The organism is Nostoc sp., assembly GCF_036919675.1.
In the GTDB taxonomy this organism is placed as follows: domain Bacteria; phylum Cyanobacteriota; class Cyanobacteriia; order Cyanobacteriales; family Nostocaceae; genus Nostoc.
Genome location: NZ_JBALCP010000134.1, coordinates 57,672 through 115,342 on the forward strand (window position 1 = coordinate 57,672; position 57,671 = coordinate 115,342).

Annotated in this window: 41 protein-coding genes and 3 pseudogenes (2 of these 44 cut by a window edge); 20 read left to right on the forward strand and 24 right to left on the reverse strand. The window is 41.7% G+C overall.

All coding sequences use genetic code 11. The features are described 5' to 3' along the window. The 3 genes from V7K49_RS30245 to V7K49_RS30255 all read right to left on the reverse strand — a co-directional run. Positions 1 to 1,299, reverse strand: the 5' portion of a protein-coding gene (locus V7K49_RS30245; protein WP_335208927.1) for an AMIN domain-containing protein. The gene continues 1,125 nt to the left of window position 1, outside the view; the window shows 1,299 of its 2,424 coding nt (coding positions 1–1,299); the start codon lies at positions 1,297 to 1,299; the stop codon falls past the left edge of the window. A gap of 169 nt (positions 1,300 to 1,468) precedes the next feature. Further along, positions 1,469 to 2,245: a pilus assembly protein PilO gene (locus V7K49_RS30250; RefSeq protein ID WP_335208928.1), complete on the reverse strand. Its 777-nt coding sequence runs from the start codon at positions 2,243 to 2,245 to the stop codon at positions 1,469 to 1,471. Continuing rightward, the gene (locus V7K49_RS30255; protein WP_335209216.1) at positions 2,242 to 3,018 is read right to left on the reverse strand and encodes a PilN domain-containing protein; all 777 of its coding nucleotides are present in this window, start codon (positions 3,016 to 3,018) and stop codon (positions 2,242 to 2,244) included. The genes V7K49_RS30250 and V7K49_RS30255 overlap by 4 nt, the downstream gene beginning before the upstream one ends. A gap of 292 nt (positions 3,019 to 3,310) precedes the next feature. On the opposite strand from V7K49_RS30255, the gene V7K49_RS30260 reads away from it, so the two are divergent. Next, positions 3,311 to 3,448: a hypothetical protein gene (locus tag V7K49_RS30260; RefSeq protein ID WP_335208930.1), complete on the forward strand. Its 138-nt coding sequence runs from the start codon at positions 3,311 to 3,313 to the stop codon at positions 3,446 to 3,448. A gap of 106 nt (positions 3,449 to 3,554) precedes the next feature. Here V7K49_RS30260 and pilM read toward each other — a convergent pair whose 3' ends face one another. Continuing rightward, positions 3,555 to 4,661 carry a type IV pilus biogenesis protein PilM gene (gene pilM, locus V7K49_RS30265; RefSeq protein WP_335209217.1) on the reverse strand — a complete coding sequence of 369 codons (1,107 nt, stop codon included), beginning with the start codon at positions 4,659 to 4,661 and terminating at the stop codon, positions 3,555 to 3,557. A 201-nt stretch (positions 4,662 to 4,862) separates the two neighbouring features. On the opposite strand from pilM, the gene V7K49_RS30270 reads away from it, so the two are divergent. Further along, positions 4,863 to 6,161, forward strand: coding sequence for an ABC transporter substrate-binding protein (locus V7K49_RS30270; RefSeq protein WP_335208931.1), 1,299 nt, complete (start codon positions 4,863 to 4,865; stop codon positions 6,159 to 6,161). Between the two features lie 16 nt (positions 6,162 to 6,177). Here the strand turns inward: V7K49_RS30270 and V7K49_RS30275 are convergent, their stop codons facing one another. The 3 genes from V7K49_RS30275 to V7K49_RS30285 all read right to left on the reverse strand — a co-directional run bounded on the left by V7K49_RS30275 (position 6,178) and on the right by V7K49_RS30285 (position 8,700). Continuing rightward, positions 6,178 to 7,476, reverse strand: a complete 1,299-nt coding sequence (locus V7K49_RS30275; RefSeq protein WP_335208932.1) for a bifunctional folylpolyglutamate synthase/dihydrofolate synthase — start codon at positions 7,474 to 7,476, stop codon at positions 6,178 to 6,180. Positions 7,477 to 7,836: 360 nt separating this feature from the next. Beyond that, complete coding sequence (locus V7K49_RS30280; protein ID WP_273764542.1) at positions 7,837 to 7,962, reverse strand: photosystem II protein Y; 126 nt, start codon at positions 7,960 to 7,962, stop codon at positions 7,837 to 7,839. A 210-nt stretch (positions 7,963 to 8,172) separates the two neighbouring features. Next, positions 8,173 to 8,700 (reverse strand): gamma carbonic anhydrase family protein, encoded by a 528-nt coding sequence (locus V7K49_RS30285; RefSeq protein WP_334866361.1) that lies wholly within the window; start codon positions 8,698 to 8,700, stop codon positions 8,173 to 8,175. Between the two features lie 242 nt (positions 8,701 to 8,942). Between V7K49_RS30285 and V7K49_RS30290 the strand changes: the two genes are divergently transcribed. The 4 genes from V7K49_RS30290 to map all read left to right on the forward strand — a co-directional run bounded on the left by V7K49_RS30290 (position 8,943) and on the right by map (position 13,887). Next, entirely contained in the window at positions 8,943 to 9,452 is a 510-nt protein-coding gene (locus V7K49_RS30290) for a TIGR02652 family protein (protein WP_442935949.1), read from the forward strand. Positions 9,453 to 9,528: 76 nt separating this feature from the next. After that, positions 9,529 to 9,972, forward strand: a complete 444-nt coding sequence (locus V7K49_RS30295) for a VOC family protein (RefSeq protein WP_334866358.1) — start codon at positions 9,529 to 9,531, stop codon at positions 9,970 to 9,972. A gap of 142 nt (positions 9,973 to 10,114) precedes the next feature. After that, on the forward strand, positions 10,115 to 12,976 hold the full coding sequence (locus V7K49_RS30300) for a M16 family metallopeptidase (RefSeq protein WP_335208934.1): 2,862 nt from the start codon (positions 10,115 to 10,117) through the stop codon (positions 12,974 to 12,976). 83 nt (positions 12,977 to 13,059) lie between these two features. Next, a complete protein-coding gene (gene map / locus V7K49_RS30305; RefSeq protein WP_273764537.1) occupies positions 13,060 to 13,887 on the forward strand; it encodes a type I methionyl aminopeptidase in 828 nt (275 codons plus the stop codon). 258 nt (positions 13,888 to 14,145) lie between these two features. Here the strand turns inward: map and V7K49_RS30310 are convergent, their stop codons facing one another. Continuing rightward, positions 14,146 to 15,645: a hypothetical protein gene (locus V7K49_RS30310; protein ID WP_335208935.1), complete on the reverse strand. Its 1,500-nt coding sequence runs from the start codon at positions 15,643 to 15,645 to the stop codon at positions 14,146 to 14,148. A 208-nt stretch (positions 15,646 to 15,853) separates the two neighbouring features. Between V7K49_RS30310 and V7K49_RS30315 the strand changes: the two genes are divergently transcribed. After that, positions 15,854 to 17,257, forward strand: a complete 1,404-nt coding sequence (locus tag V7K49_RS30315) for an amidase (protein ID WP_335208936.1) — start codon at positions 15,854 to 15,856, stop codon at positions 17,255 to 17,257. A gap of 2 nt (positions 17,258 to 17,259) precedes the next feature. Continuing rightward, entirely contained in the window at positions 17,260 to 17,973 is a 714-nt protein-coding gene (locus V7K49_RS30320) for a Crp/Fnr family transcriptional regulator (RefSeq protein ID WP_335208937.1), read from the forward strand. A gap of 88 nt (positions 17,974 to 18,061) precedes the next feature. On the opposite strand, the gene V7K49_RS30325 is transcribed toward V7K49_RS30320, so the two are convergent. The 4 genes from V7K49_RS30325 to V7K49_RS30340 all read right to left on the reverse strand — a co-directional run bounded on the left by V7K49_RS30325 (position 18,062) and on the right by V7K49_RS30340 (position 20,316). Next, positions 18,062 to 18,403 carry a DUF5615 family PIN-like protein gene (locus tag V7K49_RS30325; RefSeq protein WP_335208938.1) on the reverse strand — a complete coding sequence of 114 codons (342 nt, stop codon included), beginning with the start codon at positions 18,401 to 18,403 and terminating at the stop codon, positions 18,062 to 18,064. A gap of 3 nt (positions 18,404 to 18,406) precedes the next feature. Beyond that, positions 18,407 to 18,733, reverse strand: a complete 327-nt coding sequence (locus tag V7K49_RS30330) for a DUF433 domain-containing protein (protein WP_335208939.1) — start codon at positions 18,731 to 18,733, stop codon at positions 18,407 to 18,409. Between the two features lie 73 nt (positions 18,734 to 18,806). Then, complete coding sequence (locus V7K49_RS30335; protein ID WP_335208940.1) at positions 18,807 to 19,358, reverse strand: GNAT family N-acetyltransferase; 552 nt, start codon at positions 19,356 to 19,358, stop codon at positions 18,807 to 18,809. Between the two features lie 91 nt (positions 19,359 to 19,449). Beyond that, a complete protein-coding gene (locus V7K49_RS30340; protein ID WP_335208941.1) occupies positions 19,450 to 20,316 on the reverse strand; it encodes an aldo/keto reductase in 867 nt (288 codons plus the stop codon). Between the two features lie 371 nt (positions 20,317 to 20,687). Here V7K49_RS30340 and V7K49_RS30345 point away from each other — a divergent pair, with 371 nt between their 5' ends. After that, positions 20,688 to 21,239: a hypothetical protein gene (locus V7K49_RS30345; RefSeq protein ID WP_335208942.1), complete on the forward strand. Its 552-nt coding sequence runs from the start codon at positions 20,688 to 20,690 to the stop codon at positions 21,237 to 21,239. 148 nt (positions 21,240 to 21,387) lie between these two features. Here the strand turns inward: V7K49_RS30345 and V7K49_RS30350 are convergent. Continuing rightward, positions 21,388 to 21,558 (reverse strand): annotated as a pseudogene (locus V7K49_RS30350) (RNA-guided endonuclease TnpB family protein); the annotation flags it as partial. Between the two features lie 158 nt (positions 21,559 to 21,716). On the opposite strand from V7K49_RS30350, the gene V7K49_RS30355 reads away from it, so the two are divergent. Next, the gene (locus V7K49_RS30355; protein WP_069070640.1) at positions 21,717 to 21,980 is read left to right on the forward strand and encodes a DUF3146 family protein; all 264 of its coding nucleotides are present in this window, start codon (positions 21,717 to 21,719) and stop codon (positions 21,978 to 21,980) included. Positions 21,981 to 22,218: 238 nt separating this feature from the next. Here V7K49_RS30355 and V7K49_RS30360 read toward each other — a convergent pair whose 3' ends face one another. From V7K49_RS30360 to ntcA, 3 genes are all read right to left on the reverse strand, one after another. Further along, positions 22,219 to 22,671, reverse strand: a complete 453-nt coding sequence (locus tag V7K49_RS30360; RefSeq protein ID WP_335208943.1) for a Holliday junction resolvase RuvX — start codon at positions 22,669 to 22,671, stop codon at positions 22,219 to 22,221. A 145-nt stretch (positions 22,672 to 22,816) separates the two neighbouring features. Further along, positions 22,817 to 24,307, reverse strand: a complete 1,491-nt coding sequence (locus V7K49_RS30365; protein WP_335208944.1) for a DUF3084 domain-containing protein — start codon at positions 24,305 to 24,307, stop codon at positions 22,817 to 22,819. 168 nt (positions 24,308 to 24,475) lie between these two features. Next, a complete protein-coding gene (gene ntcA, locus V7K49_RS30370) occupies positions 24,476 to 25,147 on the reverse strand; it encodes a global nitrogen regulator NtcA (RefSeq protein WP_010998529.1) in 672 nt (223 codons plus the stop codon). Positions 25,148 to 25,528: 381 nt separating this feature from the next. Between ntcA and fabI the strand changes: the two genes are divergently transcribed. From fabI to V7K49_RS30395, 5 genes are all read left to right on the forward strand, one after another. Next, positions 25,529 to 26,305, forward strand: coding sequence for an enoyl-ACP reductase FabI (gene fabI / locus V7K49_RS30375; RefSeq protein WP_334866331.1), 777 nt, complete (start codon positions 25,529 to 25,531; stop codon positions 26,303 to 26,305). Positions 26,306 to 26,372: 67 nt separating this feature from the next. Beyond that, a complete protein-coding gene (gene hisB / locus V7K49_RS30380) occupies positions 26,373 to 27,014 on the forward strand; it encodes an imidazoleglycerol-phosphate dehydratase HisB (protein WP_334866329.1) in 642 nt (213 codons plus the stop codon). A gap of 152 nt (positions 27,015 to 27,166) precedes the next feature. Further along, on the forward strand, positions 27,167 to 28,150 hold the full coding sequence (locus V7K49_RS30385) for an ABC transporter ATP-binding protein (protein WP_335208945.1): 984 nt from the start codon (positions 27,167 to 27,169) through the stop codon (positions 28,148 to 28,150). Positions 28,151 to 28,389: 239 nt separating this feature from the next. After that, positions 28,390 to 29,853, forward strand: coding sequence for an SLBB domain-containing protein (locus V7K49_RS30390; RefSeq protein ID WP_334866325.1), 1,464 nt, complete (start codon positions 28,390 to 28,392; stop codon positions 29,851 to 29,853). Between the two features lie 1,345 nt (positions 29,854 to 31,198). After that, positions 31,199 to 32,584: a right-handed parallel beta-helix repeat-containing protein gene (locus V7K49_RS30395; protein WP_335208946.1), complete on the forward strand. Its 1,386-nt coding sequence runs from the start codon at positions 31,199 to 31,201 to the stop codon at positions 32,582 to 32,584. A 986-nt stretch (positions 32,585 to 33,570) separates the two neighbouring features. On the opposite strand, the gene V7K49_RS30400 is transcribed toward V7K49_RS30395, so the two are convergent. From V7K49_RS30400 to V7K49_RS30430, 7 genes are all read right to left on the reverse strand, one after another. Further along, complete coding sequence (locus V7K49_RS30400; protein ID WP_335208947.1) at positions 33,571 to 35,784, reverse strand: GumC family protein; 2,214 nt, start codon at positions 35,782 to 35,784, stop codon at positions 33,571 to 33,573. Between the two features lie 137 nt (positions 35,785 to 35,921). Beyond that, on the reverse strand, positions 35,922 to 36,107 hold the full coding sequence (locus tag V7K49_RS30405) for a hypothetical protein (protein ID WP_335208948.1): 186 nt from the start codon (positions 36,105 to 36,107) through the stop codon (positions 35,922 to 35,924). A gap of 213 nt (positions 36,108 to 36,320) precedes the next feature. After that, positions 36,321 to 37,514, reverse strand: coding sequence for a glycosyltransferase family 4 protein (locus V7K49_RS30410; protein ID WP_335208949.1), 1,194 nt, complete (start codon positions 37,512 to 37,514; stop codon positions 36,321 to 36,323). Between the two features lie 164 nt (positions 37,515 to 37,678). Next, on the reverse strand, positions 37,679 to 38,737 hold the full coding sequence (locus tag V7K49_RS30415; protein WP_335208950.1) for a glycosyltransferase family 4 protein: 1,059 nt from the start codon (positions 38,735 to 38,737) through the stop codon (positions 37,679 to 37,681). A 173-nt stretch (positions 38,738 to 38,910) separates the two neighbouring features. Beyond that, positions 38,911 to 40,137, reverse strand: coding sequence for an O-antigen ligase family protein (locus V7K49_RS30420; protein WP_334866311.1), 1,227 nt, complete (start codon positions 40,135 to 40,137; stop codon positions 38,911 to 38,913). Positions 40,138 to 40,282: 145 nt separating this feature from the next. After that, positions 40,283 to 41,380, reverse strand: coding sequence for a glycosyltransferase family 4 protein (locus tag V7K49_RS30425; RefSeq protein WP_335208953.1), 1,098 nt, complete (start codon positions 41,378 to 41,380; stop codon positions 40,283 to 40,285). Between the two features lie 547 nt (positions 41,381 to 41,927). Beyond that, on the reverse strand, positions 41,928 to 43,370 hold the full coding sequence (locus tag V7K49_RS30430) for a sugar transferase (RefSeq protein WP_334866307.1): 1,443 nt from the start codon (positions 43,368 to 43,370) through the stop codon (positions 41,928 to 41,930). A gap of 916 nt (positions 43,371 to 44,286) precedes the next feature. Between V7K49_RS30430 and V7K49_RS30435 the strand changes: the two are divergent. The 4 genes and pseudogenes from V7K49_RS30435 to V7K49_RS30450 all read left to right on the forward strand — a co-directional run. Then, a pseudogene (locus V7K49_RS30435) lies at positions 44,287 to 44,586 on the forward strand (NAD-binding protein); the annotation flags it as partial. Between the two features lie 55 nt (positions 44,587 to 44,641). Further along, positions 44,642 to 44,794 (forward strand): annotated as a pseudogene (locus V7K49_RS30440) (IS1 family transposase); the annotation flags it as partial. 989 nt (positions 44,795 to 45,783) lie between these two features. Continuing rightward, positions 45,784 to 51,696, forward strand: coding sequence for an amino acid adenylation domain-containing protein (locus tag V7K49_RS30445; RefSeq protein WP_335208954.1), 5,913 nt, complete (start codon positions 45,784 to 45,786; stop codon positions 51,694 to 51,696). Between the two features lie 454 nt (positions 51,697 to 52,150). Next, the gene (locus V7K49_RS30450) at positions 52,151 to 53,332 is read left to right on the forward strand and encodes an aldo/keto reductase (protein ID WP_335208956.1); all 1,182 of its coding nucleotides are present in this window, start codon (positions 52,151 to 52,153) and stop codon (positions 53,330 to 53,332) included. Positions 53,333 to 53,500: 168 nt separating this feature from the next. Here V7K49_RS30450 and V7K49_RS30455 read toward each other — a convergent pair whose 3' ends face one another. Further along, positions 53,501 to 54,829, reverse strand: coding sequence for a hemolysin family protein (locus V7K49_RS30455; protein WP_335208957.1), 1,329 nt, complete (start codon positions 54,827 to 54,829; stop codon positions 53,501 to 53,503). Positions 54,830 to 55,069: 240 nt separating this feature from the next. On the opposite strand from V7K49_RS30455, the gene mfd reads away from it, so the two are divergent. Next, a protein-coding gene (mfd, locus tag V7K49_RS30460) for a transcription-repair coupling factor (RefSeq protein WP_335208959.1) crosses the window boundary here: on the forward strand, positions 55,070 to 57,671 show its 5' portion. Its footprint extends 917 nt past the window's final position; the window shows 2,602 of its 3,519 coding nt (coding positions 1–2,602); the start codon lies at positions 55,070 to 55,072; its stop codon lies beyond the right edge, outside the window.

Genomic DNA, 57,671 nt, shown 5'->3' on the forward strand with positions numbered 1-57,671 from the left:
GACTACAACTTGACGACGGCGGATATCAAGCTGAGTTAGTTGAGCCATAGCCATCTCAACTAGCCGGGGAGGGCCAATCAAGGTTAGAGAATTAGTACGCTCATCTCCTAACGCCTGTAAACCTCTCAGTAATGGGTTAGAGTCTGTAAAAGTAACACGTTGAGTTTCAACTCTGGTTTCTGTAGTCGTCTGAGTTTGGGTGATAGGTGCAACTCCAGTACCCACGGGTACGGCATTAACACTGGTAACTTGTCGTTCGCGGCTGACCGCACTTTCTGCCCCCAAGCCGACCAAAAAATTCAGGGCTACTCCCACTGATACTTGATTAAGTCGCAGGCTACGCATAATCATGTCACGGGTGGAATTAGGTAGTTTAGGCCCAACAAAAAGTGTACGATTACTGCGGTTAGCTTCCAAACCACTCAAGCGCAAAACGTAGTTAAACACATCTTGCACTGGCTCGTTTTCTATATCCAGGGAGATTGTTTGAGAGGTCGCTTGACCTCCAGCAGCAGCAGCTTGCTCACCTCCGATATAAGCCAGGTTCAAATTAGCAGCACGGGCAAGCAGTGATAAAACCTCACGCACCGGCGCATCTCGCAGTACTAGGCGGGGTACACGTTCCTGAGTTCCTAAGTCGATAGTGCTAGGAGAAGCATCAGTATTGGAAATGGCAATATCTCCCACAGGTGGGGCAACGGCTCTCGGTAAGAAAGGTGGAGCCTGACTCACAGGTTGACCTGACCCAGCAGTTTGTGCAGGTTTTCCGTCAATCGTGATTTCCGGGTTGGGAACCAGAACACCTGGCTTTTGACCCGGTTGGGCTGGAGTAGTAGCAGGCGGTGCTGTGAATGTTGGCGCTGTTGGCGTTGGTGCTGATGCTATAGTGCCTGCGGATGGGCTAAACCTGAGTGTAATTCCATTTGGCGATCGCACCACCGGTTGACTGCTAGGTACGTTGTTGCTGCCAGTTACCGTCACCCGGATGCTATTGGCATCAAGCTGACTAACCTCCACGGAGGCAATTCCTGGTGCTGGGCTATCTTGACGAAAACTATTGCCTTGTGGTAATCGTAATTGAGTATTGATAACATCTGCGACTAAAGCCTTACCTCTTTTTGTCGTGAAAACTTGGGGGCGCGACCCTGAAGAAGTTTTTAAAGCAACGCTAATTCCACCATTAACTGGATTTAACTGTACATTAGTAACTTGACTAATTTGTGCCCAAACTGGTTGAGCTGCCAAAAATACAAAAGCGGCAGTACCTAATATAAAACTATTACCGTGAAGCTGTTTCACAGTTCATTCCTCACTTAATAAAACCTTGTTTACAAACAATTGTGAATAGTTAGGAGTGAGGAGTGAATAGTCAGGAATGATAACTCATAATTCCTAACTATACAGACGCAATTAATCGCGTCTCCTAACTCCTGTACAGACGCAATTAATCGCGTCTCCTAACTCATAACTACTTTTTCGGGGCAGTTTTAGCAGCCGCTGCCGCTGCCGCTGCTATTTCTTCTGGACTAAGTGGCATCAATATCTGTAGCTGGAATGATGTATTAATCGCTGCTGGACCTACCTGCACAGGCGTTTTATCTAATGGGGATCTTGGCTCTGCTGGAACCAAAGTTGCTTGATAATCTTTAACTATTAACAAAGGCTGTAAACGCTCAATGTTACGGATTATTGATTGCGTTTGTTCATAAGTTCCGGTAATTTCAGCATTGATACTGCTACGTTGCAGCTTGCCGTCAACCAGTAGTCCTAGACTTCCATCGATAATTGGTTCTGGTTTTTGAGAAATTGGGACAAATTTCTTCAGTTTGGCTCTTACTGCATTTATAGAAGTTGGGGTATTACCAGACTCAACTAAACGGTTCATATCCAACAGCAATGTATCCGAAGTTTTTTCGTTAGCAAATAAACCTAAAACTTGAACTTTTTGCTGTTTTGCCTGTGCTAGTTCGTCTTTAACTTTGTCAATTTGTTTGATATTGGCTTTTTTCTGGGCAACTTGCGCTTGCAGTTCCAAGCTTTTTGCTTGCTGCTGCTGATAGCTTTCCCAAGCTGGCATCAGCAGGTTTAACAAGATATAAGCTGCTCCTGCTAAACCAATTACCCCCACCAAGATCCCAATGATATTTGGTGTGAAGGCAATGCCAAATACCACAGGGTAGGCTGGCGTTGCAGAATCAAATTCCCCACCATGTTCGGCAAAATTTAAATCATCACTCAGCGTCATTTTGAAATGACTCCTGTTTGTTGCATACTACGAATTCGAGTCACTAACCCCACTGTGCCTTTTTTTTCTAACTCCCGGATTAATTCCGAAGCTGGAACATCGTTCATGCTCGATTGAATAGTGTATTTCACTAGTTGGGGTGGCTTAATTATTACACCAGTAATTGGTTGACCCACACTTGGTGTTAAGGGAGCATCTACTAACGTTGCTGTTAGAATTCTGCTTTCTGTGGACTTCAAGAACTGAGACTGTTGTAAAATCAATAAGAAATCATTGACATCGTTAAAAGACCGAGCCAATCCGGTAATTTCTAATCCCCCGGCGGGATTGTTTGCTGGCTGACCTACCGCTGCCGCAATTGGTGGGATTTGCTTGATGTTCTCGATTTGCACTGCCGCTGGGGTGCGATCGCGCAAATCTTGCAGCATTGCTGACCAAGGTCGAATCTGGTCAAATACAGTCACCAAAGCTTGGGTTTCCCCTTTTATTGCATTCGTCTCGGCTTTGATTTTGTTAATATTTCCTATTTCTGTATCTAATCTCTTGCTTTCTTGGTCAAGTTGTGCAATTTGACCATCTAATTCAACAATCTTCCCTTGCAAAAACCACCAACTAACTCCCAATAAAGCTGGAAGACCTACACCTATTGCAACTCCCACATACACTGGTGTTAAATTCCCCGTAGGCAGGTTTAGGGATATGCCTCCTTTTCTCTTAGGCTGTTCCTGGTATGCTGGGCGGTCTTTAAGAAAGTTAACATCCAAACTGTACATTTTCTCACACCAACTAGGAATAAATATTATGGTTTGAGAATTCTCAAACAGCGTGACTGTCAAAACAGATAATCCCTTCGGCTTGGTGCAGTCGCTCATGAGGAGCCACTGCGGTGGACGGGTTCCCCGGCATAAAGGAGGCAGTGCGCCCTTGCGGTTTCCCGACTTAAAGTAACTGCCGTCAAGTGGCGTGGAAACCCCCAGACGGTCTCTACCAGACGCTGTACGCAGGCTTGCTCTAAGCGTACCCCTGCGGAGAAGCAAGCTACGCGTAGCGTCTCTAAGAGTTGCCATGCCGCAGGCTTTACGCTGCGCTATCGCCCTTGGACTCTCACGCCACTTGCTCTACTTGGGGAAACCCCATCGCCCTTGGCGTCTCCCCTTGGGAGAAGACCGCAGTGGCTCCCCTTCTCACATTGGGAGAGGCTAACGCCAAGGGAGAGGACCGCGCTGCTTCACCAAAATTTAAAATCGTTCGACTGAGCGTTCGCGTAGCGTCTCGGAGAGAAGCCGAAGTCCAAAATCTAAAATTGGTATTACACCTCCCGCATTCCTAGACCAAGTACAATCGCCAAGCCAGAGCGTTGCACCTGTGGATATTTATCAGTATCAACTTCCAAGGACAAAGCCCCGATTGGATCTATTTGGGTAGTTGGCAAGCTCAATCGTTGGGTAAAGAATTCATCTAGCTGTTGGAGTCCACCTCCTGGCCCAGCTAATAAAATCTGCGCTACCTCCAAATTTTCACTTTGATTGAGGTAAAAATCGATGGAACGGCGCAGTTCATCCGTTAGTTCTCCCAATACTCTCAATATGGCTGCCATCCCAGGATCGAGTTCAGTCACGCCGGTTTTCCCACCGTCTATGGGAGTTGAGGGAATAATCATTCCGTGTAACAATTCCATATCTCGTGATGTGGGTAAGCTCATTGTCCTTGCTAAGGCAGTTTGCATTTGAGAAGTGCCGATTGGGACTGTACGCGAAAATTGCGGCACTCCGTTAACGATGATGGCGATTTCTGTACTATCGAACTCTATATCAACTAGTACTGCTGCTTCTTGCGGCCCAAATTGTCGCAGTTGATCGCGAATAGTCCGAATTAGAGCAAAACTGTTAATTTCTAAAACATCGATTTGTAATCCTGCCTGCTCGAATGTACTTATATAGGTATCCGTTATCTCCTTGCGAGTGGCTACTAGGAGTACATGTACTTTTTCAATGCCATCTTCATCTACAAAGTACCCAAGTTTCTGATAATCTACATCAGCCTCTTCACGAGGATAGGGTAAATATAAACCTGCTTCATGGTTTAGCACCATTTCTCGCAGTTCTTTGTCATCTAACTCTGCTGGCACAGGGATGATCCGAACGATGGAATCTCGCCCTGGTACACCAGTGGCGACGCGAGAAGTTTTGATTTTGCTCTCAGCTAGCGCCTGCTGAATTAATTGCGCCATTGCTGGAGTGTCGTTAATTTGACCATCGGTAACTATGCCTTCTGGAACTGCTACCGATGTAAAGGTTTCTAGTTTCAAGCCTTGACCCTGCTTGCGTAACTGAACTATATTTACCCGTTCGGGGGCAAGTTCAATCCCAACCCCTTTATTCGATTTGCCAAACAGACCATTGAAGCTTTTTACCACAAGTTCAATGCCGGCCCCTTTATTCGATTTGCCAAACAGACTAGTGAAACTTTTTACCACAGTTGTGCCCGCTGGACTGCTAAATTGGAAATTTAAATGATACTAAAAAACGGACTTTGTGCTAGGTAATTTATTTAGCCGATAACCTCGACAATTCTGCCTAAGCTTTTCACACTGAGCAAGCGTAAAAATACTGGGAAAATGATTCAATTACGAAAATTTAAACAACTTGTTGCTTTGGTACTGCTTGGCTTACTAACCAGTTGGATTGTAAGTTGCAGCACAGGTAATGTTGGTACAGGTACAAAACAAGCTACTTCCGGAGTGGCAACTGTTGAGTTTTGGACGATGCAACTCCAACCTCAATTTAGCGACTACTTCAAAAGCCTAATTGCGAATTTTGAATCACAAAATCCTGGTATAAAGGTTAACTGGGTTGATGTACCTTGGGCGGCGATGGAGAACAAAATTTTAACAGCTGTCTCAGCAAAAACGCCACCTGATGTAGTTAACCTCAATCCAGGTTTCGCTTCCCAACTTGCGGGACGAAATGCCTGGTTAGATTTAGATGCAAAAGTCTCAAACGATGTACGTTCCTCCTATCTACCGAATATCTGGAAAGCAAGTACGCTTAATGGCAAGAGTTTTGGGATTCCCTGGTATCTCACCACACGGCTAACCATTTATAACACTGATTTGTTAAAACAGGCGGGTATCAATAAACCACCCGCAACCTACGCAGAATTGGCACAAGCAGCGCAACAAATTAAAGATAAGACTGGGAAATATGCCTTTTTTGTGACTTTCGTACCGCAAGATTCCGGTGAAGTGCTGGAATCTTTCGTGCAAATGGGAGTCACTCTAATAAATGCTGAGGGGAAAGCAGCGTTTAATTCAGCACAAGGGAAAGCAGCGTTTCAGTATTGGGTAGACTTGTATAAAAAAGGGTTGCTTCCTAAAGAAGCTTTGACCCAAGGACATCGCCACGCGATCGATTTATACCAATCTGGAGAAACTGCGTTTCTAGCTTCTGGGCCAGAGTTTCTGAAAACGATCGCTAATAATGCCCCGAAAATTGCTCAAGCTTCGGGAATAGCCCCTCAACTCACTGGTGACACAGGCAAGAAAAATGTCGCGGTGATGAACATAGTTATTCCCCGCGACACTAAACAACCAGACAGTGCTGTGAAGTTTGCTTTATTTGTTACCAATGACGAAAATCAGTTAGCCTTTGCTAAAGCTGCAAATGTTCTACCTTCTACAGTCAAAGCATTGTCTGATAGTTACTTTAAAGATATTCCAGCTAATGCTTCAACAGTAGAAAAAGCGCGGGTTATTAGTGCTAAAGAACTACAACATGCAGAAATATTAACCCCCACTTTGAAGGATTTCAACCTCTTGCAAAAAGCAGTTTATGAAAACTTGCAAGCAGCAATGTTAGGGGAGAAAAGTGTAGACAAAGCCGTAGAAGATGCGGCGCAACAGTGGAATCAAAGATAAATTTTGTAATTCGTAATTATGATTTACGAATTATATTGGTTGTAGATAAAAAATCGCCTACTAAATAAAGGGAACCACACAAAACGATTAAATCGTCTGTAGTAGCAGTTGAGGTTGCGGCTTCTAATGCTGTGAATAAATCTGGATAGATTTGGCGATCGCCTAATTCTGGACAAAGGCTGTAAGCTAGGTTTGCTAGGTAGTCTAAATCAGCAGAAGTTCTACCCGGCCAAGGTTCTATTGATATTGGTACTAAATAAAGGCGATCGCCTGGTTGCAGCAGGGCGGCAAAAATATCTGCATGATCCTTATCGGAAAACATTCCCATAACCCAATTGACTGGCTCATGGTTAACTGCGTCTAAGCTATCGACATACTGACGAAGAACTTGGGCAGCAGCTGTATTATGAGCACCATCAATTAATAATTTATGCTTGTTCCAGTTAGTCCATTGCATCCGCCCCGGCCACTTAGTTTTTGCCATGCCGTTAATTATGGCTTCTTCCGAAATCTGCCAACCCTGTTGTTGGAGAATTTCTAAAGCAGTTAAAGCCAAAACTGAATTAGTTAATTGAATTTGTCCGGCTAACGGCAAAGGATATTTAATTGATTTAAAATTTTGAATAGTTTGATATTCTGCCCATCCTGACGCTAGTTGACGGGCGGGTTGAGGCGTAAAAATCGGACATTGTAATTCTAAAGCACGCGATCGCACAACTTTCTCTGCATCCGGTGGCAATGGCCCAACCACAACGGGACATCCAGGTTTGAGAATACCTGCTTTTTCTCTAGCAATATCGGCGAGGGTGGGGCCAAGTTGCTGCCAGTGTTCCCGGCTGATGGAAGTGATGATCGTAACCAGGGGTTCCAAGCAGACATTGGTAGCATCTAAACGCCCTCCTAGTCCGACTTCTACCACAGCCACATCAACTTGCTGCTGGGCAAAATACAACCAAGCAGCTGCGGTAATTACTTCAAACTGAGTTGCCGATTCGTCCTGAGGACGAATAGCAGCTTGGACTTTTTCTAATAATTGGCTCAATTCCTCAGAGGAAATTGGCTGTTCATTTAAACAAATACGTTCCGTCCAATCAACTAAATGGGGGGAAATGTAGCGTCCTGTTCGATAACCAGCCTCAGTAAGTACTGAGGAAAGATAGGCACAAACCGAACCTTTGCCATTGGTGCCAGCAACGTGAATTACCAGCATTTGGTGATGAGGATTACCGAGATTTGCCAATAGGTTGACAATGCGATCGAGTCCCAAATGGACACCAAAGCGTTGAAGGGGTTGTATTACAGAATCGATATTCAAGGAAGGGGGAGTCGGGAATTTTACTTCTTTAGGACTTACGCAAGAATTGCTAAAAAGCTTAATTTTTCGTAGACATGTAGTGGCTTGCCGCAGGCTACCGCCAACTCTACCAGACGCTACGTGAACGCCTCTAGTTTCCAAGAGTTGACGCCAACTCTACCAGACACTACGTGAACGCGCAGCGTCTGGTAGAGAAGAGCGCCAATTCTACCAGATACTTTGCGATCGCACAGCGTCTGGTAGAGAAGAATTCGGAGAGTGTGCCTAAGTCCTATTCTTTACTCATAACTCGGAAAACAGGAACTGACTGCCCCTGTGAAGAGAAACAGTCGGTTGAAGAGTGATGATATTGAGCCGAATCTAAGCTTCCCGATCAAAAAAGCCTTGAATTTGTCTTAAAGCCGCAGCGCCAATATTAAACACTGCCCAGCCAGCGGCAATGGCAATTGGTGCTAAAACGATTGCTATACGGAAATCGATATCCATATCTAGAACCCCTCTCTTAAGTAGAAATTAAAGTTTTGTCAACTGCTCTCATTTTTATTTTTAGCTGAAGTGGGCAACTTTTCCAACTACATATGTAAAGAATGTTTAAATTCTAGCTAGCTCTCCCCCAGTCTTTTCTTCTCTACGAGACGCTGCGCGAACAATTTTGAATTTTAAATTTTGAATTTTGAATTGATTTCTCCCCACTCCCTAAGACTTCTTAAACCCGATATCAGTACCCTTACCAGCATGAACTAAAGCTAACTTTTGGTAACGTTTAGCGTGTTCAATGAGTTCTGCGGCTTCAGCCTCTGTTACTTGCCGTAACACTTTGCCAGGAATGCCGATAACTAGGGACAACGGAGGTACATCCTTAGTTACGACTGCGCCAGCACCGATAATGCTACCAGCACCCACTCGTACCCCGTCTAAAATCACCGCGCCAATGCCAATCAAACTTCCACGCTCAATGTAAGCGGAATGGATCACAGCGCGATGCCCTACGGTAACATGATCTTCTAAAATTGTCGGAAAACCAGGATCACCATGTAGAATTGCCCCATCCTGAATATTTGTGCATTCGCCAATTTCAATCCGTTCTACATCTCCTCTAACCACTGCTCCATACCAAATGCTCGCCCCTGCTGCTATATTTACCGAACCCATAACAACAGCATTGGCTGCGATAAAGGCAGCTTGAGAAAAATCAACAGATGTCCAGTAAGAAGCGGTAGACACGATAGAATATGAATATGGTACCCAGGAACACTGGAGAAAATCCAACTTTTGAGGCTAGTTTCACAACCAGGATATCACAGCGTCAAGCCTCTACGCTGAGGAAAACACTAGTTAGCAATGTTACTGCTACAAGCCCGTGTCTTTGCAGGAGTGAGCAAGTAACCCAAAGTGGCGAAGCCGAAGTGTATAATCCAACCTACTAGTGCTGGTGAAGACAAAATTATGTTTGTACGCACTTCATGATGAATCCAGGTTTGCAGTACCCGATGTTTGGACCTGAAATACAGTGTCCCCATTGTCGCCAGACTATTCCGGCGCTGACATTAACAGATACCTATTTGTGTCCGCGTCATGGCGCGTTTGAAGCTAATCCTAAAAATGGAGAGTTAATCCATTTGCAATCGGGACGTCATTGGCGAAGGTGGAATAATGAATGGTATAGACAGCATACTCATCCCGATGGTATTCGCTTTGAAATTCACGAAGCATTAGACAAGCTTTATACCCAAGGCTATCGAGCAACAAAAGTGATAATTGCTCAACGCTATCAGGAATTGATGAGTGGCTACTTGGAACGCAGTACACCTTGGCGTTCTGGACAACCGGAAGCTACTGCTGCTCGACTATACGGCTTACCCGTGGAGTTTAGCCCTGATACCTCAGAAGATGCCTGTTGGGAAGTGATTAATTTTGACTTGGAAAAAGAGCCTGGCGTCCCTGTACGCTACCCCTATTTCAGGTTATTTGAGTAAAGTTAGAAGTTAGGAGTTAGGAATTAGGAGTTAAATTCAATTTATAACTCATAATTTACAACTCCTAACTTTTGTTATGCACCACGTTTCTATTCGGACTGCAAATATTCATCGTGCGATCGCTTTCTACGAACATTTAGGGTTTACAATTTCGGAACGCTTTACTACAGGCTACACCTTAGCTTGCTGGATGCAAGGATTAGGTGGCAGAATTGAACTAATCCAAATACCCGAACCAAAGCCAGCCCCAGATGCTTTTGCTGACGAACATTATGTGGGGTACTATCATCTCTCGTTCGATTTAACTGAGATGACACCAGATTTACCTAGCTGGTTGACAAATTTACAAGAACGTGTGGCACTAGCTGCTGAGAGTCAACCCGAAGTATTACAACCGTTGAAGGTACTTTTAGAACCGACACAACAGCAAATAGGCGATCGCATTTATGAAGTGGCTTTCATCGCCGATACTGATGGCTTACCTCTGGAATTCATTCGGGTTTTAACAAAACTCCCATAATTTAGCTTTTTTATTACCTTTGTTGCTAATATATTGTTTTTCTGTATTGTTGCCGAAGTAACAGATTTTATTACCAGATTAAACTCTGGTCACTCTCCAAAATAACTATGTAACTTAATTTACAGATATATCTGCTAAGTAAATGTATGGATTTTCCAGATTTTATAAATATTCCTTGCCGTTATTACTTTTAAGCTTATGGTTAGTAGCGGTTTTTTTGTTAAGCGATCAACCTGCTCATAGCCAACATGCAGCCATATCTAACAAAGAAAAATACCAGTCAACCTTGCTAGCAAAAACAATAATGCCCTCAACACTGACAGAAAACGTCCGCAAGACAGTGCTGGAGAATGGTTTAACTGTTCTGACAAAGGAAGTACATACTGCGCCAGTGGTGACAGTGCAGGCGTGGTACAAGGTTGGCTCACGCAACGAAGAACGTGGCGTGAATGGCATTGCCCACCAGTTGGAACACATGATGTTTAAAGGTACAAAAAATCGTCCGATTCAATTTGGCCGTTTGTTTAGTGCTTTAGGTAGTGATTCTAATGCTTTCACCAGCTATGACCAAACTGCATATTACGGTACTGTGGAACGAAACAAGCTGAAAGCGCTCTTGGTGCTAGAAGCAGACAGAATGCAAAATTCTCAGATTGAGCCAGAGCAACTGGCAAGTGAGAAGCGAGTAGTAATTTCCGAGTTGCAGGGTTACGAAAATAGTCCAGAATATCGCCTCAACCGTGCCGTCATGCAGGCAGTGTTTCCCAATCATGCCTATGGGTTGCCTGTAGGTGGTACCAAAGCTGATGTTGAGAAATTTGAAGTTGAGCAGGTACAAAAATATTACCGCAATTTTTACAGTCCCGATAATGCCGTCTTAGTGATTGTTGGAGATTTTCAAACCGCAAATACCCTGGAAACAATTAAAGAAGTATTTGGCAAACTAGCAAACAACAGTGCTGAGTCAAAAGCCTCACTCAACACTCAACACTCAACACTCCCAACACTCAGCACTCAGCACGGGCTAAACCATAGCTATCCGCTAACAGCAAGCACTCCCATAGTATTGCGAGAACCGGGAGCAGGGCGGCTGTTACAAGTTGTGTATCCGCTACCAGATGCAAATCAACCGGATGTGCCGGCGCTGGATGTGATGGATTACATCTTGACAGAGGGACGGAATTCTCGGCTTTATCAGGTATTAGTGGAATCAGGTTTAGCTAGTGAAGTCACAGCATCCGTTACCAGTTTGCGAGAATCTGGCTGGTATGAGGTGTTGGTGACGGCTGGTTCTAAACAAGATTTGAAAAAAATTGACTCAGTGTTGAATAGCGCGATCGCTAATGTAGCAGAAAAAGGTGTGACATCTGAGGAAGTAGAACGAGCTAAAACTCAATTAACAGCAGATGTAATTTTGAGTAACCGTGATATCACCTCTCAAGCAATGCGATTGGGCAATGATCAGACAACTGCTGGTGATTATGGCTACACAGACCGTTATTTAGCAGCTGTCCGTCTGGTGAAGCCGACGGATGTTGTTGCTGTTATTAACAAATACCTGACAAAAGAAGCCCGGATAGCAGGCTTTTTTGAACCAACCCAGAAGCCGATAACAGGAGTTGGTGACAAACCAGACTCAGCCCAAACTACAGAGAATTTCTCTCCTGGCGTACCTGTAATTCCTTCTGAGGTAGCGAAATACTTACCGCCTGTGGATTCAGTAACAGATGCAATCGCCCGAGTATTACCACAGGAATTCAAATTTCCTAACGGACTGCGGATATTACTGTTACCCGATAATAGTACTCCCACCGTTACCCTGAGCGGCCACATTCAAGCTGGGACGGAATTTGATCCAGATGAGCAAGCTGGACTAGCTGCTTTTGTCGCAGAGAATTTGCTCAATGGTACTAAGAGCAAGGATGTCTTAACTATTGCCAAAGTCTTGGCAGAACGAGGAGTGAGTCTAAACTTTGAAGTCTACCGCGAAGGTGTGCATATCGAAGGTGATAGTTTAGCAGAAGATTTGCCGATAATCCTTGAGATATTGGCTGATGTTGTTAAAAATAGTACCTTTCCAGTCAAAGAATTGGAATTGCATCGCCAACAAACTTTAACTGATCTGCAACTGGAATTAGATGAGCCATCAGAAGTAGCCCGAAGAATATTTGTTCAGTCAATTTACCCGAAAAAACATCCCTTACATACTTTTCCCACAGAGGAGAGTTTACAGCAGATTCAGCGCCGGGATGTAATTGATTTCAAAGCCAAACATTATCGTCCAGACACGACAGTGCTAGCGCTGGTGGGAGATTTTGATCTGGACAAAGTGCGATCGCTGATTAAAAATGAGTTTGGTAACTGGGAAGTTAGCGGCCAAGCACCAAGATTAAAATATCCCGCAGTATCAATGCCGGAAAAAATAGTCAGTGTCAACCCAGTTTTATCAGGTAAAACCCAAGCAGTTACTTATATGGGTTACACAGGTATTAACCGTTATGATCCTCGGTTTCACGCAGCCTTAGTATTGAACCAAATTTTGGGAGGCGATACCCTATCTAGTAGACTGGGTGCAGAAGTGCGCGATCGCCAAGGTTTGAGCTATGGAATTTATAGCTCCTTCCAAGCCGGGAAAAATGCAGGGACATTTGTGATTGAGATGCAAACTAGTCCAGAAGATAGCACCAAAGCGATCGCTAATAGCCGCCAAATATTACAGCAAATCCATCAACAAGGCGTCACTGGACTAGAGGTAGAAACAGCTAAACGCACCCTGATCAGCAACTACAACGTTTCCCTGGCAAACCCAGAGGAATTAACAGATAGAATTCTGATGAATGAGGTGTATGGATTAGATAAAGGAGAATTACACTCCTTTACCGATAAAATCCAGAAAGTCACCCTTACCCAAGTTAATCAAGCGGCTCGTGAGTTACTCCACCCAGATAAAATCGTAGTCGTTACTGCTGGGCCATCTGTGTTAACAGAGAAAAGCATTAGGTAGAGATGGGCACTAAGCATGGATAATAAAGAAAGAGAAAGCATTGATACTTCAGCGGCAAAGCCACCAGTAATTATTAATTTCCTATGAACATTTTCAGTAACTTACTTCCTCAAACAACTCAGCCGACAACATCGAAAAAACAGCGCCGAGGAATTGAAATTAAATCGCCGCGTGAAATTGAAATCATGCGGCAATCAGCGACAATTGTGGCAACTGTCCTCAAGGAAATTTCTGAGCTAGTAAAGCCAGGAATGACCACGGCTGATTTGGATGCTTATGCAGAAAAACGCATCCGCCAAATGGGTGCAACACCGAGTTTTAAAGGATATCACGGTTTTCCAGGTTCTATCTGCTCCAGCATTAACAATGAAGCAGTACATGGCATTCCTAGTCCCAAGAAAGTGATTCGCGTCGGGGATGTATTAAAAGTAGATACGGGCGCTTATTACCAAGGCTTTCATGGTGATTCTTGCATATCAATTGCTGTTGGTGAAGTGACGCAAGAAGCTGCTAAATTAATTCGCGTAGCAGAAGAAGCTTTATATAAAGGCATTGAACAAGTAAAGGCTGGTGTCTACCTGCTTGACCTAGCTGGAGCAATTGAAGACCATGTGAAAGTTAACGGCTTTAGTATAGTCGAAGAATTCACTGGACACGGTGTCGGTCGTAACCTGCACGAAGAACCTTCAGTATTCAACTACCGGACCCGCGAGATGCCAAATGTTAAACTCCGTGCGGGGATGACGCTGGCAATTGAGCCAATTTTAAATGCGGGTTCTAGACACACCCGGACATTATCTGACCGTTGGACAGCAGTCACTGTGGATAATTCTTTATCGGCTCAGTTTGAGCATACAGTGTTGGTAACAGAGACTGGTTATGAGATTTTGACTGACCGTTCTAAGGTGTAGTCGTGTCAGGACTACGAGAAACTAGATCCCCGACTTCTCAAAGAAGTCAGGGATCTGCAACTTGCAATGCTTACAAATAAAATAAGATTACTATAGTCTATTTTTGAATTTTAGATTAAGTAGATAAGCATAAATAAACCTAACTATGTAACAAAATGTAAAAAGCTAGAAGCTCTTGTGATTGCTCCACTTCACTTCATTACGTACCCTACGGGAAGGCTTACGCCAACGCAATCACATATTTAAAAATTTTCTCGCCTACCTACTTATTTGACTGATAGCTGCATAGTTAGTTTTATAAATAGTAAGTGTTTCTTTAGCTTGTATAGAGACAGACGTCCTCTCTGGAATAGCTTCTAATAAATTGATTGCTTGTTGCCATTTATTTTGTGCTTGCTGCCGAATTAATCGTGAATGAGATGAATTTTGTCCAAATAAATTAGCTTCTATTGCTAGTTTTTGGGCTGATTCTAAGTTTGCTAAGGCTTTATTTTCAATTAAGACTCTTTGACTGATAAATTTATAGTTAATCCGATAGTAAGCCAATTTATTCTTTGCCTGGTCATAAACTGATGTTTCATTAGGAATACTATCTAACAAATTTATTGCCTGACGCCATTTGTTTTGTGCTTGTTGCCAGACTTGTAGAGGATGCGGTGGATTTTGAACCTGAGAAGCAGCCTCCATACCGAGTTTTTGAGCAGATTTAAACTTGGCGATGGCTGCGCCAACCTCTGGGGCGATCGCAGTTCCTTGTTGAGTTAAAATTAAACTCGTCTGCTGCAATTGTGGACTTTGCTCTTGAATTTTCCAACTACCAAAACCTAAAATTAATAAACTTGAGGCGATGAGCAAAGCCGAACGGACTATTTTTTGTGTCGAAGATGGTACTATTTCTACATGCTGGCTAATAATTGCTTCTTTACTACTTTCCTGTTCAATCTTTTTTAGGGCTTGTTCTGCCTGTTCCCTTAAAGTATCACCTTGAATAATTAAAGCAACAATTTGTTCTTGGAAAAAATCACAATCATTCAGAATATCTGTCAATTCTTGAAATTTGCCATTACTCGATATAATTAATTCGTGGTCATCATCTAACCATTCTAAGACGAAGCCCGATTTGCCACAAAAAGCAGACACTCCTAATAAAATATTTAATAAGCTCCGACTATTTTTAATCGTATTAAAAATATAATTTAACTTCTGTTGCAACTGTAATAATTCATTTTGAGAATTACTGATATTTTGAATTTGATGCTCTAACAGATGAGAATTTTCCAAATATAAGTTAATTTTTAAGCTTTCAGCAATTACCTGAAAATTTGCACAGAGGCTGAGATGATTAATATCAAAATTTAGTTGATTGACTAACTGAACATCACTAAGAATATCAGTAGCTATTGCCTGCAAAAAATAACCCCATTCAATCCAATTATCAATTTTTGATTGTAAATCAGTTAATGAAATTTTAGTTTTTGAGTTGCCAAACTTTTCTGCTATAGCTGGATCTACCAACCCAACACTAGGTATAAACAAACTAGCTACAGTAGCTATTCGAGGAAGTGTAGCGATCGCAGAATTGTTGATGTGATCAAATTTCAATTCCTGAGCAATTAATTTTTGAATATTCCGTAGTTGTTCCTGAGCGTTATTAATCAGGATAATTTGCTCCATTATTTCATTAGAATCGCCAATAGTCAGTTTGAGACTCTGAATCAGTGTTGGCAATTCACTAACAAGTATTTCTAGATTAGCCATAAATACCCCTTAGGGATTTGTCGAAAGTTTATACGAAACAATTAAAATGGCTTGAGTAAGAACATAACCACGCCTGTTGCATCTGAGCATCCTGAGTGAGTGACATATCTCAGGAGCTATAAAATGTATAGTTCCCGGAAATCCTGCTAAAGTAACAATTGAAGTTTCAAAATTCCAGAGAAAGCCAAAATTACCCATTCACTAACTTATGAATGAAGTTGATTTAGCGTTTACCCCAGCACTAGAGTTGGCGCAATTAATTCGTCGCCGGGAAGTATCACCGCTAGAGTTGGTGGAAATATATTTAGAACGGATTGGGCAGTTAAATCCCCAATTAGGAAGTTATTTTACGGTGACGGCAGAACTAGCGATCGCAGATGCCAAAGCCAAAACAGAATTATTGACAACTACCTCCGAACTACCGCCATTTTTTGGGGTGCCGATTTCCATTAAAGACCTCAATGCTGTAGCAGGTGTTACCTGTACTTTTGGAAATCCAGCATTACTGAACAATATCCCTAACTATGATGATGGGGTTGTGACGCGGATTAAGCAAGCTGGGTTTACTATTCTCGGTAAAACAGCCACTTCCGAATTAGGTTCATTGCCTTACAGTGAACCTACGGGTTTTCCCGCAGCCAGAAATCCGTGGAATTTAGAATACACCCCTGGCGGTTCCAGTGGTGGCGCAGCGGCGGCGGTAGCAGCAGGATTGTGTGCGATCGCTCAAGGTTCTGATGGCGGTGGTTCAATTCGGGGGCCTGCGGCTTGTTGTGGTTTGGTGGGACTAAAACCATCCAGGGGCAGAGTGAGTAAAGCACCCGTAGGCGAACGCCTGGCTGGAATTGCCGCCAACGGCCCAATCGCCCGGACTGTCGCTGATGCTGCTGCCCTTTTGGATACTATATCTGGCTATGTCACAGGCGATCCTTACTGGTTGCCCGATCCCGAACCATCATTTCTCGCCGCCACTCAGACAAAGCTCGGTGCTTTGCGAATTGCCTTTGACACTAGCATTTCTCCTTTGGGAGAAGCTGACGCCAACTGTCAGCAAGGTGTCCGCCAAACAGTCGAGTTATTAGAACAACTCGGCCACCAAGTTGAACAGAAATCCCCGGATTTTAGTGGTTTAGTTGAACCATTTCAAATCGTCTGGCAAGCTGGGGTAGCTGCGTCAGGACTTCCTGTTGAAGCCTTGCAGCCAGTAAATCGCTGGCTATTTGCCCGCACAGGTTCTGTTGCAGAATACCTGCAAGCAGTTTCCCAAATGCAGATAGTGGTACGGCAAATTGTGGCGTTTTTTGATACCGTGGATGTGCTGGTATTGCCAGTTTATCTACATTCACCTATCCGCGTTGGGGAATGGGCTTCGCTGAGTCCAGAAGAGACATTCCAAAATATTATTGAATGGGTTGCCCCTTGTCCACCTGCTAATGCAACTGGACAACCTGCGATCGCAATTCCTGTAGGCTTTGATAGTAAGGGTTTACCCATCAGTGTGCAGTTAATTGGCAAACCTGCGGCTGAAGCTACCCTGATCAGCCTAGCAGCACAATTAGAAGCGGCTAACCCTTGGATTGATCATCGTCCAGCCTTTGCAATATCAGGCTAATCATGCAGGCATCCCTGGAACAACTTTCACAAATTCTTGTGTTTTCAGGTTTAGAAACAGCAGACAAAGTAAATTTGCAACCTTACACTCAAGTGCAACGCTATCGCAAAGGAGAGATTATTCTGCATGAGAGCGATCGCTTACCAGGAAAACTCTATGCTGTTGTCAGTGGAGCAATTCAAGTTACCAAAACAGCAATAACGGGGAAAGAAACGATTCTCCGCGCTTTAGCTGCTGGAGAAATTTTTGCGGCTCCTGCTTTATTAGGAAATGGAATTTCTCCAGCAACTGTGACTGCTGAATCTGATTGTGAGATTCTGACTGTAGAGCGAGATGCTTTATTAAAAGCTATTGGGCAAAATCCGGAAATTGCATTACGAATGCTAATGGTTTTTAACAGTCGGATTCAGCAATTGCATGAAACAGTCCACGGATTAGTTTCTGAAAGAGCTATTGTTCGTCTTGCCAGGTTAATTCAATATTTTGCTGCCGAATCGGGAACTGAATCAAGTCCACAAGGTGAGTGTTTAAAAGTCAAATTATCTTATTATCGCATGGCTCGGAGTAGTGGCATTACTTACGAAGAATGTGTGCGGTTAATAAAAAGTTTGAAATCAGTAATTGCCTATGGTCGGGGTGGAACGATTATAATCCTTGATGCTGAGAAATTGGATGCGATCGCTTCTGGTACAATACTACCTGAACATATTACCTAATCCGCTCTATAGGAATTCGGTTAGATTTTTGCAAAAGACTACGAGATAATATAATGTCTCAACTTTGCGCGGTTCCAGTAAAACCTTTTTAAGTGACTGGACGTACCACACGAATTAGTTTTCCTTGCAACGATTCTTCTGCTGTCACAGCCTGATTTATTCGGGCTGCAAACTGCTGCCAATTACGATTGTTAGTGCAAACAATAATACCGAAATGATTGCAATTTCGACGATGCAAGCGAATAAAATCATCCCTGTTAATGGTTAAAATCGAGCGTTCCTGGCTAGTTGCAAATGCCAGCACTTCCTCATCTGGTATGCCTTGTTCTGCATTTCCTGCTTCCTGAACTGTCAAAACATCATGCCCCAAAGTGCGTAATAATTCCACAACTGGAAGCGGAAACTGCTCATCTGCATAAAAGCGTACCATTAACTAGGCTACCTGATTTCGTTCGATGGCTAGTTCGATTTCATCGGGATAAGCTTCTGCATATCCCCAAGCATTAGCTAAATCTGTAGCTGTAATGGTTGGATAACTCGTCAAAAGGTCAGCATCACTATACCCAAGACGACGAGCTTCCACAAGTACCCAGACGGGAATACGAGTTTTAATGATGCGAGCATCTCCACCACAAACTCTAGGGGTTTTCTCAATTCCTTGCCAATTGCTACCTAGACTTTGAGCAAGTAACTGAATAGCCTGCAATTTTTCACCAGGACTGAGGGCAAGAAGTTGTTGTTCTAACTCTTTGAGTGTCACGGATGTAAATCCTCTAATGTTTTGTCAGGCTATATTTACAATTTTATTTGTTCCTGTGCAGTGACAACTAGAACTAAACATAAAGCCGCGATGCTTTCCACTCGTGGTCAAGAATAGCGTAAAGAAAGTTGTCGTACCATCTACCTTTGATTAACTCTTTTTGCCGTAGATGATCCTCACGACGCATACCAATTTTTTCTAATACCCTTACAGAAGCAATATTCTCCATAACACACCAAGACCAGATACGATGCATTCCCATTTCTTCAAAGCCGAACTTTAAAATTGCCTGTGCTGCTTCTGTTGCATAACCTTGTCCCCAATACTGAGTATTTAGTTCATAACCGATATTTGCTTCCCGCATTTTTGCGTCGTTTACACGAATACCACAATTGCCAATAAGCCGATTTTCTTCTTTGAGGACAACAGCTAACTGAAACTTTGTTCGTGGTTGCTCTTTTTGCTGATCAATAAATATCTGGATAAACTCGCAAACATCCTTTTGTGTCCGGTGCGTCCAATCGTTGTAACGCAAGTACAAAGGATCAGATTGATAGGCAAAAACCGCCTGCCAATCTGCCTTTATAAAGTCACGCATTAGCAAGCGGTGTGTTTCTAAGATCATGTCTTTTCTCTATGCGCTGAGTGCAGGCAATCTAGGAATTTTAACTTTTACATTTTGCACCCTGCTAAATCTACGTAAGCTAGTGGAATGATTAAGTTGCCCGATCAATTTTTTGCACTTCTTGATCAGATAGTTTCACATTCATAGCTTGTGCTGAGTCTTCAATGCTGGAAATCTTGCTAGCACCAGGAATTGGCAAAATAGCGGGCGACTTGGAACGCAACCACGCCAAAACGATATTATACACAGACACGCCTTTTTCTTTAGCTAACTGAGCGATCGCGGGGATATCTTGCAAGTCCTGATGGCGACGCCTACCACCAAAGGGACTCCAAGGCAAAAAGGTCAATCCTTGCTGTTCGCAATACTTCAACACGCCATCTTTTTCTGGCTGTCGTTGCCAAGGGCTGTATTGATTCTGCACCGAGATAATATCTACCACATCCCGCGCCTGCTTAATTTGTTCAACGGAAAAGTTAGAAACTCCCACAAACCGAATCAAACCAGCCTCCACTGCTTCTTTAACTGGTGCAAGGGATTTTTCAATAGTGTAATTAGAATCGGGAGAATGGTATTGCCAAACATCGATGGGTTTAGCACCACCCAACGCCTCAAAACTGACTCGAATTGTTTGGCGCAAATGTTCTGGGTTGCCGTTGCTTGTCCAGTTGCCATTGGGACGCATCAAACCGCCCTTAGTTGCCACAATTACTTGGCTAACATCGCCTTTGTAATTACTAAGTGCCTTGTGAATTAATTGCTCGTTGTGGTGCTTTTCTGACTCATCTTTGCAGTAAGAGTCGGCAGTATCAATAAATGTAATACCCAGATCCAAGGCCCGATGAATAACTTGGATTGATTCCGATTCGGGAGGGCGATTAGAGATTGACATGGGCATACCACCCAAACCAATCGCACTCACAAAGATACCAGTTTTTCCTAGCTGTTTGGTTTCCATGCTTCTAGCTATAGCTTTCTGCCCCAATTATCTACCAGCCAGCCAAAGATTTTTTAGGGATTCATCGGAAATCTTCCCTAGTACTTAGACTTGGCGATATGTGAATGGGCTACGAGGGGAATACTCTACTCAGTGATTAAGTATTCTATACACAAATACCGATGAAAATTGTAGAGGAAACCCGTACTAGATTGCAGCTAAAGGATCGACCACTCGGATATTGGTTCAGTGGGGGGTGCATTTTTACTATCTGTTTAAGCTTTTTGATTTACTGCTTAGTTTTTGATTCTGCTTCAGTTAGTCTCAGTTGTACTCGACCTTCACCAAACCAAATTAACTGTGAATTAAAGCGGTTTAATTTGCTGGGAAGTATGGAGAAACTCAAAATGTTTGATCTCCAGGAAGCATACATTCTTACAAAGACTGGTAGCAAAGGAGCGAAAACTTATCAAGTTATGATTGTGACTCCATTTAGAGATTTTGCCCTGCTGTCACATGTTAGCTATCAAGAGAATCAGGAAGTTGCCTTTAAAATCAGCGATTTTATCAACTCTGGGCAAACTTTCCTATTAGTGCAGCAGAATCAGCGTAATTATCTATTTTTCTTAAATTTATTTACATTGATTATTATGGCGATCGCTGCTTATTTTGCAACATCACCTGTAACTATCTGCACCTTCTATAAGAGTATCAATAAGGTATTTATCGAACGTAAAAGTATCCGTGGCAACCAAGTTATTGAACATCCGCTAGAAAATATTCTGCGTTTTGATATCCAAGAAAAGCAATTTAAACACTCCAAACTTTATCGGGCTGTAATTGTGCTGAAATCCTTTAAAGAAATACCAATTAATCCACAATACACTGATGAAAAGAGCATCAAATATGCAGTTCATAGGATACACTCATTCATGAAATATTAACCAATATTATTCTCATGACGTGCCACTGTGCCCTGAGACTGAAGTCACATATCTCTGATTTATTTGAGATGTCTATTTAAGTTATGTTTGGTAATTGGCAAGCAACAGACTATCCAGCCATTGAGTTAAGTTCATTAGCGAAAATTCATTTTTGAGCTAATACTGCACAGTATTTATTGAGGTCGGATCTACCCACATTTTTGTTATTTATCCAGTAACGTAAGCACTTATTTGGGATAAATTGCGATGTCCGAATAGCATCGTCAATCGCGCTATACTGCTTGTCTTTCCCTTTGCATTTAAACTCATAAACTATCATGGATCGACCTTTGTTTAGCACAATATTATGTTACCGTAGATTACATAAGATGTGTGATCAGGGTAAGATAAATCAGACGAATAAATTTGCCATTGGTGCTACATCCCCGTCTTTTCAAAGCAAAGATGTAGTCCTATTGAAAGTTCTTATAAAGCATTGTGAGTGCAAAACGTCTGCCAGAAACCATTGCCCATGTCAGAATTACTCGCCAATCCTGGCAACACGGCTTCCTTGAGGGTGAAGTGAGTGCAGGTGAGTTTGAGTGGCATTTCCAGTGGCATTTTCGCCGGGGAGAACTTGCCGTCAAGCCTTCCCAAGGCCGCGCCTTAATCAAAGAACCCCTCGGTCGATTTTTGGAGCAACAAGATTATCAGTTAGAGCCTGGAGGAGATTATGCTTTTACTATTCGGGCGGAACTTTAAAAGTTAGGAGCCATTCAATTTTGGATTTCAGATTTTAGATTTTAGATTTTTTCTTCAATCCCTTCGGCTTGGTGCAGTCGCTCATGGGGGAGACCCCCTACAGCTCTTCTCAAGACAGGAGACGCTCTTGCGTTCGGGCATCCTACGGCAGGCGCTAGCCTCTCGCAATGTGAGAGAACGCGCTGCTTCACCAAAATCCAAGTTGCGCTGTCAGCGCACCAAAGGTGCGACGCAAAATCTAAAATTGGTTGAGTGCTGATTCCGTGAGGCGATTTAAGTATCTTTCGATTAGGAGGATGGCAACAATGTCATCTATCGGCCTTGGTGGCTGTCGCAGACCCTGCGGCAATAGCTTTATTAACCCTTTGGGCGGGAACATTTGCCAATAGCGATCGCGTGCTTCTAAGCTTGTGTAGCGCTCATCCACTAAAATAATATTCAGCGGTTCTCTCAATTCCTGATATAATTGCTGTCTCCACTGCTTGGCTGTAGTTTGGTCGCCCATTACCATCAAGGAGATCGGAAACTTTTGACGCAGTGTCTCAATGGTAGCGATCGCCTCTTTTGCTAGCACGACCTGATGATAATGCAGTTGCCGATCCAGTCCGATCACCGCTAAACCACACTTATCTCGACCTGGATCAAACCCCAAGATGACTGGTTGCGTTGGTGAAAATTCACGGAAAGTCATAATAAATTAAAAATTAAAAATTAAGAATTAGAAATGTTCGCATAGCATCTCGTAGACAAGAAATGCAATCACAGCAAGTATTTTAGCTGCTGTTCAAATATGTTTAAATCTTACTAATAACAGTGTGCAAATATTTTTTTATTTTTTAAGTACTAAAAATGATTTGTCCGTTTACTATTGCCACTAATTTTACTCTCAATGGCCCGGCTGTATAAGTGTCCTCTGCTGCGATCGCTTTGATCTCCAATGGTTGATTATACTGTCTTAATTGGGTGACAAAGCGCAGAAAAGTCCCCTCTACTTGGACATTTTCGACAATTCCGGCGTTCCGGGCCCGAAATTGGGAAGCAGAAATCAGTATTTCCAGCCGTTGCTGTAACTGATAAGATGTCATGGTTTTGGAATCGGTAGTAGTTGTGGCCAGCACTGCGCCTCCCGAAAAAACCAATTGATTCCGGGCTGTATCGGCGAAAAATTCGATCTGCTTTTCTCCCCTGACGTAATTACCGGCCGAGAAAATTCGCACCACGTATTCTTGACCATCGCCAATCTGCTTGCTTAATTGCTCAATCCTATCCTGGGTCACGCGCAGTAGCTCTACATTTGCAGGATTTGCACCAGGCTCACTTAATTCGAGGTTGGCGTTGCGATTGGCTTCTTGTAAAAGTTGTATAACTGCTTGGCTAGCAGCAGCAGCTTGGGTAACACGAACTACACCAGCAGACAGAACTTGACCGCGAACTAAGGCCAGCTTACCTAGACGCAGGTCGCGGTAAGACTGATAATATTTTTCCAGCCTTGCAACTTCCAGTTCTAGTTGCTCCTGTTGTGCTTCCAATTCTTTGAGGCGCGATTCCCGTTTAGCAATCACTTGCTCTCGCGCCGTAATTTCTACATTCCGCTTTTGAATTAGTTGATCGAGCTGGACGATTTTTTGATCGCGCACTTCTATCGCTTCTTGACGGTTAGCAAGTTCGCGATCGCGTTTTTCAATAGCTGTTTTGGCTTCGCCAATTGCTTTTTTAGCTTCAACGTACAGTCGTTGACGTTCTGTCTTCAGTAGTTCTACTGCCGCCTGTAGCTCCTTTCTCTGATTGTAAACGCTTTGGAGTTCAGTTATGGCTTTTTGGTACTGAGTTACAACTTGTTCTAGCTGACCTTGAGTCCGTTGGAGTTGAGTTTGGGTTTGAGCTTGTTGATTAATGGTGCGATTCAACTGAGCTTGTGTTTGGCGTTGTTTGGCATTCGCCGCCTGCAAATATTGATTGATTACCTGCAAGTCTTGTTGTGCTTTTGCTTGGGCAATTCTTGCTTGGTTTAGCTCACTCTCTACCTGACTTTTCTGAGTTTCTGCGGTTTTTAGCTGTTCCCGCTTTTGCCTGAGGTCTGTTTGAATATCCTCTAATTCAAAGACTCCCTTTCGCAAACCTTCGTCAGCAGTGAATAAAATCCCTAAAGTTGATGCTGAAATCAAACCACCCGTAAAAATTGTTACCAGTACAGCGGTGTTTTTCGGACGAAGATTAAAAAGTGAGAGGCGGGCTTTGCCAACTCGTGTGCCGATGCGATCGCCCACGGTTGCAATTACGCCTCCCAGAATTAAAATTGCTGCGATGAGGATGTATCCGGTGGTCATCTTTAGCTACCGAAATCCTTCCAGATACAGCCTACTACTTTTAACCATTGTCTGGAAAGAAGTGGAAATTGGCAATAGCAGAAATTACTCAATTTTAGATTTACCTCTAGCTATTAGTGTCATTTTTCAAAATACAACACGCGCCGATTCCCCTTTCTCCAATTGCATTTATGTGAATTGCCTACTTAAGGTAACAGGTTTGTGCACAGTAATCTTCTTTTTGTGGATAGAAATCATCTTTTTTTCACGCAAATCCCCCAGTAGCCTAGTGACAGTAACACGAGTTGAACCAATTGCCTCTGCGATCGCTTGATGAGATAACTTCAGATCAATAGTGATCCCATCTGCACAAGGAACCCCAAAATCCCGACAAAGAATTAACAAAAAACTCACCAACCTGGAACCCATATCTCGGTGAGCGAGAGTTTCAATCATCATCTCCGTCTGTAAAATGCGCGAAGACAGACCTCGCAACATTAACATTGATAATTCTGGATTTTCCTTGAGTGCTTGCTCCACTTGTTCAATTGGTGCTGACAGTAATTCCACAGGGGTAAATGCAACCGCATGGTAAAACCTATCCGACTTATTTCCTGTCAGCAATGACAATACACCAAAAACACTATTTTCTCGCAGCAGTGCTACCGTTATTTCCTCTCCTGCCTCGTACACCCTGGAAAGTTTAACAGCACCTTTCAAAAGAAAATAAACTCGTTCGGCAGGATCGCCAGGAAAAAAGATCGTTTTATTGCGTTCAAACGTTTCCACAACTGGCGGAAACGCCCCGGTCGCCATCTGACGAAATACATTTGCTAGGGCTTTATCTTGTGTCACGATCATCTCCCTTCCCCTACCCAATGCCGGAAAAACAAAAACTGATTACCTAAGAATACACCTGAAAAATGAATAAAGCACCGTCAACCTTTCTGTACTTTCCTATACTCAAACTAATCGCTTCATAACTCTTTGTTTATAATGATACATAATTGTTGATCCTTTCAGCTACTAGTTCTTGATAAGTAGTTCCAATAGCTGTATTCAAAAGGGTTTTTTAAAGAACAAATAAAGATATCTTGAGAATATCTTTAGGAAAAATCAAGAATTTTGTCACAGGAAACACCCTTACCAATATTCATTTTTGCAAATCCTGTATAAAACAAAGACAAAACGTGCCTCAGATTCTAGTATGCTCCTAATGATCGATCGCATTAATATATTTCTATGCTGAATCTGACTGGAAAAAATGCTCTTGTTACAGGTATTGCCAATAACCGCTCGATCGCCTGGGGCATCGCCCAACAGCTGCATAAAGCCGGAGCAAACCTGGGTATTACCTACCTGCCGGATGAACGCGGCAAGATGGAGAAAAAAGTTGCGGAATTGGTAGAACCCCTCAACCCAAGCTTATTTCTTCCCTGTAATGTCCAAAATGATCAACAGATTCAATCTACTTTTGAGACAATTCGTGAGCAGTGGGGGAAGCTAGACATCCTCATTCATTGTCTTGCCTTTGCCAGCAAAGATGACTTGAGTGGAGATTTTAGCCAAACCTCTCGTTCAGGCTTCAACACCGCCTTAGAAATCAGTACCTACTCGCTGGTGCAGTTAAGTGGTGCAGCTAAACCTTTGATGACAGAGGGAGGTAGTATCGTCACCCTGACATATTTAGGCGGTGTCAGGGCAATTCCTAACTATAACGTTATGGGAGTTGCCAAGGCGGGGTTAGAAATTAGTGTGCGTTACCTAGCCGCTGAACTAGGGCCGCAAAATATCCGCGTCAATGCCATCTCCGCAGGCCCCATCCGCACTTTGGCATCTTCAGCGGTAGGCGGGATTTTGGATATGATTCATCATGTAGAAGAACTAGCTCCCTTACGACGTACCGTTACTCAGTTAGAAGTGGGCAATGCTGCGGCTTTCTTGTGTAGTGATTTGTCCAGCGGCATTACCGGACAAATTCTATATGTAGATGCAGGATATGAAATTATGGGAATGTGACGCGATAAAGTGAGGAGTTAAGAGTTAAAAATTCATAACTCCTAACTTCTAATTCTTTCCACTCCCCATGCAAACAACCAATCGCCAAGTTAATTCAAACTACGACCAGTCAACTAAAACCCCTCGGATTGCCACTGTTCACCGCAGCACTGGTGAAACCGATGTGCAAGTTACCATCAACCTGGATGGTAGAGGAACTTGCACGGCAGCAACTGGCATTCCGTTTTTGAATCATATGCTGCATCAAATTGCCTCCCACGGGCTGATTGATATAGATGTCCAAGCCACAGGAGATTGGGAAATTGATGACCACCACACCAACGAAGATGTAGGCATTACCTTAGGGCAAGCTTTGAACCAAGCACTGGGCGACAGAAAAGGCATTGTCCGCTTTGGTAATTTTCTCGCACCACTGGATGAAGCTTTAGTTCAGGTAGCACTAGACTTTTCCGGACGTCCTCACCTTAGCTACGGCTTGCAAATTCCTAGCCAGCGCGTAGGAACCTATGACACCCAACTGGTGCGCGAATTCTTTGTGGCACTCGTGAACCATAGCCAAATGACACTGCACATTCGGCAACTGGATGGCATTAATTCCCATCACATTATTGAAGCAACATTTAAAGCGTTTGCGAGGGCAACCCGGTTGGCAGTGGAAATTGACCCCCGTCGGGCTGGCGTAATTCCCAGTTCTAAAGGCGTTTTGTAAAGTTAACCAGAATTACTTACCAGGACTGACATTTATAGTATTAATTCAGCTACCTGTTTGCGATAATTGACACACTGCTTGGTGATGGTTATTATCAGCCTATCGGGTAACTTGTAATTAATACCAAACTGGTAAATAGCGATTTAATCGAGATGAAGTCTGTTGCAGATGACCCTGATTCTCAACTTAATCCGACAGACACTCCGCCAGTAGTCCTAACTTCTGAGTTGCGAAAAGTCTATCGCACTGGTTTTTGGCTAAATCAAAAAGTCGTATCTCTCAAAAATTGTTCTTTAACAGTTAATAAAGGGGAAACCTTTGGGTTACTGGGGCCAAACGGTGCTGGTAAAACCACCCTTTTAAAATTGTTACTGGGAATTATTCGTCCTACCTCTGGACGGGGATTATTATTGGGTGAGCCACTAGGCGATCGCAATGTTAAGCAACATATCGGCTATCTGCCGGAAAATCCCTATTTGTATGACTATCTCACTGGCTGGGAATTTTTGCAGCTAGCAGCTGGGCTATTCCAAATTCCCAAAAGTGCCCAACGCCAACGCATTCCCCAACTACTGGAATTAGTGGGTTTATCCCAAGCCGATGCCCACAAAAAGCTGCTGCGCCGCTATTCCAAAGGAATGCTACAGCGTGTTGGCATGGCACAGGCGCTAATTAACGAGCCAGATTTGGTTTTTCTCGATGAACCAATGTCTGGTCTTGATCCGGTGGGACGCTACCAAATGCGGGAAATTATCCTGGCGCTAAAAGCCGCTGGAAAGACGATTTTTTTCAACAGCCACATTCTTAGTGAAGTAGAACAGATTTGCGATCGCATTGCCATCCTCGCTCAAGGTGAATTAATTTGCTCTGGTTCCCTAAATGAACTCTTAGGCACAAAAAACACATATCACGTCAAAGGACAAGGTGGTGACGGGGAAATTCTCAAAAAATGGATGCCTACTCTCAGATTTGAACATGATGGTTCCTGGCAAGGTACACTACAAGACGATTACTATGATTTTCTCGCCAGTCTTCGTCTCATGGAGGGTAAAATTATTGCCATGAACTTGTCGCGTTACTCCCTTGAAGAGTTTTTTATTCAACAAATCGAAACAAAAAATAACTCACTGAATTAGTCTTGTTGTTTATTGCCAAATAGGAAATTTTAGGTGTTTAAAATTGCTATATCCATCAAGCAGGGTTAACTTTAAATTAACTTCACTAAAAATTCAAATTCAATCAACAAATTTCCTCCGGAAAATCACACTTTTCGAGGAAAATAAGAGTGTCGGGGAACTTGAATACTTAGGTATAGTCCAAATAAAAATGTTTAGACAGTACATTATTGATCGTAGTTTCAGAGTCTCAAGTAAATATGCTTAACAGAAGTTTGTTTAAATTCCTAACTCAGCCAGTTGTGGGTGTGGCTTTGTTAACTGCTGTCAATGCCGCTATGCCATGTATCAGTCTAGCTCAGGGACAACCATTACCACCAACTACACAAACACAAATAGATACTAATTATTCATTAGGAGGCGGCGATCGCATCCGTGTAAATGTATTTGAAGTACCTGAATATACAGGTGAATACCAAATTCCCCCAGGTGGAGCAATCAACCTGCCTTTAATTGGCAGTGTGTCAGTCCTCGGTCTAACAACTGAACAGGCTGCTGACGAAATTGCTAGAAGATATGCTCGCTTCCTCAAACGTCCCTTAATCTCAATTAATTTGTTATCGCCTCGTCCCATCAATGTTTTCGTTGCTGGAGAGGTAACACGTCCAGGAGCTTACACTCTCAGCTTGAGCGGAGGCGCGGGAGATAATCCAGGCGTACAATACCCCACTGTATTAACTGCATTGACAACAGCACAGGGGGTAACCCTGGCTGCGGATGTGACTCAAGTTCAATTACGGCGTAAAATAGGACGCTCCTCAGAGCAAGCCGTCAGTGTCAATTTGAAGGAACTCATTCAAACAGGCAGATTATCACAGGATATTACCTTGCGAGATGGAGACACCATAGTTGTCCCAACAGCAAACAACTTCAACGTAGCAGAATCCCGCAATCTGTTTGCAGCTAACTTTGCCGCTAGCCAAACCACACCACGCACAGTAACAATTATTGGTGAAGTTAACCGTCCCGGTTCCTATCTTGTCACCCCAGGTAACACAGATGCCCAGGGGAACGCAACCCCTAACACCGTTAACAGTGGCACTGCTAATCCCGCTGGTCTACCAAATGTGACGCGGGTAATTCAACTAGCTGGGGGAATTACAGCACAGGCTGATGTTCGTAATCTCAGGCTACGCCGACCGACACGATCCGGCTCAGAACAAGCTATAGATATTAATCTTTGGCAATTATTGCAGAGTGGTGACGCCAATCAAGACATCATTGTGCAAGACGGAGATACAATTGTTATTCCCACGGCTACTGAAATCAACCCCGCAGAAGCTACTCAATTAGCTACCACTACTCTGTCTCCTACACGCATTCAAGTTGGTGTGGTAGGCGAAGTTAAAAAACCAGGCTTAACAGACGTTCAGCCGAATAGCTCTTTAAATCAAGCTATACTCGCTGCTGGCGGATTTAATGATGCCAGAGCTAGTAGTAGTGCTGTTGATTTGATTCGCCTTAACCCTAATGGTTCTGTCACTAAACGTATAGTAAAAGTGGATTTCTCAGCTGGGATTAATGAGCAAACTAATCCTATACTCCGTAATAATGATGTTGTGGTAGTCAACCGATCTGGTTCAGCTAAGACTGGCGATACCATAAGCACTATAACTGGACCTCTAGGTATTATCTTTAGTCTTCTGAATTTGGTCGGACTCTAGTTTAAAGTACAGATGTGAATTGGGGGCGTTGGTCAACCCCCTCCGTCCCCCAAATTACACTATCTATGAGTCAAAGCTTAATAGTCAAGAGTTACATATAACCTTACTTAATCATTGATGAGAGAGAAAAAAGCTGAAAAGTTTATAACTACGTACTTTTAACAAGAAAGAATTCAGCAGTCAAGAGTCAGGAGCCAGAATTCAGAATTGAATTCTGTGCGACTGGTGAGGCAGCGCGGTCTTCTCCCTACAGCCCTTCTCCGAAAGGAGACGCTCTTGCGTTCGGGCATCCTACGGCAGGCGTTAGCGTCTCCGTCAGAAGAAGGGTGGATGAATAAATTAAGTCCGCCACCAAATCTTCTTGTTTTGTGGTCAACTTTTGTAGTAGTGGGTCTGAATCCCCCACACTCATTGATTCTGCATTCAGAATCAATCTCCATATTTTCTTAAGATTTAATTTGGATTGCTATAAAAAATAACTTTCTTATTCATAATGGGACTATTAAATTAACTCTTGTACTGCCTTTTGAGGGCAAGAACAGATGATAGAGCCGTACTCTTGCAGATAAGCAAGCTACACAAAGCGTCTCTTATTCCAAAGAAAAAGTTTTTGGTTCACTGAGAATAGCCGTTCTCGTACTCCTACAGACAAGCAATCTACGCGCCGCCTTGACCACAAAAGAAGACAAGACTAAGGTACAGAACTGGCTTGCCTTTCGGATCGCTTACTCAAAAATTGTATTTTCTATCCCCCATTTAAGGATAGTTTTAGGTACTATTACTCATTTACAAATACTGTAGACCTAAAGCCATCACTGAAAATTATTAATCTGCCATTGATAGGCTATTTCAAACTTTGTTTTAGTTACTCTAATTTCTTATGATAATGAGAATCTTTTAAAAGTTAAAGGCGAAAATTCCAGTCTGTTCGTTTATTTCAGTCATTTATTGATTATTATTATCATAAGAATTATTTAAGTAAATTAACTGATTGATGACAGATATACTATCTTAACCACAGATACCGCGTATACACAGTACAATGATGTCGAATTGGAAATGATGGCATTTGTACAGTTGCTCCGTGTCCATTTACTGGGTATCTCTGGATACTGATAATTTTCCTTCAGTACTTTCACCAGATATGTGCCAGTTTTTGGAAAACGAGCTAAAAGGGCTTTTCAGCCATATTTCCGTGGAAATTCTCAGGTGGTAACCTCATAAACCATGTATAAACTTAACAAACGGCAGTTACACGACCAGATCCAATATTGAGTTATTTACTAAGGCTAGAGCTACTGACCGTTGACGATTCAGTTTTTGCAACATACCCTATTTTTTCCCTATGATGATTCATGGTTTCGGTTTTCTTAGTTTGAGCGCATCTCTTGTACTTCCCTGGGCATTAACAGGTCTGGTTGCAGGAGAGAGAATAACAGAGTCTTTAGTTAAAGATGTTCGTCAGTCATTCACTGCTCAGGAAATCCCACTACCAAGCCGCAAGCTGATCAGTGCTATTTCAACTAAGACAACATACTATGTTAGTAGTAACGGAAACGACAGACATAGCGGACTCTCTACCTCATCCGCGTTTAGGACACTTGACAGGGCAGCAAACCTGACTGACCCTGGGGATACAGTACTCATTATGAACGGAGTATACAAAAATACAAGCAAAGTTGGAACAGTACTAGATATTAAACGCTCTGGAAGGGCAAATGCATGGATTACGTATAAAGCATATCCTGGACATCGGCCGAAACTTCAGAGCAATGGATGGCATGGAGTTTCGATTTCCAATGGAGCGTCATATATTGAGGTAAACGGGCTGGAGGTTGTAGGGAATAATAGCAATATAACCCTTGGTTATGCCCGGAGTCAGCAGAATAACAAATCAAACCCGCTGACGAATGGAAACTGCATTACCATAGATGGAAAAAATCGTCTCACCCACCATATACGTATTCTTAATAACAAGGTACACGATTGTGGAGGTGGAGGTATTGGAATGATAGAATCGGACTATGTGACAGTGGATAATAACCAGGTGTTTAATAATGCCTGGTACTCAGTCTTCGCCGGTAGTGGCATTTCGCTGATCACCTCTCGGAATTATGACAACAGCCAAAATTACAAGATGGTTGTGACCAGAAACAGGGTCTACAACAATCAAATGTTAATTCCCTGGATTCAGAACAAAAAGTTCCAAGACGGTAATGGCATTATTGTTGATAGTCACAGAAGGTTTGGGTATAGAGGACGTACTTTGATTGCAAACAATATCTCATATAGAAATGGTGGTTCGGGCATTCATACTTATGAAAGCGAACATGTAGATATTGTTCACAACACAGCTTATCTGAATAACCAGACTCCGGTAATTCATTACGGGCAAATCATGAGTAATTATTCAAGTGATATCAAAGTTGTCAATAACATCCTTTATTCTGCGCGTAACAGACCAATAAGCTTAATAAATCAAAGTCCCAACAGTACTTTTAACTATAACCTCTACAACAATAATGGTTCTCGTCAAATTGCTGTTGGAGCTAATGATATTATGGCAGATCCACAGTTTATTAATGCCTCGACTGGTGACTTTAGACTGAAACGGACGAGTCCGGCAATAAATAGGGGTTTTAGGTGGAATAATTTAAAAACTGATGCTCTAGGAAACCCTCGTGTGTATGGTTCAGCCTCCGATAGAGGGGCATACGAAATGCGGTATTAGTGAACAATGACCTTTGCCAATTTACGAAGATTGACATAAAACAAAACTGGGTGATGCGTGCCTATTGTTGCCATCAGGTAAAAAACTGATTCAATAAAACCCTGTATGGTTTTTGTGGAAGGAATTTTTACTGTCCTATCTGCATGCACTGCGGCTCTATGTTTTGCTTAACACTCAAGCACACACTTACCTTGGGTCGTTTCGGCAAAAGTTAAACCTACTTTTCTTTTTGGCAAAGGTATTGGGTAAATAGTAGTATGGTATAGGGTTGTATGGCAAAATCCTGATTTCTAGAAAGTTTTTGTCTACAACCCGTTGTTGTAAGCCACATTCTGAACCTAATATAAAACCTTGATTTTAATGCTGTAGCATAAAGAAGAGGGCGGTAGAACCAAATTAGATATAGTCACTTTATGGGACTTAGACAAAAAATACCCAAGAATTGAGCCTCAAATCTATATATAGATAGACTTTGACACAGTTTGGCTTAGTTGATTGATATATCTGGGTTTGGGCTAATTTTGAGCATTTGGTGTTTTTCCCTTACCCTGCATGGGTTTGAGGCTTGTTTTTTCCTCAAAATTGTTTAAGTCCTGTTAATTGCTATTTAAAAAGTTACGTTTTTCCATAACAGATATCAATAAATCAATTACCTAGATGCTTGTAGGATAATTTATTTTCTGGAAGTCTCTTAGCTCGACTTTATCCATTTTTCCGAATTGCAATGCTTATGGCAAGCTGATAAAAAGTGTCTAATTATCCTTTGAAACCGTCATCCATCTGTAACTATGACTTTATCAATGTCACGCAAATTAGTCACATTGGAAAAAATCTTGCGTGACAAACTATAATTTTTGTCAAATAACAAGGCGACGTTATTTGATTTGGATAAAGTCGAGATAAACAATCTGGGGTCAGAGGAACTACGAAATTCTAGTCAATGGTTTATTGATATGTCTTTTAGTAGCCCCTAAACTTTGGAGATTTTACTTTTTTGCAAGTCCCTTAAGTTCTTTTGTCAACTCCCTTGGTTTAAAATATTCATGCTCATGATATAAATAAATACTAGAATCATTTTTATCAATGATTCCATTTACGACTAAACCCAAGACGTTGTAATTGGATCTCTCTAATATCTCTTGAGCAGCGTTAGCACTATTAGAATCAATTACCCCAGGTCTAGCTACTAACAAAATCCCATCAGTCATTTGGCTTAAAGTCAAAGCATCGGCTGCCAAAAGGAGGGGAGGAGCATCAATAATTACAAAATCATAGTTATTTTGAGATGAGAAATTTTCAATTAATGATGCCATCCGTTTTGAGTCGAGCAAAGCAAGTGGGTTGGGAGGTCTAACTCCAGCAGTTAAGACATCAAGATTATCCATTACCTTAGATACAGTAATGTCAAATTCAGCCTGACCTACAAGAACCTCGCTCAAACCAACTGCATTGGTTAGTTGCCAGAGATGATGCTGAGAAGGAACTCGCATATCTGCATCAATTAGTAAAACTTTACGTCCTAGTTGAGCGATCGCTGCTGCCAAATTAGCTGAAACTGTAGACTTGCCTTCTTTAGGAACTGCGCTAGTTACCACGATAGTTTTGAGCACTTTATCTGAACTCAGGAATTTCAGATTGGCTTGAATCATCCGGTACATTTCGCTCGTTAAAGAGTGGGGCGTATCTCTGACGGCAATTGTTTGAACTGTTGATTCTGAATTTGAATAACGGGAGCGAATTTTTTTAACAGACAAAGGAACAATTCCCAGTAAAGTATATCCAAATACATCTCTGACTTCCTTAAGTGTTTTCAGAGATCTATCTCTCATTCCTAGAAAGAGAACAGTTGTAGTGGCTAAAAATAAACCGAACATCACTCCTAGCACTAAAACGATAATTTTTTTGCCTTGTACTGCCTTATTAGGAACTGAAGCCTGAGCAATAATCCGCGAGCTAGCTGTATTTGTATTCTCAACTAACTGTAATTCTTGAACCTTTTTCAATAAAGTTTGATATGTGGATTCTGCAACATCAACTTTCCGTTGTAACTCCCCCTGATTTTGTGCTAACTGGGGTATGATTTTCACTCGCTGTTCGTAGGTAGAACGGGAATTATTTAGAGAGGAAAGTCTTTTAATTAAGCCAAAGCGCTGTATTTCTGACTGGAGAAAATTTTCGATCAGGTTTTGTCTGAGTTCTCCAATCTGCAATAGGTTCTGCGGAATTTGTGTTTGATTGCCAACAGTCTGACCAATTTCCTGTTGCAGGAGAGATTTTAAGCTAGCTTTTTTTGCTTCTAAGTTAATAATTATGGGGTTGTCATCTAGGAAACGGCTACGCTCAATCGCTAGCTGTTGGTCGGTTTCTTGAAGTTGTGTAAGAATTCCCTGCACTGCAGGTGACTGACTGAGGGCACTCACAGCGATCGCTTGCTGAGAATTTAGCTCTACTTTCTGGCGCAGCTCATTGGTTTGGGCGTTTACCTCATCCAGTTGAGCCTTAACAGTATCCATCTCATTGTCTAGATTTCCAATAGTCGTAACGGCTGACTTTGTCTCCTCTGATAGATCTGCTATCTGATGCTTCTGTTTAAATATACGTAGTGCTACTTCTGCATTATCAACAGCCTCTTGAGTTTTAGGAAGCTGCTTGGCAATAAATTGACGAGTTGCTCCTGCCTCAGAGCGATTTGTCAGAATATCATTTTCTAAATAAAGCTTCATGATTGTGTTGACCACTGCCGCTGATTGTTCAGGGTCACGGCTGGTATAGCTAATTCGCAATACATCTGTGCCGCCAACAATTTTCATGACCACAGATTTTCGTAGTTTTTCTACTTCCAGAGGTTTACCTTCTTGGTCTTTAAGTCGTAGTTTGTCTATTGCTTGCTGCAATAAAGTAGGTGAAGAAATAACTTCAATTTGAGTGTTTATAGGATTTTGAGTTGCTAGTAGGGATTTTAAATCTCCTGCATCTCCTCCTTCACCGTTACTAGGCAAAAGATTAGATCCTACTACTTTAAAAGAAGGAATTCTAAATAACAGTTTTCCTTCAGCTTCATAGGATGGCTTCATAAATTGTGTAGCTATAGCACTGAGCATAACTGTAGCTGCAAATATTGCAGTAGCAGGTAGCCACCATCGTTTCAAGATCAATAAGTAACGACTAAGGTCTAAATCAATAGATTCTCTAGATTCCATAGATTTTTCCAACATAAATCTTCCAAAGTACAGATCTTAAGCAAGAAACTAAAAATTGACTTAGACAATGGACAACCCACTGTAATTGACAAGACTGAACTGATGCGATTTGACAATATGACAATAGTATAGACTATCTAAGTTACAAATTTAGTTCCCATTCTGGCATCATAATGCCATAGTGTTGATACCATGCTAATCAGCAAAAAACTTGGTAAATTCTGGATTTTAGGCGAGTTAAAGGTGTCATAACTCTCTGCCGCACCATAAATCAACCCTTTAGCGCCACCACATTCATTTAAAGTTTTTTTGCCATTAGCCATTATTATTAAAATTTATTTCTCGATTATCAAGGGATTAATTTTTTTCCTGGAAGATTATTTATATAATTCTCCCCTTGTCAAATCACCCATGCTGTCCAAAGTTACTCAGCCCAGTAAAAAACTCACCGTCTAGTCAGTTTGCGATTTTTAACCATAAATATCTACCCATTACTCAGCCTCACTTAATAGTGATTCCTGAATTTAAAGTAACTACTAGCTTTGCCAGATTTTATCATAAGCCTCTAACAGTTTCGGAGCTTGATATTGCCACTCAAGGATCTTCTCCATTCTGCGTCGCCCCTCGGCTCCTATCTTTTCTCTACGTTCAGGAGAATCTAGAAGCTCTAAAATTTTCTCGGCAAATTCTACCTCATTATTAGGCTTGGCATAAAGAGATGCTTCCTGTGCAGAACGTCTTCCCTCTCGCAAATCAAACTGGACAATTGCTTTTCCCATTGCCATGTATTCGAGGATTTTATTCATGGTACAGTTTTCGTTATAAGCAGATGTTGGAGAGGGTTCTACACACACGTCGCAACTAGAAAGCCGCTCTAAAAGTTCCTCCCCTTGCTTAAACCCTGTAAATTCTACAAACTCACTCACTTCTAGCTCTTTAGATAAAACTTTAAGTTTTTCGGCTGCTGGTCCACTACCAATTAACATAAAGTGAATATCTTGGCGATCTTTTTTGCGGACAATGTAATATACCATTCTTAAGAGATAATCAATTCCCTCTGGTTCACCCATGACACCCATATACCCTATCAAGTAGTTCTTACCTCTACGGTAATTGAGATTTGGGGACATTCGGCAAAAACGGGAAAGGTCGGGTGCACTACGAACTACAAAGATTTTCTCCGGTTTCTTGTGCCCTCGGGTAAGAGCTACCTCTCGGTGCGACTCGTTCGTTGAAATTACTATATCTGCTGTGGCATAGGTCAAGCGTTCAGCCCAGCGTAATCCATGATAAAAAATATCCCGCCGTTGATACTTAGCTTCATACATCTCCGGACTGAGGTCATGATGATCGAAGATAACCCATGTGCCATAAAATAATTTAAACCATCCTGCTACTAAAAAAAGTAAATCCGGCGGATTACAAATATGGATGACATCAAAACCACGCTCTTGCCATACCCGTTGAGCTAGACGGAATTGCCAGTTAATTGCCCAACTATACTCTCGAAGATACCCAATGACAGAACTTTCTTCTGGTGGTAGAGGATGACGGTAGACGTGAATCTGCTCAATAACCTCGTAGTCTTTTTCAAAACCATTACCTGTGGGTGAAATTACAGTAACTTCATACCCAGCTTTTTGCAAAGTAGTTGCTTCCATCCATACCCGCCGATCAAAGGGAACTGGCAGATTTTCAACGATAATTAGTACTTTTCTAGGTAATGCCATAATCTCAATTCTTAATGAGTTTAGTAAAAGACTGACTTGTCAATTCTAAAATCTGCCTTTTTTGGGGAAATTTTAGTCATACCTGGCGAAACTGGACTCAATAACCTGCATATCTGCCTCTTTATAGCTTTCAGTCTTGCAATTGCTAGATGTTTACACTCACATTATTGATTATTTGAATTTAATAGTGAACGATATAAATCAAGAAAAGAAACCCAGTGATTTTTGATATCAAGAGCAAAAACACTTGTTCTCGCTTTAGAACCTAGAGAAAGCCTCAAAGCCTCATTTCCAATTAAAGACTTTATAGCATCTGATAACTGCTCAACATTACCTGAATTAACGATTAATCCATTTTCAGATTGAGTAACTATTTCAGGTATGCCTCCTACTGGTGTAACTATGACTGGTAACTCCCAAGCCATTGCTTCCAGCATTGCTAATGGAAGACCTTCGTTGTAAGAGGGCAACACAAAGACATCTGCTTTAGTTAAAAGAATATCACGTTCATCTGATCCTATCCAGCCAGGCAATTGTATATAATTTTCTAGATTTAAAGTCGTAACTAAATTACGTGCTTGTTCTATATCTCCATCTCCTGCCATAATCATACTTGATCTGGCTTTATATTCAGTAGGCAAAAAAGAAAAAGCTTTGATCAAATCAAATGCTCCTTTCCGTTGACCGATTCGTCCTAAAAAAAGTAAGTTTACTTTTTTAGAAACTGAACGGTCTGGAACTTCAGCAGGAATTTTAACTGGATTGTAAAAAACTACAACTTGTTCAGGTTTCAGACCAAGGTTTTCTATGTAGAAGCTTTTCCAGCTTTCAGATAATACAATTAAGCGTTGACACTTGCCAAATACCCAACTTAGTAATTTCTGGACCCATTTTGCAAGTCCAGCGTAGAAAAGATGAAATTGACTACCATGAGCATGTAAAATTATCGGCTTGTGAAATCCCCCAGCTAAAAGGATCATAATTGCTTGTCGGAAAATACTGCCGCGCTGTGAAATTTGAATTTGAACAATATCAACTTCTTCCTTTATTAACATCCATAAAAATTTCCATATAGCTTTCAAAAAAACCATGACTTTGAGTGCTATAGATCCTTCCTCATGAGTAATAATATGACATATTTGGACTTCAGAAGGAGCATCCGCCAAAAAAAGTTTTTCGTAACCGGAAATACCACCCTGCTGAAGTAAACTAGGACCTAGCATGATAATCTTGAGAGGATTAGTTCGACACATAAGCTGTAATTTTTTAATAATTTGGTCTATCTTTGATTAATGTATCAACGAAAGAATCACAAGTTATCGTTTGATTTATTTTCCCAGATTAAAAGCGCTGCCAAGCCTTTTCCTAAAACCGGGAAAGTCTATTGATTCTATTTTTAAAGATTGGCGCGTGTAGAAAGTTTGTTTGATAATATTGCTGATACATAAAGTATCCATTGCAGACTATTTTGCTCTAAGAATGTAGTTTCAGCAAGATTTGAAAGAATAATAACGGTAAAATAGACTAAGAGCCATAAACTTTCAGATGTTTGACTCCACCGGATTAAATATATTGCTTTTAATAAATTAATAACGAACCCAATTAAAAAAACCAAGAATCCTAGTAGACCCAACTGTAGCCAGAGATCCAGAAAACCATTGTGAGAATTAGGAGCATTCCATTGTATGGTTTGTTGAACAAGAGTAGACTCACTATTATTCTCTATCCAGAATGCTCCATAGCCATATCCTAGTAACGGTTTTTTCGCAATCATTTCCAACACAGCAGACCATATTTCTGAACGTCCAGTAAGTGTTGTGTCCTTACCTACTGAGCCTAAAATTGTATCCGCTTCTGATATAAACCAGGTATAAAAAGCTATCGCAATGGTTGATATGAAGGTCAAAATAGGTATCATTACTTTATACTTTAAATGTAAAATTCGATAATATATAACAACAGCTGCTGTAATGATTATAAAATTAAGTATAGATGTTGTTGATTTTGAGAAGAATATAAGTATTCCAGAAGTAACATAGCCAAGCCATGAAACCCAGCGATTTTCTTGATTAGTCATGGCTTGGAAGAAAAATATTGCTGCACTCAACACAAATGTCTCGCCAAGAACATTCTTGCTTGGGTATATTCCTCGCCAACCAGCTCCATCAACATCGTTTCCAAGACCATATTGTGGTAAAAATATAACAAATAAGAAGCACATTACTGCTGAGATGCCAAACATGTATGCACATAACTTCAGTTGCTCCTTTAAGGTGTAGCGTGAAGCTAAATAAAGTCCAAAGATAGTTGTTGCTGCCAGAGCAAAAACGCGACGTACAGTAGTGTCTGGGTCTAAAGACCAAAAACTAGAAAGTGCACAAACTCCAATCAATGCCCAAATAAACTTATCTCTGCTAAAAACGTAAGTAACCTTCTTCCAGCGTAAAGCAATTAACGAAAAGCTAACTATATATGTAAAAGTAAAAAAGAATCGAAATATAGTTCTATCAGTGTCTTTTACGGTAAAGCCATCCGTCAGAAGAGGGATTAGCGGAGTTCCTGAATAGATCATCAAGCAAGTTACTGTAAGTATTTGTTCGGCAGAAATTAAAAATTTCCTCATTTTTTATGATTATGTATACATATAGAAAACAGATTAAGCAAGTCAGGGATTCGTGGTTGGTAGTCTAAGTTGATTTTGAGAAATACTTTGTTTATTAGATTTGTAATTATTATTTTCGTGAAATGCCATAATGAGTACAGCTGTATTAAAGTCTCATTTTTATGGTTTTTTGATAAACTTCCACAGTTTGACCAGCAATATTTGACCAATTTAAATCTTGCTGAGAGCGAGCTAGTGCCGCTGTTTGCATACCTTGTTGCAAGTTGCGATCCTTTAGCAAACAAATGATAGCATCAGCTAGAGCTGAAACGTCACGGGGTGGAACTAATAACCCATCTTTTTTATGCTGAACTATCTCACTCAATCCCCCCACCTCAGAAGCTACAACCAGCGTTCCCATTCCATAAGACAAAGCTGCCACACCACTTTGAGACGCTTCGATATATGGCAGAACTGTTGCCGTGCTGCGTTTAAATAGATTACCTACTTCTTCAAGGGGGATAAAGTCATTGATAATCTTGTAGCGTTTATCATCATAACCATTAGGGAAATATTGCTTTATGTTTTCTCCCTTTCCAGCAATAATCAGCTTGACTTCAGGTATACATTCAGCAATTAAGGGCATAGCTTCAAGCAAATATTTCAATCCCTTATAGGGCAAGATACGTCCAAAAAATAGCAAGGTACATGGCTCACGAGCTTGAATATTTTGACTACTTCGACGCTGATACAAACTACCAAGTTCCCCATGAGGTAAAACATTGACTCGCTCTTCAGGGATACGAAATTGCTCAATTAGAATCTTTTTTAGTTGATTAGTATGGACAATCAATTGTTGGGAACGGTAGAAGCCAATACGTCTGGTATACTCGGAACCAAATGCAGTGCTGTTATCCCCTGGGTGACGGAATATATCGTGGATAGTTGTTACTAATGGTGGCATTTTGTTGAGTAACAAAGTCCAATCGTACCAAGGATCGTTAGTTTCTTGCACATGTAAAACATCTGGCTGTATGTTTTTGATGATATGCATCATAGTGCCCATAGACAATAGGTTGCGCGGGTCGCGAATCCGTGGTTTTTTAAAGCTAACGACGCGGATATTGGAATCAAGAACCTTGCTACAGACATCTGAGATTTTTTCTGGATGAATTAGCGTTAAATCAACATATTTAACCAAACTGTTTGCTAATTCGATAGTGTAGTCTTCAAAGCCAAAATGTAATAGAGCAACCTTAATCATAATTAAAATTATATTCTCATTTAAATTATTTCTTTAATCAACAAATTTAGATGTATTACTAGCAGGATTTTTTATTAAACAATTTACTAAACTATTAAAAGTTTTATCCACAAAAAATGAAACCCACTAAACGCACGAATACCTAGATAACTCACAAATAAACCATAGGCACAAATTACAATAATTAGAGTGAACATAAAATCTAAGCTAGTTTTTTGCAATAACGACGAACACAAGTAGCATTAAAATGCTTATCATTAAGGGTCTGATCATAATTCGCCATAAGTTTAATGAAAATAGGCGAGTATAGGTGAAATAAATAAACTGGCTAAAACCAAGAATAGTCATTAATAATACCATTAAAGCTGCATCAATTAACTTATATTGCGAAACTAATGCAACACCTCCCAAGCTTCCTAATGTAGTGCTAATAACTACTTTACGCAGGTTAATTATCTCAAAACCATATGTCATAACTTGACTTTTTCAGATATATATAGTTAGAAATTGTTCTAGCCGTTCTATACATACCTGGCTTTGTTTTTCCTTAGTAAGCACCTTCTTTTTTCAAAACTACCATAACTGTTTTGAGCAGAATTTCAAAGTCTAACCCAAGCGACCAATTTTCAATGTAGCTAAGATCAAGATTAATCACTTGTTCAAAATCTAAAATATCCGAGCGACCTGAGACTTGCCAAAGACCTGTAATACCAGGTAAAACTTCATGTCGGATAAAATGATGTTCAGAAAACTTATCAACATCTCTAGTAGGTAAAGGGCGAGGTCCTACTATACTCATTTCTCCAAAGATAACATTAAAAAGTTGAGGTAATTCGTCTAAGCTGTAACGACGAAGAAATTTTCCAACACGGGTAATGCGAGGATCGTCTTTAATTTTAAAGATAATCCCATCTTTCGCTTCATTTAATGCTTCTAATTCTTTCTGTAAGTTTTCTGCATCAGACCTCATAGTTCTGAATTTCCATACTTTAAACTGTTGCCCATGTAAACCTATACGGGTTTGCCTGTAAAATATTGTGCCGGGAGAGTCCAGTTTGATAGCTATAGCTATAGCTATATAAATAGGGAATGATAACATTACAAATAAAGCCGCGAAGCAAAAATCACAACTGCGCTTTATCCAAAAATCTTTACCTGTAATTATCGGACAATCCAAGCTTAGACAAGGCATTCCTCCTATTCTATTAAATTCTACATTCTTATAAATCGGTTTTAATTCCATTGGCAAAATATGCACTTGGATGCCAGATGCTTGAAATAACCAGCATAAAAACATTCTGTTTTTTAGAGCATCCCAAGATATAAAAACTTCTGTTACAGCTAATTGATTAAGTTGATTCAAGGTTTGCTGACGTTGATATCTGTCTAATGAATTAGCATTCGCCGTTCCAGATACGATGTAATGTTTTTCTTTTTTTATAAAACTAGCAATCAGTTCATGATCTTGAGGATCACAAATAATGAATACAGAAGAACGAACTATTTTTTTCTGCTTACGCAGATATTCAAGAGTAATATTTACAGCATATCTACCTGTACAAATAAATAATATACTTAGCACCCAAGATAATAAAATTAATCTTGGACGTGTAATATCAACAACTGGTTTATACAAAAAACAAACAAGAAGTATTAATCCATGAGCAAAAGTTAGTGATTTGATGATATTGAAATAGTCATAGCGTTTTTGACCTTCTCGATAAATACCTTGGACAGCTAGTGATCCTATTTGAATCCCAATAGTTATTAAAATCGGTAAATAATGACTCGGTATATACCAAGTAAAATGCCCATAAGAAGATTGATATCCAGTTAAAACCCAAGCTAAGGACAAAAGAGTATAGTCTACTAAAAACAATGTTGTTAATCTCAACCACCACGAACCCTTGCGTACCCGGACAAATGCAGATGCACGTAAATCCAAAGGCACTTCACTGAATTTATTTGTTGTAATGCTTTGATTACTCATAGTTAGGAACACTTAATGTAGTTATTTGATGGCAACTTATATAAGACAAGTAGGGTATCTCACATTTTTCTTTCAAAGAAACTTGGGCTTTGTAGTCTACTATTAACCATTTTGTTTGGAGTAACTTTAAGTTCTTAAGCAAAAGCATTTTCCAGGGTCGGTTTGAGTGCAGTTACTACCCAGATATTTAGCTTTTGTTGCAGGGTAAAATCCACTTTAGTCTGGAAATTTTGAGCTTTGATGCCAAAAAAAGGATTTGTTGGTGAGTTAACTTAATATGTTGAATAAAATTCCTAACCTTAATAATCAAGTAGGTCAGGTATAAATATTAGGATTTTTAAGGTGCGTAATAGTCGAACTGAATTACTACAGTTCCATTGCAGAGTTGCACTTCTATGAAACAATAATAATGATATTCCTTTCTAAATTACTGTAGCATGTTTAGCTAGACTAATTTAGCCTTGCTTAGAAGTTCTCTGTTTATTTACGCATAATTACTGATTAACAAAACTTACAAACATAACTTATAACAAAATGCATCAAAAATTTGATTATTGTTACAAAACTTTATATATCGAATATTGTGGTTATTGGGTCAGTCTCATGGGCATCGCTAGACAATTGGTCACAGATTAATGAAAATAAATTTTAATAACTGGAAATAATATCAACAAGGCTTTAGGTTATATTCTTCTCTAAATTTACATCTTTAAATTTTGTAAAGTAAGTTTGCCTGGATTGGGAATAGCAGTAAAAATGCTAGTGCTAGTGTTTGCTAAGCCACATCGAAAGGGTTAGTAACGCAAGGTGGAACTCAAAATAAATACAGTCAGCAAAAAATAGGAAAGATTATGAAACCATATAAGCCAACCATATTCAATAAGACAGCGAAAATTTTGGCACGTCCACTAAGTATGCAGGAATTCAACAGGCACACACTTTAGTCATCGCTGGATCTAAAGATGCTCTGAATTTGTCAATTATGATGCAAGCGCGGGTGCTGAATCCCCAGATTCGGATTATCAACCGTTTTTATAATACAAATTTAGGGGAGCGCCTAGATCAAAGTTTGCCAGACCACTTGAGTATGAGTGTTGTCGGATTAGCAGCAGCCGTATTCACCTTTGCAGCGCTGGGAAACCGAGCGATCGGACAAATCAAATGATTTGAGCAAACTTAGCCAATTCACGAAGAATACATCGATCAAAACCACTTCTGAAAGGGTCGAAAGCTGAGTGAATTGTGGGAAGACCGATCGCGGATGCTAATGCAAGACTAACCATATTGAACGTTTTAACAATACAATGCGTCAAAGAATTTCTCGTTTGGTTAGAAAGACTTTATCCTTCTCTAAAAAGTTAGATAATCATATTGGTGCTATCTGGTATTTTATTCACCATTATAATTCTTGTTGTAGCGCCTAAATTTCTTATCACTACATATTTACCACTACCGCATTTTGAACCGTTCTAATCTTGAACTATCAAAAATTGAGGGATTGGGCACGGTGGCATCACCATAAAAAATTAACATTGGATTTGCTTGCTAGCAAGTCTTCGCTTGTAGCCAAAGGGCTTGAATGGGTGTTCGCTGCAAGAAAAAACTGAAGATTTTATTTGTATCTTACGTCACATTGACACATATGTTAAGTCCATGTGCAAAATTTTAGCTTCATATATGCTTTATGTATAGTGACATGAAACCCATCTGATGAGGGTTTCACTGAGTCGGCATAGTAGGAAAGCACAAATTAAAGATAACTATCTAAAGAAAGATGAACGAGGCTAAAAACCTCTTTTTTCCAGCCTCCTGCATTATTCCAATGACAACTTTTACACCAACCTACTTAATTATTTAAGCAAATCATAATTATAGCTTTACATTATTTTTACATATGAAGAAACATAATGAAGATTCGGTAATAATTATTTTTTCATTTAGTAAATTGTAATAAAAAAGGATAAAGTCTTTTCAGTGTTGTATTTAGTCTACCTAAGTACGTAAAAAATATTTGCCAAACAAAGGTAAAACCGCAAATCAAATGCTTTTGTCTGACTGGACTTTAACAATGCAATAGGGTATTTTTTGATTTTAATCTGACTTAAAAGTTTTAGTTAGAGAATAACGAATAAAAATATGGAAATTATTATGTTAAGTATAAATCGATTAGCTAGAGCTTTAAATACTAATAATCTTTGAAGATGCGTATAATTTGTCTGCGTTCAGCTTTGCCATTGCCATTCGCGCAGCGTCCCGCTCTTAAAGCAAGGTAGGCTTTGCTTGTATAACTTTAGACTTATATCTTGAGGGCGTTAATATGCAGCATTACATATAAATAATTTGCTATAAACACACCATACATACTAAATAAATAAAAAAAATGCTATTTCCTGATGGAGTTGATATCTAGAAAATGCAGATAAATAGCCAGACTTCAGAATATAAGCAAAATATTCCGTTAGATACCTTAAGTCAGATCATTAGCACTCAAGTTTTACAGGAATGGAATGAAACCCAAGCAGTTCATCATCACGATCTGTGCATCCATCAAATGTTTGAGATGCAAGTAGAGCGATCGCCCCAAGCCATTGCTGTAGTATTTGAAAATACACAACTTACTTATCGGCAGTTAAACCACCGGGCCAATCAACTAGCGCACTACCTACGCGCTTTAGGTGTTGGGCCTGAAGTACTTGTAGGCATTTGCCTAGAGCGCTCCTTGGAGATGATTATAGGACTGCTGGGAATTCTGAAAGCTGGAGGTGCTTATGTACCTTTAGACCCGGCATATCCTTCAGAGCGTTTAGCCTTCATTTTGGAAGACACGCAGACACCAGTATTGTTAACCCAAGAAAAATTTGTCAAGAATCTACCACCGCATGAAGCACAAGTAATTTGTCTGGACTCAAACTGGCAAGGGAATATCCGAAATAGTCAAGAAAATCCTGTAAATGAGACAACGGCTGATCATCTCATCTACGTAATCTATACATCAGGATCTACAGGACAGCCCAAGGGTGTAATGATCCCTCACCGGGGGATTTGCAATCAACTGTACTGGAAGCAGACAACTTTTGGATTAACTCAGGCTGACAAAGTTTTACTGACTATTTCTTTTAGCTTCGACCCTTCAGTGTGGCAGATATTCTGGCCATTGTGCTTCGGAGGGCAATTGATCATGGCTTGCCCTGGTGGACATCAAGACACTGCCTACCTTGTGAAGGTGATTACTGAGCAGCAAATCACAGTCCTGGCCTTAGTCCCTTCTATATTGCGTGTCTTATTGGAAGAGAAGGGAATTGAGAATTGCCGATTCATCAAGCATATTATCTGCGGTGGTGAAGCTTTACCTGGTGAACTCATAGAACGCTTTTTTGCTCAACTGAATTTGGACAATGTTCTCCATAATTGCTATGGTCCGACAGAAGCTTCCATTGATACCACTTTCTGGACTTGCCAGCGCGGCACTAATTACGCCATTGCTCCCATCGGTCGCCCGATTACTAATGCAGAGATTCACATCCTCGATGAAAATTTGCAGCCTGTGGCTTTTGGTGAATCAGGTGAACTGCACATTGGCGGTATTGGTTTAGCGCGAGCCTATCTTAACCGTCCAGAATTGACCATAGATAAGTTCATTTTCGACCCTTTTAGTTCTAAAAGAGGGGCATATCTTTACAAAACTGGGGATTTAGCACGTTATTTGAGCGATGGTAATATCGAGTTCCTTGGTCGTATTGACCACCAAGTGAAAATACGTGGCTTCCGAATTGAATTGGGAGAAATTGAAGCCATATTAGGTCAACATCCGGCCCTGACACAGACTCTAGTCATAGCTAGAGAGGATGTTACAGATGACAAGCAACTTGTGGCATATGTCGTTGCCAGTCCAGAGCAAATTCCTAGCCAGCTTGAATTACATCGCTTTTTGCAAGGTAAGCTGCCTGAATACATGGTGCCTGGTTTCTTTGTATTTTTGGACACCCTACCATTAAATGCCAACGGTAAAATAGACCGCCGCGCCTTGCCTGCACCGGATACATTTACTCTTAGGCTGTCAACTAACTTTGTTCCACCTCAGAATTCGACAGAAGAAGTCTTAGCTACCATCTGGGCGAAAGTTTTGCGTTTGCAACAAGTAGGCATCCACGACAATTTTTTTGAATTGGGAGGTCATTCACTGCTGGCCACTCAAGTGATGTCTCGGGTGCGCCAAGCCTTTGGGATAGAAATACCGTTGCAACTCTTATTTGAGAATCCCACGATCGCTACTTTAGCTCAAGCGTTCGCCCAAAATGAGAGTCAAAAAAATGATCCCCAAAATCAGACTATTCCCCAAATAGCCAACCGAGAGTCAGCCCCTTTATCCTTTGCCCAGCAACGAGTGTGGTTTTTGCAACAGTTGCAACCCAATAGCCGAGCATATATCCTCTCGAATGCACAGCGCTTAACGGGCAAGTTAAATGTGGGTGTATTACAACAGTCACTAGATGCGATCATTGTCCATCACCAGACACTGCGAACAAACTTTATTAAATCACTTGATGGTAGCCCCATACAAGTAATTGGCACGCCTCGTCCAGTGGAATTCAAAATAATTAAGGTAGCACCGGAGCAAGTGGAATGTCTCCTAAATCAAGAAGCGCAACGCCCCTTCAACTTAGAATCTGACTTGATGCTGAGAGCTACTTTGCTCCAGGTAGATGAACAGGAGCATATACTCTTGTTGGTCATGCACCACATCGCCTCAGATGGCTGGTCAATAGGCATTATCGAGCAGCAGTTAGCAGACGTTTATCAAGCCTTTTTGAGCGCTAAGCCTTCCCCTTTGGCAAAATTGCCCATTCAGTATGCAGATTTTGCTGTGTGGCAGCACCAATGGCTATCAGGTGAAATCCTCTCCAGCCAAATTAATTATTGGAAAACTCAGTTAGCAGGTGCTAATACTGTATTAGAATTACCAACCGACCGACCACGCCCACCAGTCCAAACTTACCAGGGATCAGTGCAATCCCTGATGCTACCCCAGAAGCTGAGTGCATCCCTAAAAGAACTCTCGCATCAGCAGGGTGTCACCCTATTCATGACATTGCTGGCGGCTTTTGGGATAATATTGCACCGTTACACTGGGCAAGAAGACATTCTCATCGGTTCTCCCATTGCTGGTCGCAACCAAGTTGAAACCGAAGGGTTAATTGGGTTCTTTGTCAATACCCTAGCTATACGCACTAACCTTTCAGGCAACCCAAGTTTCCAACAGTTACTTAGTCAAATTCGAGAAGTAACACTAGGAGCTTATGCCCACCAAGATCTGCCCTTCGAGAAGCTAGTAGAAGAACTACAGCCAGAACGAGATTTGAGCCACTCGCCGTTGTTTCAGGTAATGTTTGCCTTCCACAATACCCCAAGCGAACCCTGGGAACTTCCGGGATTGACCATTACCCCTCTAGAAGTCCATAATGATACCGCAAAGTTCGAGCTTACCCTCGATATTAAAGAAACTCCAGAGGGGATCAAAGGTGGAATTGAATACAATACAGACTTATTCGATACTACAACGATCGCTCGAATGCTAGGGCATTTCCAAACTTTACTTGAAGGTATCGTCGCCAACCCAGAACAGCATATTTCAAATTTACCTCTGTTAACAGCAGCCCAACAGCATCAGCTACTAATAGAGTGGAATAATACCCAAACTGACTACCCCAAAAATACCTGCATCCATCAGTTATTTGAAGCTCAAACCGAAAGAACTCCCAACGCCATTGCTGTAATCTTTGAGAATCAGCAACTAACTTACCAGCAACTCAATGATTCTGCTAATCAGCTAGCGCATTACCTGATATCACTGGGAGTCAAACCAGAGATGCCGGTGGGGATTTGTGTGGAGCGATCGCTAAATCTAATAGTTGGAATTTTAGGTATCCTGAAAGCAGGTGCAGCCTACGTACCCCTAGACCCGGCCTATCCCCAAGAGCGCTTGGCGTTCATGTTGCAAGACTCGCAAATTTCCATTTTATTAACCCAGCAACATTTATTAAAAACTCTTCCATCCTACCAAGCCCAAGTTATCTGTTTAGATAGTGACAGAGATTGCATCGCCGCACATCAGCAAAATTCGCCACAAAGCTACATTGATCCCGATAATTTAATTTACACAATTTATACTTCTGGCTCCACAGGAAAACCCAAAGGTGTACAAATTACCCATCGCAGCATCCTCAACTTCCTCACGGGGATGCAACAGCATCTACAATTAACCAACCTTGATAGTCTGTTGTCAGTTACTTCCCTATCTTTTGATATTGCGGTTTTAGAAATTTTTCTTCCCCTAACACTAGGAGCCAAGGTAATTTTAGTCAGTCGGGAAGTTACTACCAACGGTTTACAGTTATTGCAACAACTCAATAACTCTGCTGCAACTGTTATGCAAGCCACTCCTGTGACTTGGCAAATGTTACTAGAAGCGGGATGGAAAGGAAATACACAACTGAAAATTCTCTGTGGTGGTGAAGCCTTACCTGAAAATTTAGCTAACCACTTACGTCAAAGAGGTGCTGAAGTTTGGAACTTATACGGACCGACAGAGACAACTGTTTGGTCTACAATTCATCGAATTGAGCAGGAAGAAGCTTTAGTGAGCATTGGCCGTCCTATAGCCAACACCCAGATTTACATTTTAGATAAATATTTGCAACCCGTCCCTGTGGGTATTCCAGGACAACTATATATTGGTGGTGCAGGGTTATCACGGGGTTATTTCCATCAGCCTAAATTAACAACAGAAAAATTTATTCCTAATCCATTCAGTTGCGACTTTGAAAGCCGTCTTTACAAAACAGGTGACTTAGCCCGTTACCTAAGTGATGGTAATATCGAATATCTCGGTCGCCTCGATAATCAAGTAAAAATTCGCGGTTTCCGCATCGAACTTGGAGAAATTGAAGCTTTATTAGCACAACACCCCAATATACAGCAAACTGTCGTCACAGCTAGAGTTGATCATCCAGAAAACCAGCGACTAGTCGCCTACATCGTTCCTCACCCAGAACAGACACCAACCACAGATGAACTGCGCCACTTCCTCAAACAGAAACTGCCAGAATATATGGTGCCTAGTGCTTTCGTTTTTCTAGACACCCTACCCCTAACCCCCAACGGCAAAATCGACCGCCGCGCTTTACCAGCACCAGACTCAACAAGGCTTGATTCAGGAAACACCTATCTGGCTCCCCGTGATCAATTAGAATTCCAACTGACCAAAATTTGGGAACAAGTTCTGGGCATTCAGCCTATCGGTGTCAGGGACAACTTTTTTGAGCTAGGAGGACACTCCATATTAGCAGTAAAACTGTTTTGGCAAATTGAAAAGACATTTAGTAAAAATCTGCCTCTTGCGATTCTGTTCCAGTCAGGTACTGTAGAGGCTCTAGCCAAAATAATTTGCCAAGAAGAAGATATAGCAAGAAACTTGGCTTTAGTAAATACCTTAGACCAATCAAAATCTAGTTGGTCATCTCTGTTAGAAATTCAACCCAATGGTTCAAAACCACCTTTTTTCTGTATTCACGGACTGGGTGGAGAAGTCTTGTGTTTCCGTGAATTGGCGCTGCATCTGGGATCAGATCAACCATTCTACGCATTACAGCCACAAGGGCTAGATGGAAAACAGCCTTTGCATACGCGGATTGAAGACATGGCAACTCACTACATTCAAGAAATCCAGACGCTTCAGCCCAATGGCCCTTATTTTCTGGGAGGTTATTCTTTTGGGGGTATAGTTGCTTTCGAGATGGCTCAACAACTCCAAGAGCAAGGCGAACAAGTTGGTATTCTAGTTATGATTGATAGTTGTCGTCCAGGTTATAGCTGGCGGGCGTCATTTCTGAAGCGAGTTTTTTTGCATTTAAATAAAATTGTTCAACAAGGGCCTACCTACCTTTGGGAAATGGCTGTGAGATGGAGTTATTGGCGTAAGCGCCGTCTCCAAAATAGATATAACCGTTACTTGCAAGAAGTAGTTCATTTACTTGAAACTGACAAGCATTTAAAAATTATAGATGCTAACACTCAAGCCATCAGTGAATATATCTTTTCACCTTACCTTGGTCAAGCTATCCTCTTGCGAACAGAGGATCAAAGTCGGGACGAAGCTATAGGCATAGAATACGATCCTCAATTCGGTTGGGGCGACGTAGTTGCTGGAGAATTAGATGTCCATTACGTTCCCGGATCTCACCATGGCCTACTTAATGAGCCGCAGGTACAGGTGTTAGCCGAAACATTGAGAAATTGCTTAATCCAAGCGCAGTCTCTAAAGAATTAATTTGACAACCTGCTACCTTCGCAAAAGTAGTCAACCGCCCGATTAACAATTCGTAATTCGTCATTCGTAATTATTTGTTGATTCCTGGAAGAGTTGCTCAGTCTATAGGAGTAATTTTAGCGGTGATTAGAACACCCGCTCAAATCCCGTGGAAAATCTCCTGGCTACTCCTGACCGATTTAATAATCTGATAAATCTTGCTAGGATCACAGATTGAACAGAGGTAAATATTGTCGCACAGTCGGCTTGAATAACTATCGTTTTTAGATTTTAAGTTGGTAATACCAATTCTGTATGAAGATGCGCCAAACTACATGAGGAACGAACCGCAAAGACCGCATAGACACGAAGTGGCTTCCCGTAGGGTAGGACACAAAGAAAGAAAGAAATAAAAAGCCAAGAAAATTTGGCGCAGCCTCACAAAAAAATGGTATAGGCAATCCACAATTCACTGATGCTATATAGACGATTTGGACGCACAGAATTACAGATGCCAGTGTTTTCCTGCGGTGGCATGAGATATCAGTTTAAATGGGAGGATGTTCCTAATAATGAAATTCCTGCTGATAACCAGGCGAATCTAGAAGCGACTATTAGAAAGGCAGTTGAGGTTGGGATTAATCATGTTGAAACTGCCCGTGGTTATGGCACTTCCGAATTGCAATTGGGGAGAATATTGCCTACATTTCCGCGCGAAAAGTTGATTGTTCAGACCAAAGTCAACCCAACAGCAGATGCGAAAGAATTCCGTGAGAAATTTGAACAATCATTGAAAAATCTCCAACTAGATTATGTTGACCTTTTAGGGTTGCACGGCATCAATCATGCTGAGTCATTCGACTATAGTATCCGTCCTGGTGGCTGTTTGGAAGTAGCGCAGCAGTTGCAAGCTGAGGGAAAAGTTAGATTTATTGGCTTTTCTACACACGGATCAACAGATATGATTGTGCAGACAATTAATACCAATAAATTTGATTATGTCAATCTGCACTGGTATTACATTAATCAATGGAATTGGGAGGCAATTGAAGCAGCTAAACGCCATGATATGGGGGTGTTTATTATTAGCCCATCTGATAAAGGAGGTTTGTTATATAAACCTCCAGAAAAGTTAGTAAATCTTTGCGCCCCTTTGAGTCCAATGGTGTTTAATGATTTGTTTTGTTTGAGTCATCAAGAGGTGCATACCCTGAGTTTGGGAGCAGCAAATCCACAAGATTTTGATGAACACCTGAAGACTTTAGAATTAGTAAATCGGGCATCAGAAATTTTGCCACCAATTTTAGCAAGGTTGGAATCAGAAGCGATCGCTACTTTGGGAGAAGATTGGGTAAAATCCTGGCAGATAAATCTACCAACTTTTGACCAAACCCCTGGTGAGGTAAATATTCGGGTGATTTTGTGGCTGCGGAATCTAGCGATCGCCTACGATCTGTTAGACTACGCTAAGATGCGTTACAACCTGCTTGGCAATGCCAGCCACTGGTTCCCTGGTAACAAAGCTGATCGGTTAGAGGAATTAGACTTGCGGCAATGTCTCGCCCGTAATCCCCACGCCGATAAAATCCCCCAAGTTTTGGAACAAGCCCATCAGTTGTTAGCGGGTGAAGCGGTTAAACGTCTATCTAAGACTTGACAAATTGCATAAATAGGGCATTGGGCATGGGAAATAGTAAACAATAATTATCAATGCCCAATACAACTCTTGGAGAGGCTGCGCCCTAAGCGTAGCTATGCCGCAGGCTTTACGGCAACGCTCAGTACAAGTGCCTAATGCCCGATCCCCAATGCCCGATCCCCAACACTAATCAGATTTTGTTGTATCTAATGATTTATTTCCTTTCGGTACGACTAGCACCTTATCAACGCGGTTACCATCCATATCCATCACTTCAATTCGCATACTTTGCCATTCAAAATAATCTGCTGCGGCAGGAATACGACCTAAATTGGTGATCACAAAACCGCCCAAAGTTTGATAACTGCCGCGTTCCTCAGATTGCCACTCTTCCATACCGAAAAGTTCCAAAAAATCCTCTACAGGCAACATCCCATCCAAAAGCCAGGAACCATCTTCGCGTTGCACAGCTTGTGGTTGATCCTGTCCATCTGTTGAAGGAACATCACCCACGATTTCGCTCATGATGTCGTTGAGAGTGACTAATCCTTGAATCACGCCGTATTCATCGACTACTAGCGCCATATGAGTGATAGTTTGCTTGAACAATTCCAAAACTTTCAAACCACGGGTGCTTTCTGGCACGAATACTGGCTGTCGCAATCCCACTGTCAAGTCTAGCGGTTCTCCTCGGAAACTCCTGGCTAATAAGTCGGTAACTGGGATAACACCCAGCACATTGTCAAGTCCCCCCTGACAAACTGGATACCGAGAATAGGCACTATCAACCATTTTTTGGCGATTTTCTTCGGCAGAGTCTTCTAAGTCCAGCCAGACAATATCGGGACGGGGTGTCATTAAGTAGCTGACAGGGCGATCGCCTAGACGAAAGACTCGCTCCACCATATCCTGTTCGGCTTCCTCAAAGGTTCCCGCCTCGGTGCCTTGCTCAATTAAGATTTTAATTTCTTCTTCGGTGACTTGCGGCTCGGTAGAAGCTGTAATTCCCATTACTCGCAGGATCAAATCTGTAGAAGCGCTTAAAAGATAGACTACAGGAGAAGCGATCGCCGCCAAAGCTTGCATCGGAATAGCTACAATCGATGCAATCCTTTCTGGGTTATTTAATGCCAGACGCTTCGGTACCAATTCGCCAACAATCAGTGAGAAATAGGTAATGATCAAAACCACTATTCCGAAGGAGAGCGGGTCACTATAAGGTGCTAACAAGGGGACATGTTTTACATTGACTGCCACTCGGGTGGCAATTGTCGCTCCTCCAAAAGCACCAGTCAGGATACCGATTAAGGAAATACCCACTTGAACAGTTGACAGGAAATGATTTGGAGACTCAGCTAGTTTCAATGCTGCCTTTGCCTTGGGATCTCCTTGATTGGCAAGCTGCTGTAGCCTAACTTTCCGGGCTGAGACAATTGCCATCTCAGACATAGAAAATACACCGTTGGCAATAATTAGCACCAAAATGATTAAAATTTCAAAAGTGATGGAGGACATGTTTAAAATTGCTGCTTATCAGAGCGAACGTAGCTCAATTTTTAGTATCTAGTATTAAAGGTGCATCTATAAATGCTTTGACTGTACACAAAGTAGTAGTTATAGTTCTTAAGTCTATTAGTCGCTGTAGATTATTCTTCCACCGAAGGAATAAGAAGACTGTTAACACTTTTAAAATAGTTGACATAAACTGCTTCAAAATTTTCTGACCCACAAAGACTCCCACCGCAAGTAGTACTTATGTCATTTTCTTCTATTGTGCGTGCCTTAGCGCGATCGCCGCTCACCACGGAATTTATTTCTAAGCTAAACCGACAACAAGAATTGCGGTTAAATGGCATTCCCAGGCTGCCCAAGGCTCTGGTGGCTTCGGCATTAGCGCGGGCTACGGGCAAGGATTTGTTTGTAGTTTGCGCCACTCTGGAAGAAGCTGGACGCGTTTACGCACAACTTGAGGCAATGGGATGGCAAACAGTACATTTTTACCCCACCTCCGAGGCTTCTCCCTACGAACCTTTTGATCCGGAAACTGAAATGAGTTGGGGACAAATGCAGGTACTGGCAGATTTGAGCATGGGGCATGGGGAAGAAAACCAGATTCCTAATCCCTCACAATTACCCAAGATGGCGATTGTGGCTACCCAAGGAGCGTTGCAACCCCACTTACCACCACCAACAGTTTTTCAACAATTCTGTCTTACCCTGAAGCGGGGGATGGAATTAGACTTGAATAGCTTCAGTGAGAAAATAACGATTCTGGGGTACGAACGAGTCCCTTTGGTGGAAACGGAAGGACAGTGGAGCCGACGGGGCGATATTGTTGACGTGTTCCCAGTTTCATCTGAGTTTCCAGTCCGGCTGGAATGGTTTGGTGATGAAATCGAGCAAATGCGGGAATTTGACCCAGCAACTCAACGTTCAGCACTTGACAAAGTTGGCCAGTTAATTCTTACCCCCACTAGCTTTTCTCCCGTGGTGATGGCGGCACTCAAGAATAGTTCTGAGTTAGGAGTTAGGAGTTATGAGTTAAATTCTGACTCAGAACTTAGCACTCATAATTCATCACTCTTAGAGGGTAGTCGTCGCTTTTTAGGGTTAGCTTTCGAGCAACCAGCGTCTCTGCTAAACTACTTAGCAGAAAATACCTTGATTGCCATTGATGAGCCAGAACAGTGTCATGCTCATAGCGATCGCTGGGTGGAAAATGCTGAGGAACAGTGGATAATGGCGCATGGGGAAGAATCTACTCCCCTAACATTGCCGAAAATTCATCGGTCTTTTGATCAGTGTCTGGCTGACGTTGCCAAATTTAAAACATTATATTTATCGGAACTGTCAGAGGAAAATAGTGGAATTAATCTTGCCTGCCGACCTGTTCCAGTTACGCCGCACCAGTTTGCTAAACTAGCTGAAACAATCCGTCAAGAACGCGATCGCAATTTCTCTATCTGGCTGCTTTCTGCTCAACCTTCGCGTTCTGTCTCGCTATTACAAGAACATGACTGTCCGGCTCAGTTTATCCCGAATCCCCGCGACTACCAAGCGATAGATAAGCTGCAAATTAACCATACGCCCATAGCCCTAAAATATTCTGGTCTTGCCGAACTAGAAGGTTTTATCCTGCCTACATACCGATTAGTAATCGTTACAGATCGGGAATTTTTTGGGCAGCATTCCTTGGCAACTCCCGGCTATATTCGCAAGCGCCACAAAGCTACTTCTAAACAAGTTGATCCCAATAAACTGCGTCCAGGCGATTATGTGGTTCACAGAAATCATGGTGTTGGCAAATTTGTCAAGCTGGAAAGTTTGACGATTAATAACGAAACCCGTGATTATTTAGTGGTGCAATATGCTGACGGGTTACTCAGAGTCGCAGCCGATCAAGTAGGTGCTCTATCCCGGTTTCGCGCCGCAGGTGATAAAGCACCGGAACTGAATAGGATGAGCGGTAAAGCTTGGGAAAATACCAAGAATAAAGTCCGCAAAGCGATCAGAAAATTGGCGGTGGACTTGTTGAGACTGTATGCAGCGCGATCGCAACAACAAGGTTTTAGCTTCCCAGGCGATATGCCTTGGCAGGAAGAATTAGAAGATTCCTTCCCCTACCAACCCACAACGGATCAGCTCAAAGCTGTACAAGATGTGAAACGAGACATGGAAAGCGATCGCCCAATGGATCGCTTAGTTTGTGGCGATGTCGGTTTCGGGAAAACGGAAGTGGCGATTCGTGCTATTTTCAAAGCAGTCATCGCCGGTAAACAAGTGGCACTCCTTGCGCCAACGACTATTTTAACACAGCAGCATTACCATACACTCAAAGAACGTTTTGCTCCCTACCCGGTAAATGTCGGCTTACTCAACCGCTTTCGTTCTGCTGAAGAACGCCGCGATATTCAAAAGCGATTGGCAACGGGTGAATTAGATGTAGTAATTGGTACGCACCAACTTTTAGGTAAAGGCGTGATATTTCGGGATTTAGGACTGTTGGTGGTGGATGAAGAACAGCGATTTGGGGTAAACCAGAAAGAGAAAATTAAAAGCTTGAAAACTCAGGTGGACGTACTTACCCTCTCAGCCACTCCTATTCCCCGGACTTTGTATATGTCCTTATCGGGAATTCGGGAAATGAGTTTGATTACCACGCCACCCCCAACCAGACGCCCGATTAAAACCCATCTGTCACCGATTAATTCCGAAAGTATCCGCAGTGCAATTCGTCAAGAATTAGACAGAGGCGGACAGGTATTTTATGTAGTTCCACGAGTGGACGGAATTGAAGAGACAACAGCCAATTTACGAGAAGTGATACCGGGGGGTAGGTTTGCGATCGCTCACGGTC

Coding starts and splice junctions, on each gene's coding strand:
- V7K49_RS30250 (WP_335208928.1), bottom strand. CDS start 2,245: ATGACGCTGAGTGATGATTTAAATTTTGCCGAACATGGTGGGGAATTT.
- V7K49_RS30255 (WP_335209216.1), bottom strand. CDS start 3,018: ATGTACAGTTTGGATGTTAACTTTCTTAAAGACCGCCCAGCATACCAG.
- V7K49_RS30260 (WP_335208930.1), top strand. CDS start 3,311: ATGCCGCAGGCTTTACGCTGCGCTATCGCCCTTGGACTCTCACGCCAC.
- V7K49_RS30270 (WP_335208931.1), top strand. CDS start 4,863: ATGATTCAATTACGAAAATTTAAACAACTTGTTGCTTTGGTACTGCTT.
- V7K49_RS30280 (WP_273764542.1), bottom strand. CDS start 7,962: ATGGATATCGATTTCCGTATAGCAATCGTTTTAGCACCAATTGCCATT.
- V7K49_RS30290 (WP_442935949.1), top strand. CDS start 8,943: ATGAATCCAGGTTTGCAGTACCCGATGTTTGGACCTGAAATACAGTGT.
- V7K49_RS30295 (WP_334866358.1), top strand. CDS start 9,529: ATGCACCACGTTTCTATTCGGACTGCAAATATTCATCGTGCGATCGCT.
- V7K49_RS30300 (WP_335208934.1), top strand. CDS start 10,115: ATGTATGGATTTTCCAGATTTTATAAATATTCCTTGCCGTTATTACTT.
- map (WP_273764537.1), top strand. CDS start 13,060: ATGAACATTTTCAGTAACTTACTTCCTCAAACAACTCAGCCGACAACA.
- V7K49_RS30310 (WP_335208935.1), bottom strand. CDS start 15,645: ATGGCTAATCTAGAAATACTTGTTAGTGAATTGCCAACACTGATTCAG.
- V7K49_RS30315 (WP_335208936.1), top strand. CDS start 15,854: ATGAATGAAGTTGATTTAGCGTTTACCCCAGCACTAGAGTTGGCGCAA.
- V7K49_RS30320 (WP_335208937.1), top strand. CDS start 17,260: ATGCAGGCATCCCTGGAACAACTTTCACAAATTCTTGTGTTTTCAGGT.
- V7K49_RS30325 (WP_335208938.1), bottom strand. CDS start 18,403: ATGGTACGCTTTTATGCAGATGAGCAGTTTCCGCTTCCAGTTGTGGAA.
- V7K49_RS30335 (WP_335208940.1), bottom strand. CDS start 19,358: ATGATCTTAGAAACACACCGCTTGCTAATGCGTGACTTTATAAAGGCA.
- V7K49_RS30340 (WP_335208941.1), bottom strand. CDS start 20,316: ATGGAAACCAAACAGCTAGGAAAAACTGGTATCTTTGTGAGTGCGATT.
- V7K49_RS30345 (WP_335208942.1), top strand. CDS start 20,688: ATGGAGAAACTCAAAATGTTTGATCTCCAGGAAGCATACATTCTTACA.
- V7K49_RS30360 (WP_335208943.1), bottom strand. CDS start 22,671: ATGACTTTCCGTGAATTTTCACCAACGCAACCAGTCATCTTGGGGTTT.
- V7K49_RS30365 (WP_335208944.1), bottom strand. CDS start 24,307: ATGACCACCGGATACATCCTCATCGCAGCAATTTTAATTCTGGGAGGC.
- ntcA (WP_010998529.1), bottom strand. CDS start 25,147: ATGATCGTGACACAAGATAAAGCCCTAGCAAATGTATTTCGTCAGATG.
- fabI (WP_334866331.1), top strand. CDS start 25,529: ATGCTGAATCTGACTGGAAAAAATGCTCTTGTTACAGGTATTGCCAAT.
- hisB (WP_334866329.1), top strand. CDS start 26,373: ATGCAAACAACCAATCGCCAAGTTAATTCAAACTACGACCAGTCAACT.
- V7K49_RS30385 (WP_335208945.1), top strand. CDS start 27,167: ATGAAGTCTGTTGCAGATGACCCTGATTCTCAACTTAATCCGACAGAC.
- V7K49_RS30390 (WP_334866325.1), top strand. CDS start 28,390: ATGCTTAACAGAAGTTTGTTTAAATTCCTAACTCAGCCAGTTGTGGGT.
- V7K49_RS30395 (WP_335208946.1), top strand. CDS start 31,199: ATGATGATTCATGGTTTCGGTTTTCTTAGTTTGAGCGCATCTCTTGTA.
- V7K49_RS30400 (WP_335208947.1), bottom strand. CDS start 35,784: ATGGAATCTAGAGAATCTATTGATTTAGACCTTAGTCGTTACTTATTG.
- V7K49_RS30405 (WP_335208948.1), bottom strand. CDS start 36,107: ATGGCTAATGGCAAAAAAACTTTAAATGAATGTGGTGGCGCTAAAGGG.
- V7K49_RS30410 (WP_335208949.1), bottom strand. CDS start 37,514: ATGGCATTACCTAGAAAAGTACTAATTATCGTTGAAAATCTGCCAGTT.
- V7K49_RS30415 (WP_335208950.1), bottom strand. CDS start 38,737: ATGCTAGGTCCTAGTTTACTTCAGCAGGGTGGTATTTCCGGTTACGAA.
- V7K49_RS30420 (WP_334866311.1), bottom strand. CDS start 40,137: ATGAGGAAATTTTTAATTTCTGCCGAACAAATACTTACAGTAACTTGC.
- V7K49_RS30425 (WP_335208953.1), bottom strand. CDS start 41,380: ATGATTAAGGTTGCTCTATTACATTTTGGCTTTGAAGACTACACTATC.
- V7K49_RS30430 (WP_334866307.1), bottom strand. CDS start 43,370: ATGAGTAATCAAAGCATTACAACAAATAAATTCAGTGAAGTGCCTTTG.
- V7K49_RS30445 (WP_335208954.1), top strand. CDS start 45,784: ATGCAGATAAATAGCCAGACTTCAGAATATAAGCAAAATATTCCGTTA.
- V7K49_RS30450 (WP_335208956.1), top strand. CDS start 52,151: ATGCTATATAGACGATTTGGACGCACAGAATTACAGATGCCAGTGTTT.
- V7K49_RS30455 (WP_335208957.1), bottom strand. CDS start 54,829: ATGTCCTCCATCACTTTTGAAATTTTAATCATTTTGGTGCTAATTATT.